At 34.9% G+C, this 57,671-nt stretch carries 48 protein-coding genes (1 of these 48 only partly in view); 17 read left to right on the forward strand and 31 right to left on the reverse strand.

What is annotated here, in order from left to right; genetic code table 11:
- Positions 1-112: 112 nt before the first annotated feature.
- From ABJ955_RS10015 to ABJ955_RS10055, 9 genes are all read left to right on the forward strand, one after another.
- The gene (locus tag ABJ955_RS10015) at positions 113-4,009 is read left to right on the forward strand and encodes a two-component regulator propeller domain-containing protein (protein ID WP_347374482.1); all 3,897 of its coding nucleotides are present in this window, start codon (positions 113-115) and stop codon (positions 4,007-4,009) included.
- A 108-nt stretch (positions 4,010-4,117) separates the two neighbouring features.
- The gene (locus ABJ955_RS10020) at positions 4,118-4,255 is read left to right on the forward strand and encodes a hypothetical protein (RefSeq protein WP_347374483.1); all 138 of its coding nucleotides are present in this window, start codon (positions 4,118-4,120) and stop codon (positions 4,253-4,255) included.
- Positions 4,252-4,764 carry a hypothetical protein gene (locus tag ABJ955_RS10025; protein WP_347374484.1) on the forward strand — a complete coding sequence of 171 codons (513 nt, stop codon included), beginning with the start codon at positions 4,252-4,254 and terminating at the stop codon, positions 4,762-4,764. The genes ABJ955_RS10020 and ABJ955_RS10025 overlap by 4 nt, the downstream gene beginning before the upstream one ends.
- Before the next feature lie 17 nt (positions 4,765-4,781).
- Positions 4,782-5,144 carry a hypothetical protein gene (locus tag ABJ955_RS10030; protein ID WP_347374485.1) on the forward strand — a complete coding sequence of 121 codons (363 nt, stop codon included), beginning with the start codon at positions 4,782-4,784 and terminating at the stop codon, positions 5,142-5,144.
- A gap of 272 nt (positions 5,145-5,416) precedes the next feature.
- Positions 5,417-6,055 (forward strand): NAD(P)H-dependent oxidoreductase, encoded by a 639-nt coding sequence (locus ABJ955_RS10035; protein ID WP_347374486.1) that lies wholly within the window; start codon positions 5,417-5,419, stop codon positions 6,053-6,055.
- A 96-nt stretch (positions 6,056-6,151) separates the two neighbouring features.
- Positions 6,152-7,345, forward strand: a complete 1,194-nt coding sequence (locus tag ABJ955_RS10040; RefSeq protein ID WP_347374487.1) for a DegT/DnrJ/EryC1/StrS family aminotransferase — start codon at positions 6,152-6,154, stop codon at positions 7,343-7,345.
- A 180-nt stretch (positions 7,346-7,525) separates the two neighbouring features.
- The gene (locus ABJ955_RS10045) at positions 7,526-8,479 is read left to right on the forward strand and encodes a hypothetical protein (RefSeq protein WP_347374488.1); all 954 of its coding nucleotides are present in this window, start codon (positions 7,526-7,528) and stop codon (positions 8,477-8,479) included.
- 72 nt (positions 8,480-8,551) lie between these two features.
- The gene (locus ABJ955_RS10050; RefSeq protein WP_347374489.1) at positions 8,552-9,454 is read left to right on the forward strand and encodes a hypothetical protein; all 903 of its coding nucleotides are present in this window, start codon (positions 8,552-8,554) and stop codon (positions 9,452-9,454) included.
- Between the two features lie 20 nt (positions 9,455-9,474).
- Positions 9,475-10,248, forward strand: coding sequence for a hypothetical protein (locus ABJ955_RS10055; RefSeq protein WP_347374490.1), 774 nt, complete (start codon positions 9,475-9,477; stop codon positions 10,246-10,248).
- A gap of 33 nt (positions 10,249-10,281) precedes the next feature.
- Here the strand turns inward: ABJ955_RS10055 and ribB are convergent, their stop codons facing one another.
- The 11 genes from ribB to ABJ955_RS10110 all read right to left on the reverse strand — a co-directional run bounded on the left by ribB (position 10,282) and on the right by ABJ955_RS10110 (position 21,820).
- Positions 10,282-11,430, reverse strand: coding sequence for a 3,4-dihydroxy-2-butanone-4-phosphate synthase (gene ribB, locus ABJ955_RS10060; RefSeq protein WP_347374491.1), 1,149 nt, complete (start codon positions 11,428-11,430; stop codon positions 10,282-10,284).
- Positions 11,431-11,525: 95 nt separating this feature from the next.
- A complete protein-coding gene (locus tag ABJ955_RS10065) occupies positions 11,526-13,532 on the reverse strand; it encodes an LptF/LptG family permease (RefSeq protein WP_347374492.1) in 2,007 nt (668 codons plus the stop codon).
- Between the two features lie 10 nt (positions 13,533-13,542).
- Positions 13,543-14,181: an outer membrane lipoprotein carrier protein LolA gene (locus tag ABJ955_RS10070; protein ID WP_347374493.1), complete on the reverse strand. Its 639-nt coding sequence runs from the start codon at positions 14,179-14,181 to the stop codon at positions 13,543-13,545.
- A gap of 1 nt (position 14,182) precedes the next feature.
- Positions 14,183-16,531 carry a DNA translocase FtsK 4TM domain-containing protein gene (locus ABJ955_RS10075; RefSeq protein WP_347374494.1) on the reverse strand — a complete coding sequence of 783 codons (2,349 nt, stop codon included), beginning with the start codon at positions 16,529-16,531 and terminating at the stop codon, positions 14,183-14,185.
- A gap of 134 nt (positions 16,532-16,665) precedes the next feature.
- Positions 16,666-17,025 carry a diacylglycerol kinase gene (locus ABJ955_RS10080; protein WP_347374495.1) on the reverse strand — a complete coding sequence of 120 codons (360 nt, stop codon included), beginning with the start codon at positions 17,023-17,025 and terminating at the stop codon, positions 16,666-16,668.
- Entirely contained in the window at positions 17,025-17,525 is a 501-nt protein-coding gene (gene tpx, locus ABJ955_RS10085) for a thiol peroxidase (protein WP_347374496.1), read from the reverse strand. Before tpx ends, ABJ955_RS10080 begins: the two co-directional genes overlap by 1 nt.
- Before the next feature lie 148 nt (positions 17,526-17,673).
- Positions 17,674-17,922 carry a hypothetical protein gene (locus tag ABJ955_RS10090; RefSeq protein ID WP_347374497.1) on the reverse strand — a complete coding sequence of 83 codons (249 nt, stop codon included), beginning with the start codon at positions 17,920-17,922 and terminating at the stop codon, positions 17,674-17,676.
- Positions 17,903-18,217: a thioredoxin family protein gene (locus ABJ955_RS10095; protein WP_347374498.1), complete on the reverse strand. Its 315-nt coding sequence runs from the start codon at positions 18,215-18,217 to the stop codon at positions 17,903-17,905. The genes ABJ955_RS10090 and ABJ955_RS10095 overlap by 20 nt, the downstream gene beginning before the upstream one ends.
- Before the next feature lies 1 nt (position 18,218).
- Entirely contained in the window at positions 18,219-18,854 is a 636-nt protein-coding gene (locus tag ABJ955_RS10100) for a peroxiredoxin (RefSeq protein ID WP_347374499.1), read from the reverse strand.
- Positions 18,855-19,013: 159 nt separating this feature from the next.
- On the reverse strand, positions 19,014-20,504 hold the full coding sequence (gene nhaC / locus ABJ955_RS10105) for a Na+/H+ antiporter NhaC (protein ID WP_347374500.1): 1,491 nt from the start codon (positions 20,502-20,504) through the stop codon (positions 19,014-19,016).
- A 116-nt stretch (positions 20,505-20,620) separates the two neighbouring features.
- The gene (locus ABJ955_RS10110; RefSeq protein WP_347374501.1) at positions 20,621-21,820 is read right to left on the reverse strand and encodes an aminotransferase class I/II-fold pyridoxal phosphate-dependent enzyme; all 1,200 of its coding nucleotides are present in this window, start codon (positions 21,818-21,820) and stop codon (positions 20,621-20,623) included.
- Between the two features lie 176 nt (positions 21,821-21,996).
- Here ABJ955_RS10110 and lpdA point away from each other — a divergent pair, with 176 nt between their 5' ends.
- Positions 21,997-23,400, forward strand: coding sequence for a dihydrolipoyl dehydrogenase (gene lpdA / locus ABJ955_RS10115; RefSeq protein WP_347374502.1), 1,404 nt, complete (start codon positions 21,997-21,999; stop codon positions 23,398-23,400).
- 73 nt (positions 23,401-23,473) lie between these two features.
- Here lpdA and ABJ955_RS10120 read toward each other — a convergent pair whose 3' ends face one another.
- Positions 23,474-26,977 (reverse strand): TraB/GumN family protein, encoded by a 3,504-nt coding sequence (locus tag ABJ955_RS10120; protein WP_347374503.1) that lies wholly within the window; start codon positions 26,975-26,977, stop codon positions 23,474-23,476.
- 156 nt (positions 26,978-27,133) lie between these two features.
- Positions 27,134-27,724, reverse strand: coding sequence for a superoxide dismutase family protein (locus tag ABJ955_RS10125; RefSeq protein ID WP_347374504.1), 591 nt, complete (start codon positions 27,722-27,724; stop codon positions 27,134-27,136).
- A gap of 233 nt (positions 27,725-27,957) precedes the next feature.
- Here ABJ955_RS10125 and ABJ955_RS10130 point away from each other — a divergent pair, with 233 nt between their 5' ends.
- Both ABJ955_RS10130 and ABJ955_RS10135 read left to right on the forward strand, forming a co-directional pair.
- The gene (locus tag ABJ955_RS10130; RefSeq protein WP_347374505.1) at positions 27,958-29,079 is read left to right on the forward strand and encodes a VWA domain-containing protein; all 1,122 of its coding nucleotides are present in this window, start codon (positions 27,958-27,960) and stop codon (positions 29,077-29,079) included.
- A 99-nt stretch (positions 29,080-29,178) separates the two neighbouring features.
- Positions 29,179-30,642: a magnesium chelatase gene (locus tag ABJ955_RS10135; RefSeq protein ID WP_347374506.1), complete on the forward strand. Its 1,464-nt coding sequence runs from the start codon at positions 29,179-29,181 to the stop codon at positions 30,640-30,642.
- Between the two features lie 63 nt (positions 30,643-30,705).
- Here ABJ955_RS10135 and ABJ955_RS10140 read toward each other — a convergent pair whose 3' ends face one another.
- Entirely contained in the window at positions 30,706-31,083 is a 378-nt protein-coding gene (locus ABJ955_RS10140; protein WP_347374507.1) for a LysM peptidoglycan-binding domain-containing protein, read from the reverse strand.
- 193 nt (positions 31,084-31,276) lie between these two features.
- Between ABJ955_RS10140 and ABJ955_RS10145 the strand changes: the two genes are divergently transcribed.
- Positions 31,277-31,909, forward strand: a complete 633-nt coding sequence (locus ABJ955_RS10145) for a fasciclin domain-containing protein (RefSeq protein WP_347374508.1) — start codon at positions 31,277-31,279, stop codon at positions 31,907-31,909.
- 47 nt (positions 31,910-31,956) lie between these two features.
- Here ABJ955_RS10145 and ABJ955_RS10150 read toward each other — a convergent pair whose 3' ends face one another.
- From ABJ955_RS10150 to ABJ955_RS10225, 16 genes are all read right to left on the reverse strand, one after another.
- Positions 31,957-32,628: an ATP-binding cassette domain-containing protein gene (locus ABJ955_RS10150; protein WP_347374509.1), complete on the reverse strand. Its 672-nt coding sequence runs from the start codon at positions 32,626-32,628 to the stop codon at positions 31,957-31,959.
- Positions 32,629-32,932: 304 nt separating this feature from the next.
- Positions 32,933-36,223, reverse strand: coding sequence for an amidohydrolase family protein (locus ABJ955_RS10155; protein WP_347374510.1), 3,291 nt, complete (start codon positions 36,221-36,223; stop codon positions 32,933-32,935).
- A gap of 18 nt (positions 36,224-36,241) precedes the next feature.
- Positions 36,242-36,814: a YdeI/OmpD-associated family protein gene (locus tag ABJ955_RS10160; RefSeq protein WP_347374511.1), complete on the reverse strand. Its 573-nt coding sequence runs from the start codon at positions 36,812-36,814 to the stop codon at positions 36,242-36,244.
- Positions 36,814-38,439, reverse strand: a complete 1,626-nt coding sequence (locus tag ABJ955_RS10165; RefSeq protein WP_347374512.1) for a M1 family metallopeptidase — start codon at positions 38,437-38,439, stop codon at positions 36,814-36,816. The genes ABJ955_RS10160 and ABJ955_RS10165 overlap by 1 nt, the downstream gene beginning before the upstream one ends.
- 10 nt (positions 38,440-38,449) lie before the next feature.
- Positions 38,450-39,781, reverse strand: a complete 1,332-nt coding sequence (locus ABJ955_RS10170) for a M28 family metallopeptidase (RefSeq protein ID WP_347374513.1) — start codon at positions 39,779-39,781, stop codon at positions 38,450-38,452.
- 93 nt (positions 39,782-39,874) lie between these two features.
- Positions 39,875-40,741: a hypothetical protein gene (locus tag ABJ955_RS10175; RefSeq protein ID WP_347374514.1), complete on the reverse strand. Its 867-nt coding sequence runs from the start codon at positions 40,739-40,741 to the stop codon at positions 39,875-39,877.
- A gap of 156 nt (positions 40,742-40,897) precedes the next feature.
- Positions 40,898-42,706 carry an acyl-CoA dehydrogenase family protein gene (locus ABJ955_RS10180; protein ID WP_347374515.1) on the reverse strand — a complete coding sequence of 603 codons (1,809 nt, stop codon included), beginning with the start codon at positions 42,704-42,706 and terminating at the stop codon, positions 40,898-40,900.
- 41 nt (positions 42,707-42,747) lie between these two features.
- Positions 42,748-42,903, reverse strand: coding sequence for a four helix bundle protein (locus tag ABJ955_RS10185; RefSeq protein WP_347374516.1), 156 nt, complete (start codon positions 42,901-42,903; stop codon positions 42,748-42,750).
- Positions 42,870-43,064, reverse strand: coding sequence for a four helix bundle protein (locus ABJ955_RS10190; protein WP_347374517.1), 195 nt, complete (start codon positions 43,062-43,064; stop codon positions 42,870-42,872). Before ABJ955_RS10190 ends, ABJ955_RS10185 begins: the two co-directional genes overlap by 34 nt.
- Positions 43,064-44,254, reverse strand: coding sequence for an acetyl-CoA C-acyltransferase (locus ABJ955_RS10195; protein WP_347374518.1), 1,191 nt, complete (start codon positions 44,252-44,254; stop codon positions 43,064-43,066). Before ABJ955_RS10195 ends, ABJ955_RS10190 begins: the two co-directional genes overlap by 1 nt.
- An 80-nt stretch (positions 44,255-44,334) precedes the next feature.
- Complete coding sequence (locus tag ABJ955_RS10200) at positions 44,335-46,743, reverse strand: 3-hydroxyacyl-CoA dehydrogenase/enoyl-CoA hydratase family protein (RefSeq protein WP_347374519.1); 2,409 nt, start codon at positions 46,741-46,743, stop codon at positions 44,335-44,337.
- 6 nt (positions 46,744-46,749) lie between these two features.
- Positions 46,750-47,193, reverse strand: coding sequence for a MarR family transcriptional regulator (locus ABJ955_RS10205; protein ID WP_347374520.1), 444 nt, complete (start codon positions 47,191-47,193; stop codon positions 46,750-46,752).
- A gap of 93 nt (positions 47,194-47,286) precedes the next feature.
- Complete coding sequence (locus ABJ955_RS10210; protein ID WP_347374521.1) at positions 47,287-47,613, reverse strand: multidrug efflux SMR transporter; 327 nt, start codon at positions 47,611-47,613, stop codon at positions 47,287-47,289.
- A 6-nt stretch (positions 47,614-47,619) separates the two neighbouring features.
- Positions 47,620-49,401 carry an AMP-binding protein gene (locus ABJ955_RS10215; RefSeq protein WP_347374806.1) on the reverse strand — a complete coding sequence of 594 codons (1,782 nt, stop codon included), beginning with the start codon at positions 49,399-49,401 and terminating at the stop codon, positions 47,620-47,622.
- A gap of 75 nt (positions 49,402-49,476) precedes the next feature.
- Positions 49,477-50,157, reverse strand: coding sequence for a LytTR family DNA-binding domain-containing protein (locus ABJ955_RS10220; protein ID WP_347374522.1), 681 nt, complete (start codon positions 50,155-50,157; stop codon positions 49,477-49,479).
- A complete protein-coding gene (locus ABJ955_RS10225) occupies positions 50,150-51,154 on the reverse strand; it encodes a sensor histidine kinase (RefSeq protein ID WP_347374523.1) in 1,005 nt (334 codons plus the stop codon). Before ABJ955_RS10225 ends, ABJ955_RS10220 begins: the two co-directional genes overlap by 8 nt.
- Positions 51,155-51,512: 358 nt before the next feature.
- Here ABJ955_RS10225 and ABJ955_RS10230 point away from each other — a divergent pair, with 358 nt between their 5' ends.
- The 4 genes from ABJ955_RS10230 to ABJ955_RS10245 all read left to right on the forward strand — a co-directional run bounded on the left by ABJ955_RS10230 (position 51,513) and on the right by ABJ955_RS10245 (position 54,161).
- Positions 51,513-51,806 carry an EF-hand domain-containing protein gene (locus ABJ955_RS10230; protein ID WP_347374524.1) on the forward strand — a complete coding sequence of 98 codons (294 nt, stop codon included), beginning with the start codon at positions 51,513-51,515 and terminating at the stop codon, positions 51,804-51,806.
- A 295-nt stretch (positions 51,807-52,101) separates the two neighbouring features.
- The gene (locus ABJ955_RS10235) at positions 52,102-52,866 is read left to right on the forward strand and encodes a YHYH protein (protein ID WP_347374525.1); all 765 of its coding nucleotides are present in this window, start codon (positions 52,102-52,104) and stop codon (positions 52,864-52,866) included.
- 7 nt (positions 52,867-52,873) lie between these two features.
- Entirely contained in the window at positions 52,874-53,500 is a 627-nt protein-coding gene (locus ABJ955_RS10240; RefSeq protein WP_347374526.1) for a toxin-antitoxin system YwqK family antitoxin, read from the forward strand.
- Positions 53,469-54,161, forward strand: coding sequence for an SCO family protein (locus ABJ955_RS10245; protein WP_347374527.1), 693 nt, complete (start codon positions 53,469-53,471; stop codon positions 54,159-54,161). The genes ABJ955_RS10240 and ABJ955_RS10245 overlap by 32 nt, the downstream gene beginning before the upstream one ends.
- Before the next feature lie 67 nt (positions 54,162-54,228).
- Here the strand turns inward: ABJ955_RS10245 and purL are convergent, their stop codons facing one another.
- A protein-coding gene (gene purL, locus ABJ955_RS10250) for a phosphoribosylformylglycinamidine synthase (RefSeq protein ID WP_347374807.1) crosses the window boundary here: on the reverse strand, positions 54,229-57,671 show its 3' portion. Its footprint extends 256 nt past the window's final position; only the last 3,443 of its 3,699 coding nucleotides appear in the window; its start codon lies off the right edge, out of view — the gene reads right to left on this strand; the stop codon is at positions 54,229-54,231.

A 57,671-nucleotide genomic window follows, 5' to 3' on the forward strand; every position in this document is an offset into this window, starting at 1 on the left:
ATGTTTAAGTATGCATCTAAAGGGCAGAGTTACTTTAATGTTTTAAAACTAAGGTTTTAGATAAATAAGTACTGCTTATTTTTTAGTAACTTTAATTTAAAAATCACTAAAATTGAAACGAACCAAGTTGTATTTATTTTTTTTATTGCCTTATATTGCTTTGTCTCAAAGTAGTAGGCAGGTTTCTTTTCGTGAGCTAACCGTAGAGCAGGGGCTATCGCAAAACAGTGTGGTAAGCATTGCCCAAGATAGCACTGGATATATGTGGTTTGCAACTCAAGACGGTTTAAACAAGTACGACGGTCGCGATTTTAAATATTATGATATTCAGTTTGAAGATGTAACCCGTGCAACTTATAGTAAACTAGGTAAAATATATATTGCAAAAAATGGAGAAATATGGGTTGTTTCAAATTCTGGGAACCTAAAAAAGTATAATTCCGAAAAAGATATTTTTGAAACAATTTCAGCATTCGAAAATGTAAGCACGCTAGTTCATGATGAAACTCAAAACTTTTATATAGGAACCTATAATAAGGGTATTTATAAAGTTAATCATCAAACCAAAGACACCATTCAATTTTTAAAAGCTGCAGATGCCAATCGTACAGTTTATAGTTTTTTTAAAACAAATACCGGAAGTATTTTAGCGACGACCAACAATGGTTTTTTTGAAATAAATGAGGATACTTATGTGTTTCGAAAAGTTATAGAGGAAATTAATTTTAGTGCCTTTTCACAAGCTAAAACCAATACATTTTATTTGGGTAGCTATGGGCAAGGTCTTTTTATAAAACCCGCAAACAAATCAGAATATAAACAGTTTAAGGGTTTTAAGAATGCGCCGATACCTAAAGATTTAATCATTCAAGATTTATTAGTAGACCGTAGAAACCAGCTGTGGATAGCCACCTATGGACAAGGAGTCTATTTAGTGAATTTTGAAAATGAGACAATTCAACATTTTAAAGAAAACAAAAACAACCCTTTTGCTTTGCATTACAACGATGTGTTGTGCTTGTATGAAGATAATACCGGAACAATCTGGTTGGGAACAGATGGAACAGGCTTGAGTTATTACGATGAATATTTAATAAAATTTAATGTACTCACAAACGATCAAGTTCCGCTTAATGTGAATTTAGATGTTGCTCGTGCAATAACAAAGGACAATAAAAATAACTGTTGGATTGGAACTTCAGGAAAAGGGTTAACGCGTTTAAATGTAGAACGAGAAGATTACTACACCTATACTTCAAATAATTCAAAACTTTTAGGCGATCGGATAATGAGTCTGTTGTTTTATAATGACCACCTATATATTGGCCACCAAACACACGGTTTACAAATAATGAATTCCGACGGAATAATTACTTCCATTACTGAAACAGCTTCATTTACTATTTGGAAAATCTATAAAGATCATGAAGATTACATATGGTTAGGTACACGTGATCACGGTCTTATTAAATTTGATCGAAATTTAGGAATAGTAAACCAATTCAATACAGAAAATTCAAGCATCACTTCCAATAATATTCGAACTATTGAACAAGGTGCGAATGGCGACCTTTGGATAGGTACTGAAACCAATGGTCTTTTTAAATTAAATATAGAAACTAATACGTTCGAAAAAATTAATGCTGTAATTGGAAACGTAAAATCGATATATTTTGAGGATCCTTTTCTATTTGTTGGCACAAATGGGGAAGGTTTACAAATCTATAATACCGAAGATAAAACGGTTCAAAAACACACCACAAAAGAAGGATTGCCAAACAATGTAGTTTATGGAATCCTCCCAGACGATTTGGGGTACTTATGGATTAGCAGCAACAAAGGTATTTCAAAACTAAAATTTCAAAACAATACGATTTCAGTTGTTGAAAACTATAGTAATTATGATGGTTTACAGGCTTTTGAGTTTAATACTGGTGCGTATTTTAAAGATAAAGAGGGAATACTCTATTTTGGAGGTTTGGAAGGTATAAACTGGTTTAGCCCTAGCAACCTGGCAATTAATCCCGTTAAGCCAAAAACGATTATCTCGGGTTTTGAGGTGTTTAACAAGGAAAAAAAACGCACTCCAAATTTAAAGCTACACCATAATGAAAACACAATAACCTTTACCTTTTCATCGCTTCACTTTTCGCAGCCAGAGCGTAACCATTATAGGTATAAATTAGTGAATAATGATGAAGATTGGATTTCAACAGGAAATGGAAATGTTGCTCACTATACAAATCTTCCCCCGAACGATTATGAGTTTCAGGTAATTTCGAGTAATTACGATGGTGTGTGGAATACAACTCCAACAACCTATAGGTTCACAATTTTAAAACCCTGGTATGCTACTAATTTGGCAAAAGTACTCTATGCAGTGCTTTTATTACTTTTTGGGTTTTATTTTTATAAGTATTTAAAATGGCGGTGGGAAATAAAAAACCAGCTATTTCTTGAGCATGAAGAAACTAAACGGCTTAAAAAACTAGATGAATTTAAAACCAAGCTATACACTAATATTTCGCATGAGTTTCGAACTCCGCTAACCCTTATTTCCGGACCTATAGAAAACCAACTTGCAAAACCGGAACTATCAAAAAAGGATAAAAAAGAACTTTCTGTAGTAAAACAGAATGCAGATAGGTTATTAAATTTGGTTGAACAAATGCTCGATTTATCTATGATAGAATCTAAGCAACGAAAATTAGCGGTTGCCCAAGGCAATCTTACACTGGTACTTAAACAGCTTATTCAAGCCTTTGAATATAAAGCTGCCGATAAAAATATTACCATTTCAAGCAAGATTCACAATTTAAAAAGTGTTTGGTTTGATACCGATATAATTGAAAAAATTGTTTCAAATCTATTGTCTAATGCCATAAAATATTCGCCAGAAGCCAGTACAATTATGTTTGAAGCCGGTCAACAAGACCACACCTTCGTACTTTCAATAATTAATAAAAGTGACCGTGTAGGTAAAAAAGATTTAAGCAAACTCTTTCAACGCTTTTACCAAGACAATCAGCTCTCCGATGGAGTTGGGGTTGGGTTAGCCTTAGTAAGGGAATTAGTAACTCTTGCAAAAGGAACTATTATCGCCAACAATATTGGGGATGATAAAATTCAATTTACCCTTTCTCTTCCTTTAAATAAGGCTGCTTTCGAGAGTGATGAAATTATTTTGCACAAAAAAAGAATTGAACCTCAAAAAAGTGTAAATACAGTAGTAAAAGTTGCAGCTAACGACAAACCCTTGCTTTTGGTTGTAGAAGACGAACCTGATATTCGAGCGTTTATTATTTCAATATTTAAGAAAGAGTATCACATCCTTGAAGCTGAAAACGGGAAAACCGGGGTAGAAAAAGCCTTGTCGAAAATACCAGACTTAGTTATTAGCGACATAATGATGCCAAAGCTAGATGGAATCCAACTGTGCCATACGTTAAAAAATAATGAACTTACAAGTCATATTCCCATAATCCTCCTCACTGCAAAAGTAGGTGATGAAAATGAAATGGCTGGAATAAAAACGGGGGCAGACGCGTATGTTACAAAACCTTTTAATAGTCAAAAATTAAAACTAAGGGTCGAAAAACTCATTGAAACCAGAAAGCAATTGCAAAAACACTTTAGTAACACGCTTACTATAAACCCTGAATTAGCAGTTACTTCCGCCGAAAGTGATTTTTTAAAACGCTTGCAATTAGTCTTGGACGAACATTTAACCAATCCTGAATTTACAACCGAACAATTTGGGAACCTAATGCTAATGAGCCGCACCCAACTTCACCGAAAACTTAAGGCAATTACTAAAATGTCTGCTAGTGAGTTTATTCGTTCGCAACGCTTAAAATTGGCTATTGGCTTGCTCAAGGAATCTGAGGCTACAATTTCTGAAATTGCATATCAAGTTGGTTTTAATACCCCATCCTATTTTGGAAAATGTTTTAAAGAAGTGTATGGGTGCACTCCCAATGAATACATTTTAAAAAATTTCAACCTGTAAAATACTTATGCTCTCAATACTGTAACATACCTTCTATAGTTTGAAACATTTGTAGTACCCTTCTAGTTAACTTCTTTATTAATTTGGTGTCAGTAAAAGGCCCTTTTAATGGAAAATTCTCTCGATGATAATAAAAAAACGGATGTTATTTATATGAGCATCGACCACTTGAAACAAGGCAATTATGAATTGAAAATCCTTTTACAAAATAGAGTTGTTAAATCTGTAAAAATTTTTAAGAAATGAAAAACACACTCAAATATCTTGTATTGTTACTTTTAATTTCCTGTAATGAAAATCAAAAAAAGGAAGTGGCTACTCTTTCTGAGAGTACTAGCAATTATGCAGTTGAACTTACAATGGAAGGTGAGGTTTTTCGCATTAAACAGGAAAATCTAGAACCTATAAAAAAAACAGTTTTTAAAAAAGATTCAATTCTATTGCTGTTTTGGGAAGATGGCAACCCTATAAAACTCAACTTTAACCTTACGCATACCAATATTCTTGAAACAGGAGTTGCTACATATACCATCCCCGAAGTTAATAGCCCGAAAATAAAAGTAGATCTCAACTTTTATAATGCAGCGAGGGATGTAAAAACAATGAACAAGCGTATTATATTTAGAAAAGGAACCATAGCGATAAAAAAATTGACGGCTAGCGAATTGCAGATGACCTTTGAAGGTGAGGGCAGTGGAATGATGGAGCGCGGAGATTCCTTCCCTATTTCAGGAAAAGTAAACGTATCATATTAATATTTAAAATAAAAATTATGGAAACGACAGAATTAAAAACCTCAAAAACGAAAACCAATACAGAATTATCTGAAGGAAAAAACACCGCAACGATAGCCTATATAACTTTTATTGGATTAATTATCGCATTTGTGATGAACACTGAAAAGAAAAACAAGTTTGCCCAATATCACATTCAGCAATCAGTTGGACTTGCACTTTCGGGATTGGTTCTTGGAGCCATTGGGATGATACCAATTTTAGGCTGGATTATCAATATTCTTGGTTTTTTTGTATTGATATACATGTGGGTAATGGGACTTTTGAATGCTATTAACGGCAAACAAAGCCCTGTGCCGCTCTTAGGAAAAAAATACCAGGAGTGGTTTAAAAATATTTAAAAGCAGCTATTATATAAAGATGGATGAAAATGCAGCCCTCACGGTAATTGCATACAAATTGAAAGGAAAATGTTAATATCATTTAATATGTGTGGTTAAATGGCTCTGCAATAAATAATTATTTGAAATCACTGTTAAGGAGCTATATGGCATTGATTCAAAGTGACAGCTAAAATATAGGGAGGTTTTAGTTGTTTAATTAGTCATGAAAATAGCGGTAAAGCTCAAAAATATTATCGCTACTTTTGTGACTAATATTAATTTATTTTTTAATGTCTTCAAAAATAATTGAGAAGCTAGAATGGCGTTACGCTACTAAGAAGTTTGATTCTTCAAAAATTCTTTCTGATGAAAAACTGAATATTTTAAAGCAAACGTTTAATTTAACGGCTACTTCATTTGGGCTTCAACCTTTAAAACTAGTAGTTATTACAAACCCTGCCTTAAAGGAGCAGTTAGTGCCAATTTCTTACAATCAGTCGCAAGTGCGAGATGCTTCTCATGTTTTAATATTGTGTATTGAAAAAAGGATTAACGAAGATTTTATCATTGACCATTTTAAAAGAGTAGAGGGTTTACGAAAAACACCACGAACTATTTTAGATCCTTTTGAAAAAGAGCTACTCGCTTCCTTCACCAAAAAAAGCAGTTTAGAAATTAAAGATTGGATGATCAACCAACTTTATTTAACCTTGGGTGCTTTATTAACGGTCTGTGCGGTGGAAAAAATTGATGGTTGCCCTATGGAAGGATTTGAATCTAAAAAATACGATAAACTACTAGGGCTCGATAAAAAAGGGTTAGAATCTATAATTGTATTACCTGTGGGCTATCGCGACGAATCGGATTTCTTTATAAATCTAAAAAAAGTGCGACGCGGGATTGATGAACTTATAATTGAGGTAAATTGAGTTTTTAGAATTTTCTGTTTTCCATTCTACAGCGCAACCCTTACCTTTGAGGCACATCTATTACTCATCTTACATTAAATCTTAAACAATAAAGACATGCCCGGATTTGAAATTTTTGGCGACGAAGAACGCAAACAAGTAAATGACGTTTTAGAATCAGGCGTTTTAATGCGCTACGGATTTGATGGTATGCGCAACAACCATTGGAAAGCAAAGGAGTTTGAGACTGCATTTGCAAAACGAATGGACGCTGAATTTTGTCAACTTGTTTCCAGCGGTACGGCAGCATTAACAGTGGCTTTGGCTTCGGCTGGAATAGGTGCAGGCGATGAGGTTATTATGCCAACATTTACTTTTGTGGCTAGTTTTGAATCTATTTTAGCGTTGGGGGCTGTACCTGTTTTAGTAGATATAGATAGCACCCTTACACTAGATCCTACAGCAGTGGAAGCGGCTATCACTTCAAAAACCAAATGTATTATGCCAGTGCATATGTGTGGCTCTATGGCAGATTTAGACGCTTTAAAGGCAATTAGCACTAAACATAATTTAATACTCCTCGAAGATGCCTGCCAAGCGCTTGGCGGAACATACAAAGGAAAACCTTTAGGAAGTTATGGCGATTTAGGCTGTTTTTCCTTCGATTATGTAAAAACCATTACCTGTGGCGAAGGGGGGGCAATTATAACGAACAACGCACGGTATGCAGTACATTCAGACCAGTATCAAGATCACGGGCACGACCATATAGGCAAGGATCGTGGGGCAGAAACCCATCCTTTTTTAGGGTATAATTTTAGAATCTCTGAATTGAATGCCGCCGTAGGAATAGCACAATTAGGTAAACTAGACGCTATTTTAAATAATCAAAAGAAAAACTACACCATACTTCGTGAAGCCTTAGCAACGATACCTGAAGTTACTTTTAGAAGTGTTCCAAAAGGAGGTGAGGAAAACCATTCATTTTTGAGCTTCTTTTTGCCTACAGAACAACTAACAAAAAAGGCTCATAAAGCCTTAGCTGAAGCGGGGGTAGATGCTTGCTTTTATTGGTATACAAACAATTGGCATTACATAAACGGCTGGGAGCACCTTAAAAATTTAAAATCGCTAGGAAATGTTGCTATAGAAGTAAAAAACCAACTACAAGATTTAAACAATACCAATTTTTCTAAAAGCGATGCCGTTATGAGCCGCACCATTTCTTCATTAATAAAAATTGGTTGGACAGAAAAACAAGTACACGATAGAGCGGAAGCCATGAAAAAGACAATCGCTGCGGTACTTTAAGAATTTTTTTTATTCTAAAAGGGTGTCTAAATTTATTTTGGACGCCCTTTTTCTTTACACAATTATGTCCTCTTAGCAGTGATGTTACATATGTAGCAGCAATTGAAACATACGTGATACTAGAAACTTTAGTGATTATATACTTTCGATACATCAAATATGTCACTAAAAATTGTAGTTATGAAAACCGATGTATTCTTTTTAAAAAGGCAACAGGCCATAATCATTTTCTTAGGATTTTGTATTCTTTTTAGTTGTAAATCTAATACCGATAAAGAAGAACCCCATTTTTCTTCTAAAAAACGCATAGTTTATAATACCGAAGCCATGGAAATTTTAGGTCCAGATACCTTGTCTTCGGGCTGGAATACCATTGAGTATGTCAATTCTTCAAACGAAACTCATTTTATTGTCTTTGAAAAATATCCGGAAGGTAAAAGTGTAGTGGATACAAAAGCTGAGGTTTTTCCTGTATTTGATAAAGGCATGACCTTAATTAATGAAGGCAATACTACGGCAGGATACAAAGCTTTTGATTCGCTTCCATCCTGGTATTTTGATGTTATTATAACAGGAGGCGTAGGGCTTACAGCGCCACAATCCTCTTCAAAGTCAACGATTAAATTAGATCCAGGTACCTATCTATTAGAATGTTATGTAAAAATGCCGAATGGAAAATTTCATTCCGTTATGGGGATGTATAAAGAGGTAGTTGTTACAACTGAAAAAAGTCTTGAAAAAGAACCAATTCCAACGGTTACCCTTGAAATTTCAAACGAGAAAGGCATTGTTAATACAGGTGAAGTAACACCTGGACAACATATAATTAAGGTAGACTTTTTAGATCAAAAACTACACGAACACTTTTTAGGGCACGACGTACATCTAGTAAAATTAGAGGCGAATGCTCGGGTGGATAGTTTAGCCGCTTGGATGAACTGGACAAGCTCGACTGGATTAACTACTCCTGTGCCCAATGGAGTAATATTTATGGGGGGTGTAGAAGAAATGCCATCTGGTAATGCGGGCTTTTTTTACGCAAATTTTACACCGGGTAGTTATGCTTTTATTGCAGAAGTACCCGCCCCTGAGAGGAAGGGGATGTTAAAAAGATTTACTGTGAACAACAAATAATTTCTGAATTATTTAAAAAGTATACCTACTGAGAATAGCAATATTAAAAAATTAGTATAAAACATAGAAACCATGAAAACAAGACATTTACTTATTATGCTGGGTATCCTTTTTTTGGGAACCTCTGCTCAAGCTCAAATTTTAAAAAAGCTTAAAAACAGAATCGAAAATTCAGTGGAGCGCACCATTTTGAATAAAACGGATCGCGAAGTTTCTAAAACCACAGATAAAACCATCGATGGGATTATAAAAGGTGGGGATGAAAAAAAAACGAAAGAAGAGGACTCTAATAATGAAGAACTGACCGATGCAGAAAAAGCAAAGGTAGAACAACGCGCAATGGACATATTTGGCGGTGGCTTGGAAGGTATTCCAGATGCTTATAGCTTTCAATATGAGGTTGATATGAAAATTACTTCAAATAAAGATCAATCTACATTAAAGTATTATGTACAGCCAAATGCAGGTTATTTTGGGAATGCTATTCCAGATAAAAAAAATAATAACTTAGTGGTTTATGATATGAAAAATCAAGCTATGGTAATGTTTATGGAAAATGATGGCCGAAAAATGGCTATGAAAATGCGAATGCCTTTAGACGGAAAAATGCAAGAAATGATAGAAAAGGGGCAAAGTGGAGAAGAAAATACCGGCGATGCAATAAATATTACTCCTATTGCAGGAAAAACTATTTTAGGCTATAAGTGTAAAGGTTATTTAGTACAGCTGGAAGAAGGCAATAGTAAAATATATATTACAAATGAGGCTCCTGTTAGTTTTGTAGGTATGCTTGCAGGTATGGAAAAAATGCAAAAAAGTAATACTGTAACCAATATACCTTTCGATAAAAACGCTATGATGTTGGAGATGGAATATACTTCAAATAAAAAGAAAAGAGACAATATGCATATGATTTGCACTTCAATTAAAGAACAACCCTTTACAATTCGCAAGGCAGACTATAGCGAAATGTAAATCATTTAAATAGTTAAAGTATGAAATCATTATACACAATAGTATGTCTAATTTGTTTGGCTCTACCTACATTATCCTACAGTCAAATTAATGTTTACGATCTTATTGAAGACGTTAAAAAAGAACGTGGCGATGCTACCGATACTGGGAAAGATGCCGCCAACAAAAAAGGAATGGAGGATATTATGGATGGACTTGTAAAAAGTGCAAATACTGTAAGTGAACAACCAGTAGAAGTACGTTGTCTAGCCCTTATGCATTCTCATCATATGAAATTACTTATAAGTCAAGGAATGGTTAATCAGGCTGGAGGTAGTTGTAAAAAAGCAAAGGAAGCACTAGAGTTTCAGGCGATGTTAGTTCTATCTGCTGGTACTCAAATATATTGCCCCGACGAATTTAATAGTGATAAAGTAAAGTATGCTATTTTAATTTTGGAGGCAATGTTTGAAGATTATTTAAGTGGAAAAGCTTACAACCAGTCACTTAATGAGATTTTTGACAGTTTAGAGGAAGTATCTGAAGAGCTTGGTAATCCACATGCCGAAGCAATTTTATTATTTGGAAGAATTAAAGAAAACTACAATCGCATTAACAAACCAAATTATACAGCCGGTATCGATTCTTTTTTGCAAAATGAAGTATATCAAGTAACCGACACCAAGTGGCAGGAGCTTCGGGTTAAGGTTTATGATGAATTAATAGATTATATAACCTATTTTCATTCCCCCGGGTTTATGGCAGATCGCGCTTTTCAGATTAATTCTTTGGTACAAAGTCTAGCTTGCGATTAACACAAGCAAGTTTTTTTTCAAAAAGGATACTAATTAATAGCTAACGTATTCCATAATTTCTAAACCATAGCCTATCATCCCCACACGCTTGGTTCGTTCGCTATTAGAGATAAGTTTAATTTTGTGTATTCCCAAATCGTGAAGTATTTGAGCGCCAATACCAAAATCTTTGGCGTCCATATCTATTCGGGGTGCTTTGGCAATTTCGTTAGGGTGTTGATTTTCTTTTAGCTCTTTTAATCTGTTCAATAAATTTAAAGACTGACTCTGCTGATTTATAAAAACAATCGCCCCTTTTCCTTCCTTATTGATAACGTTAAACATATCGTCTAACTTTTGTTCGGCGTTGTTGGTAAGTGTTCCTAAAATATCGCTATTCACCAAAGTTGCATTTACACGAACTAGCACGGGTTCGTTTTCTTTCCAATTGCCTTTTGTAAGCGCGATATGAATTTGGTCGTTGGTAGTTTGTTTGTAGGCGCGAAGTCTAAAATCTCCGAATTTTGTGTTGATGTTAAAATCTTCCTTTTTTTCAATCAAGGAATCGTGTTCCATTCGGTATTTTATCAAATCTTCAATAGAAATAAGTTTTAAATCGAACTTTTTGGCAACGTCCATTAATTGTGGAAGTCGTGCCATGGTGCCATCTTCATTTAATATTTCAACTAAAATTCCGGCTGGTTTTAAGCCAGCGAGTCTTGCCAAATCTATTGCTGCTTCCGTGTGTCCAGTTCTTCTTAAAACACCACCTTGCTTTGCGCGTAATGGAAAAATATGTCCAGGTCTTCCTAAATCTGAAGCTTTTGTTTTATCATTTACAAGTGCTTTTATGGTTTTTGAACGGTCGTGAACAGAAATTCCAGTTGTACAACCATGCCCAATTAAATCTACTGAAACGGTAAATTGGGTGTGGTGTAGCACCGTGTTGTTTTCAACCATCATGTTTAAATCGAGTGCATTGCAACGTTCTTCAGTTAATGGGGCGCATATAAGCCCTCTTCCGTGGGTAGCCATAAAATTTATCATTTCTGGTGTAACCATTTCAGCTGCGGCAATAAAATCTCCTTCATTTTCCCGATTTTCATCATCAACTACAATGATTATTTTGCCATTGCGAATGTCTTCAATAGCTTCTTCAATGGTGTTGAGTTGAACGGAAGTTTCTTTTTGTGTTGAAATCATAGTTTTTAAATATGGTACAAAGATAGTAAATGCCGGAAAGTTAGCCGCGAAATGTATGAAAGGAAAGCATAATTATATATAGACAAAAAAAGAGGTTAATATATCATTTGTAATTCCTCTTTCATTTTTTTAATGTGATTAAAGTGAAGAATTATATAAATAATGGGTCCTAGTAACATAAAAATCATCCAATCCCCAGTATCTTGTTCTTTACCCAAGACTTTATAAAATTTTGAACTGCTAAAAAGAGTTTTAATAACTAAAATATATAAAGATATTAAAGAAATAACCTGACCAATTTGAAATATAATTTTAAGTGTTTCGGAATATGTTATGTCTATGTTATTAAACAAAATCATTCCTATTAAGCATATAATAGAAATAAAATACGCATTTAATCCTTTTTTTGAGAAACTCGAAGATTCATTAAAGCTTTGTAGAGCAACTGAATATATTTTATTCTCAAAATCACCACTCATTTTCAGTTCCAATTTAGAATATCCTTTTAAATTTAATTGTTGTAAAGCAGCTTTTCTTACTTCTTCAGAATAACCATATTGTCGGTAATTTTTAACAATATCAATAAGTTGCTTATTGTTTCGGGATAAAACTAGTGCTTTTTCAGATTGGGTAAGTAAAATAGCTTGTTCCCCCTCTACAATTGCAGCATCGGTTGTTTTTTTTCCGAAGAGTCTTGCAATACGCTGAAAGAAAGTATCCATATCAAAAACCCCTTGATCAGTAGTCGCTCTATAAGTTAGCCAAATACTGAGTGGGAGCATAATGCCGGTGCTTATCCACGTAGCAATAAAAGGGTGCATAGTGCCATCTTCAGCACTGTTTTTTGCAAAAATCCCTATAAAGTGATAGGTTAAAAAAAGTAAGATGGCTATTACCATTGGCAGTCCCATTCCACCTTTTCTAATTATTGCCCCTAAGGGTGCCCCTACAAAAAAGAGAATTATACAGGCAATACCTAATGCATATTTTTCGTGTAATGCGATTTCAGTTTTATTGAGTCGCTTTGTTTTAGCTTTAAATTCTGTTTTTTTAGCATCTACAGTTTGCAATGTTCCTTTTGCATTATTAAGGGCAAGTTTTACTATTTGTAGTTGGAGTTTGGGGTTGTAAATTTCTAAAATACTTGAAACAATAGCTGGTTTTACAGTGTCTCTAACGGGTTTTCCTGTCAGTTTTTCCAATCCGCTTCGATAGTACATATTTTTTGTATACGATTCAATATCCTTTGTGTAACTTTCTGACAATGAGTCTATCTCAACACGAAGTTCTCTGATATTGTACATATTCTGATTGTTTAAATCATTTTCTTTATCAAGATCTTTATTGTTTAATTCCGTAAGATCAATATTTATAGCATATTCATCAAAATAACTTTTAGCGAAAGGATCTCCTTTTTGTTTTGCAGGAGTATTAGATTGAATTTCTTCGTAATAATTTCCTTGTTTTAAAATTAAAGAAAGTGTATTACTGCCTTCTTCACTAGCAATTTCGCCATTGTCTGCAATAATTACAGTAAAGTTTCCATTGGGTCTAGTGATGTTTTTTTTATGAATTACGACATCTTTTAAATACTGGCCACGGTCTCCACTTTTTTCTTCAACTTTAATATTAAAGTCATCCCCAATCTGCCCAAATTGCCCTTCAGAAATAAACATAGAGGGTTGAAGTTGCGAAATATTCCGCCGTAAATTCTGCCATTTATATTCTGAATAGGGAATTACGTTATTTGCGAAAAAGAAAGCCGTTATCGAAAGTAAGATTATAAAACCAATAACACTTCCCATGGCGCGTTGCAGTGAAATTCCAGTAGATTTCATTGCAGCAAATTCGTATTTTTCTGCAAAACTGCCAAAAACCATCAATGAAGTAACCAAAATAGTTAATGGCAATACCAAAGGAATTAACCGAGGGGAAACGTACCAAAGAAATTTTAAAATAATCCAAACATCTAGGTCTTTTCCAGCTAGTTCGGAAATATAAAGCCAAATAGTTTGTAGGACAAATATGAACATTAAAATAATGAAGACGCTTAAAAACGTCTTCAAAAATGTTACTAATATATACCTGTCCAGTATTTTCACTTAGCTGCGGTTAGATTTTATTTATGTAGTAACCTTCTTTTTTATATTTAGCCTCGTCAAAAGTAAACAAGGTTTTGGAAACAGGTTGATTTGTTTTAAAAGAATTTACAGTAAGTGTGTATTTAGTGCCTTTGGCATCTGTTTGAATCAGCTTATAAATGTGTTTCGTTTGTACGTCAATTCCTAACAGAATGTCTTTTATTTCAGCTTTTGAATCTATCGGAATAAGTTTTACAAACTGAATTTTTCGCCCTTTTACATTTTGTGTAATATCCATTTTATAGTTGTATCCTTTTTCATAAAAAGTCAACATCTTTGAAGGAGTAATTTCCTTATCGTCTTTTGGGTTGTATGCTGAAATAGTTACTTCTTCATCTTCAGGAACAATAGTAAAAATATTTTTTCCATCAAAAACTCGGGTTGTTCCAAGCATATTCAAAACATATTTGTCACCCTGGAGGGTAACATCCCCACGAGTTTCTTGACTTACATTTTCTTTTGAATTATTTAAATTATACTTAAAGTCGATAGCAATATTATCATAACTTTTCACTTTCGTAGAAACTTCATTCAATAAGGTTTTAGCTTCTTGTGCTTGTGAAATTGTTGTTATAAAAAGAGCGATTAAAATAACACTGATTTTTTTCATTTTAATTATTGTTAGTTTCGGTATCTAAAAGTTGGTTTAAAGCTTCTAATGTTGGAACGAGAACTTGCCGTGCTTTGCTGCCTTCAAAAGGGCCAACAATACCAGCGGCTTCCATTTGGTCAATGATTCTACCTGCGCGATTGTACCCCAATTTAAGCTTTCGTTGTAATAATGAAGCAGAACCTTGCTGTGCAATCACTAATACTTCTGCAGCTTCACGAAATAGTTTGTCGCGTTCCGATATGTCATTATCAAGAGTTGTGCCACCTTCCTCGCCAACGTATTCAGGGAGTAAATGTGCGTCGGGATATGCTTTTTGCGACCCTATAAATTCTGTGATATCTGCTACTTCGGGTGTATCTACAAAAGCACATTGAATACGAGTTAACTCGTTGCCTTGTGTGTAAAGCATATCACCGCGACCAATTAATTGATCTGCGCCAGAGTTATCTAAAATAGTTCTTGAGTCAATCTTACTCGTTACTCTAAACGCGATTCTAGCAGGGAAATTGGCCTTTATAATACCCGTAATTACGTTTACTGAAGGGCGTTGTGTAGCAATAATTAAATGGATGCCGATAGCTCTTGCAAGTTGTGCCAATCGCGCAATTGGTGTTTCTACCTCCTTGCCAGCAGTCATAATTAAATCTGCAAATTCATCAATTACTAACACTATGTATGGCAAAAAACGGTGGCCTTCATTCGGGTTTAGTTTTCTGTTTTTAAATTTTGTGTTGTATTCTTTAATGTTACGCACCATTGCATCTTTTAAAAGATCGTAGCGAGCGTCCATTTCGATACACAGCGAGTTTAATGTGTGTACTACTTTGGTGGTATCAGTAATTATGGCTTCGTCTGTATCTGGAAGTTTTGCGAGATAGTGTCTTTCAATTTTGTTGAAAAGTGTTAGTTCAACTTTTTTGGGGTCTACCAAAACGAATTTTACTTCGGCAGGGTGTTTTTTATAAAGTAGTGACGTTAGTACGGCATTCAACCCAACAGATTTTCCTTGACCCGTTGCTCCTGCCATAAGCATATGCGGCATTTTAGCTAGATCGACTACAAAAGTTTCATTGCTAATGGTTTTTCCAAATGCAATAGGGAGTTCCATTTCAGCATTCTGAAATTTAGGAGAAGCAATTACAGAGCGCATTGAAACTATCTTCGCATTTTTGTTAGGCACTTCAATACCAATGGTTCCACGCCCAGGAATTGGAGCGATGATACGTATTCCTAATGCAGAAAGTGAAAGCGCAATATCGTCTTCAAGGTTTTTAATTTTTGAAATACGAACTCCAGCGTCGGGAACAATTTCATATAAGGTTACGGTTGGACCAACTGTTGCTTTAATATTTGCAATTCCAATTTTATAGTTGTTGAGGGTTTCAACAATTCGGTTTTTATTTTCTTCTAGCTCTTCTTGATCGATGGTGATTCCACCACCAGCTGTATGGTCGCGCAATAATTCTAAAGTTGGAAATTTATAGTTGCTCAACTCCAATTTAGGGTCAAATTCTCCAAAATCTTTTACAAGTTTATTGCTAAGATTTTCAATTTCTTCTTCTTCAGCAGCTTGTTCCACTTCCATTGCTACATCGCCTTCAATATCCGATTTTAGAATTATTTTTTCAGCAGGCGGTGGGGGAGGTGTGACCTTTTTTTCAATAGATGGTTCTAAAATTTCTTCTTTAATTTCGTTGGTGTTTGAAACCGTTTCTGGGTTTACAATTTCTTTTTCTTCAACATTAAATTCAGAAGCTATTTTCTTTTTAGAGCTTTTAAGGCTGTCAATAAGTATTTCAGGGGTAAGCTTTAATCTAACAACGAGATAGATAATTAAGACAAAAGTCATTACTAAAATGGCGCCTACAAGACCTAAATAATCCTGCATTAAATCGTTTACTTCGTAGCCAATAATACCACTAAAAAGGGTTGTTTTTTCTCCAAAAAATCCAAAACCCACAGAAATCCAAAGCATTACTAGTAATCCCCAAAACCAAAATTTTGCTAACTGTCTTTTTGCGTAATCGAAGAAATAATAAATTCCAGTTATGGTTATAAGAAAAGCAATTGTAAAGGCTGAAAGCCCGAAACCGTTATAAATAAAAAAATGCCCCACATTTGCACCAAACTTATTAAGCCAGTTTTTTGTTTGTAGCTCACGTTCTGCTAAGATCCCTATTTCACTTTGGTCGGTTTGCCAAGTAAAAAAGTAGGACGCAAATGAAAACAACAAGGCAAGCCCTAATAAAAACAAAAAACTACCCAAAAGTATTTTTTGTTGTTTAGATAGCGAAAAGCTTATTTTTTTACGTGGTGTTTTTGTTGTTGTTTTCTTTTTCTTAGCCATTAATGGAACGGTTGTCTGTTAGCAAAAATACAAATATCAAACGGCACAAACCATATTATTATTTAAAATTCAAAGCTGAAGATTTCTAGCATTTTTTTAAATAGTAAAAACGGTATTTTCCTATAAAATGAGTTCTAAAATTTTGGGATATATATGATACAACCAACCAATATAGCTGCAATTGCTGCAAAAAATACAGCCCCGGCAGCTACGTCTTTTATAAATCCAATTTTATTGTGAAAATCTGGATGCACAAAATCTGCAATTTCTTCTGCTGCGGTATTTAACCCTTCAATACTCATTACCAAGCCGATTGAAAAAATTTGAAGCATCCATTCTGTAGGAGATATATCAAAATAAAATCCAGCAATTGTCATTAAAATGGCAAGGACTGTTTGAACTTGAATACTCGCTTCACTTTTTAGTAAAAGTAAAGCGCCTTTCAAGGCATAACCACACCCTTTTAGGCGTTTTCCTATAAAGGTATCCCACATTATAATAAGGGTTTTAGGGCAGAAGCGTAATCCGGTTCTTCCCCGATAGTAGGTACTTGTTGCCTGTGAATTACTGTTCCTGTTTCATCCAACACTAATACAGCGCGTGAGTGTAAGCCTTGTAAAGCGCCATTTTTCATGCTTACACCATAATTATTCCCGAAGTTACCATCACGGAAATCAGATAACATTTCTAAATTTTGAATTCCTTCTGCAGCGCAAAAACGTTTTTGTGCAAAAGGCAAATCTTTTGAAACACATAAAACTTTTAAATTACTCAATTTTGATGCTTCTTCATTAAATTTTCTCGCTGAAGTTGCACAAATACCGGTATCTATACTTGGAAAAATATTTAACAATACTCTTTTTCCTTTGTAATCCGCAAGTGTTTTTGAAGTTAAATCCTGTGTTGTAAGCGTGAAATCAGGAGCTGTTTCTCCTAAATTGGGAAGGTTTCCAACAGTTTCTATAGTGTTTTCGCCTAATTTTATGGTTGCCATGGTTTTAGTTTTTAAAATTAAAATATAAAGATAATAATTCGTTTGTTGCTGAAGTACCAATATACATTTAAAAGAAACATCCCTTTTTTAAAATAAAATATCCCTTTGTATTTTTATACAAAGGGATATTTTAATATGTATAAACTGCTTATCGGTCTATTGCACCTAATACTTTTTGAGCAAAGGTATTTGCTGCCTCACGCTCAGGCATTCCGTTTTCAATCATTTTGTGGACTTCCATTGCTCCGCAGAGGTTTGTGATAAGTTCACCAATGATATCCATTTCTTCCTCTGTTATTCGATTGTATTCGCAGTATGATTCTAAAACTTCTACGCAATTTTCTATTTGCGCTACAGAAGTATTACGCTGAATATGTCTAATTACGGGCAACTTCATTTACAAGATCTTTTAAAAGTTCAAATTTATTTGTTTGAATTTGGTTTACTAAAACACCATTTTTGAAAGTAGCGAATGTAGGCAGATTATCAACATTTGCCATTTTTCTACTTTCAGGAAATTTTTCAGCATCCACCAAAATGAATTTGAAATTCTCTGTTTCTGAAGCTAATTTTTTAAATTTTGGCTTCATCAACCTGCAATTGCCACACCAGCCAGCTGAATACTGAACAATAACGTTTTTTTCTTCAGCAATCAGTTGCTGCAAACTATCGTCTGTCAGTTCATGTACCATATTAATTTCTTAAATAGGTTGCTACAGCTTCACGAGTTGCAAGCATTGCTTCTTTACCTTCTTCCCAGTTTGCTGGACAAACTTCACCTTTTTCTTGAACGTGGGTGTAAGCGTCAATCAGTCTAAGAAATTCGTTTACGTTTCTTCCTAAAGGCATATCGTTAACACTTTCGTGGAAAATTTTACCTTCCTCATCAATCAAATATGTAGCGCGATACGTTACATTGCTTCCTTCTAGTAAATAGTGCTCTCCATTTTCATCATAACTTTCACCTGTAATGTCTAGAATGCCGAGAGCATTTGATAAATTACGGTTTGTATCTGCAAGCAAAGGGTAGGTAACACCTTCAATTCCGCCATTGTTTTTTGGAGTGTTTAACCATGCAAAGTGAACTTCAGGTGTATCGCAAGATGCGCCAATAACCATAGTGTTTCTGTCTTCAAATTTTGAAAGTGCTTCTTGAAATGAGTGAATCTCGGTTGGGCAAACAAAAGTAAAATCTTTTGGGTACCAGAAAAGAAGTACTTTTTTGTTGTTCTTTTTTGCTTCTTCAAGCACATTTAGCTTAAAAGTATCTCCCATTTCATTCATTGCGTCTACTGAAATACTTGGGAATTTTTTTCCTACTAATGACATAGCTTTATTTTATTTTTTGAGTTAAAATTTTTTCTACTGCAAAGGTAAAAAGTCCTGTGGGAAATAATAGAAAATTCAAATAGATTAATCTATATACCGATAGCTTTTTATTATAACGATATTTATTTCAAATAAATAAAACTTATGAAAATATTGTTGTTAATTTTCGGGAGTAGTTAACTGTCTGATTTTAATTCTAAAGGCAGCAAAAAGAAGTGTTGTAAATGGACTAAGCCAGTTGAAAATAGCATAAGCTGCGTAGTGTAATGTATCCACGCCTAAAACACCGCTATGGTATGCGCCGCAGGTGTTCCATGGAACTAATACTGAAGTTACAGTTCCTGAATCTTCTAAAGTTCTTGAAAGGTTTTCTGGGGCAAGGCCTTTATCTTTATATGCTTGAGCGTACATTTTTCCGGGGATTACGATGGCAAGATATTGGTCGCTAGCAGTAATATTTAATGCCAAACAGCTAGCTACAGTGCTTGCAAAAAGCCCAAATGTTGTGTTGAATAATTTTAAAAGTGCTTTGCTTATAGCGGCTAGTGCACCGATGGCATCCATAATTCCTCCAAAAACCATGGCGCAAAGGATGAGCCAGATTGTATTTAACATACCTGCCATACCACCAGAGGAAAAAAGTGCTTTTAATGCTTCGTTTTCTGTTGGGATAGCACTATCTACCGTAATGGCATTCATGATGCCTTTATAACCATTTTCAAAAGTTAGCGAGGTACCCCCTCCTAATGAAGAAACAATAGCTGGTTGAAATACTAGCGCTGCAACAGCTCCCAATAAAGTTCCTATTAATAATGCTATAAGGGGTGGTGTTTTCTTTATAATTAAAAAAATCACAATTAAAGGGACTACAAAAAGCCATGGACTTACATTGATAGCATCTTTTACCGCTGCTAGGATTAAATGTATATCGGCAGTACCGGAGGTATCTATGTTTAGGCCAATAATTATAAACACAATTAAAGTAACACATAAAGTTGGTATGGTTGTATAAAGCATATACCTTATGTGTGTAAATAAATCAGTTCCGGCCATGGCAGGAGCAAGGTTTGTAGTGTCGCTTAATGGAGAAATTTTATCACCAAAATAGGCTCCAGAGAGGATTGCACCAGCAGTCATGCCTAAAGGAATGTGTAACGCATCAGCAATACCAATAAGTGCGATACCAACGGTTGCAGAGGTTGTCCAACTACTACCCGTTGCAACTGAAATAATAGCACAAATAATAACGCAAGATGCTAGAAATATCGTAGGATTTAATATTTGTAACCCATAATAAATCATCGTTGGTATAATACCGCTAATAAGCCAAGTTCCTGCTAAAGCACCTACCATTAATAAAATTAGTATTGCTCCAGCGGTAGCTTTTACATTTTGGGCAACTTCTTCCAACATTTGATCAAACTTCACTTTATTAAAAAAACCAACAATTGCAGCTATAGCCCCTCCCATTAAAAGAATAAATTGATTACTACCACTTAAAGCATCATCGCCAAAGGCGTAAAAAACATTGTAAAAAAGCATTATTATCAAAGCAAAAACCGGTATGAGGGCTTCCCAAATATTTAGTGCAGCATTTTCAACTACCTGATCTTCTTTTGGGTCTGTTGGTTTTATTTCTTGGCTTTGCATAAAGGTATTTTTATAAATGAATTGTAATGTTACGATTTTGTAAAAAGTTATGCAAATTAAAAAAGACTCCTAGATGTATATCTGAGGAGTCTTTTTAGCTTATATTGTTAGGAGCTTTAAAGCACTCCAACTTCAACCATACATTCGCGCATCATTTTATAGGTGCGCTCTATATCGTTATCCAGACCAATAGAAAAACGGATTAAACCATCGCTAAGTCCCATTTCTTTTTGCTCCTCTTCAGGGATTTCAGAAGAAGTGGAGGAACCTGGTGCACTAAAAAGCGTTTTGTAGAAACCAAGACTTACGGCTAAATACCCTAAGTTTTTTTCTTGCATAAGTTCCATCAATTCATTTGCTTTATCAATACCACCAACATCTAAGGTCAGCATACCGCCGAACCCATATTCTTTATTCATCATTTTTTTGAAAAGCGCATGGCCTGAATGTGATTTTAAACCAGGATACACTGTTTTTAAACCATCTGCTTCAAACTTTTCAGCTAGATATAACGCATTTTCACTATGTTGTTTAATACGAATGTGAAGTGTTCTTAAATTTTTTAAAATTGAAGCCGCTCGCAAGCTATCCATTGCTGGTCCGAGAAGCATGTTTGCCCCATCGTTTACATTGCGAAGTGCGTCAATAAATTCTTGTGAACCACAAGTTACACCGCCCATGGTATCGCTACTACCATTAATAAATTTAGTTAAACTGTGTAAAACTACATCTGCGCCTAATGCTGCAGGAGAAATACTTAATGGCGAAAATGTATTATCGACCAATAATTGCAAATTGTGTTTTTTAGCAATTTTTGATAGCCCTTCAATATCTGCAATTTCTAAAAGTGGGTTACTGACGGTTTCACAATATATTATTTTAGTGTTTTCCGTAATTGATTTTTCAACTTCCTCGAGCTTGGTAATATCTACAAATGAAGTTTCAATATTCAATTTTGGCGCAAAATTTTTAAGAAAGGCATACGTACCTCCATAAATAGTCCTACTTGAAACCACATGGTCTCCCGCTTTGCACAACTGTAAAATAGCTGGTGTAATTGCCCCCATACCGCTAGCAGCAACATTTGCCGTTTCAGTACCTTCCATGGCTGCAAGCGCTTGCCCTAAGTATAAATTTGAAGGTGTAGAGTGGCGGGAATAAAGATAACATCCATCTGCATTTCCTTCAAAAGTGTCGAACATTGTTTTTGCTGAGAGGAAGGTGTAGGTAGAAGAGTCTGAAATTGAAGGGTTTACACCTCCAAATTCTCCAAAATATTGTAAATCTTGAATTTTATTAGCTGGTTTAAATGCCATAATTATAGTTTTCTTGTTGTTTGGCAAATTTGCAAAAATTTAAATGAGTGGTCAAATTATAAACAACTTCCTTTTGAAAGACTTGTTTTAAAATTGGGTAAAACTTTATTGATTATAACTTTTACTATCTAAGCTTTAACAGTTAAATTTGCATTTCATTTTAAAAGAGATACTTTATGAGCACTTATGATGTAGCAGTAATAGGTTCTGGGCCAGGTGGCTATGTGGCCGCAATACGTTGCGCACAATTAGGAATGAAAACTGCAATTATTGAAAAATATGATGTTTTGGGCGGAACTTGTCTAAACGTTGGTTGTATTCCTAGCAAAGCATTGTTGGATTCTTCACATCACTATGAAGATGCATTAAAACATTTTGAAGACCATGGAATTGAAATTCCAGGTGATATAAAGCTAAATTTCAAAAAAATGATTGAGCGTAAAGCTGCCGTTGTAGATCAGACTACAAAAGGAATTGCGTTCTTAATGGATAAAAACAAAATTGATGTTTTCACCGGAATGGGGGCTTTTAAAGATGCTACGCATATTGAAATTACCAACGGAAAGAAAACAGAAACCATCGAGGCAAAAAACACAATTATTGCTACAGGTAGCAAGCCTGCATCACTTCCATTTATAAAACTTGATAAGGATAGAATTATCACATCAACCGAAGCTTTAAGTTTAAAAGAAGTGCCAAAACATCTTGTGGTTATTGGAGGGGGGGTAATTGGTTTAGAACTTGGGCAGGTATACCGTCGTTTGGGAGCTGAAGTTTCTGTAGTAGAATATATGGATAGAATTATCCCAACAATGGATGCTGCTCAAAGCAAGGAATTAACAAAAGCCTTGAAAAAACAAGGGGTGAAGTTTTACCTTTCTCATAAAGTTTCTGGAGTTTCAAAAAAAGGAAAAGAAGTTACTGTTACCGCAACAGATAAAAAAGATCAAGAAGTAACCTTGACTGGTGATTACTGTTTGGTTTCTGTAGGAAGAAAAGCGTATACTGATGGCTTAAAAGCTGAAAATGCTGGTGTAAAAATAACAGAAAGAGGAATGATTGATGTTAACGATCAGCTTCAATCAAACATTAAAAATATTTATGCTATTGGTGATGTAGTTCGAGGAGCTATGCTTGCACACAAAGCTTCTGAAGAAGGAAGTTTAGTAGCTGAAATAATTGCTGGGCAAAAGCCACATATCGATTATAACTTAATTCCAGGTGTTGTATATACGTGGCCAGAAGTTGCTTCAGTAGGTAAAACTGAAGAACAGCTTAAAGAGGCTAATATCGCATATAAAAGTGGACAGTTCCCGATGCGTGCTTTAGGAAGAAGCCGTGCGAGTGGCGATACAGATGGTTTTGTAAAAATACTTTCAGATAAAAATACAGATGAGGTTTTGGGGGTACATATGGTGGGTGCCCGTGTTGCAGATTTAATTGCTGAAGCTGTTGTGGCTATGGAATTCCGCGCAAGTGCTGAAGACATTGCGAGAATGAGCCATGCACACCCTACCTATGCAGAAGCTGTAAAAGAAGCTGCATTAGCAGCAACTGAAGATAGAGCATTGCACATTTAAAAGCTAGTTGTATAGCACTAAAAAAGTCCCAATTATTTGGGACTTTTTTAGTGCTATACTTTTTTAAAAGATTTTATTCAGTAACCGAACCTTCCGCGCTTGTATTATTTTTTATAATGGTTATTGCTTGTGTTTTCCAATCTTCTTCAACAAGTTCCCAGGCTACATAGGCATTTGCCAGATTAAAACTTGAGAGATTAACTTCAGCTTTTTCTACCACCCCTAAATAGCTTTCTTCATTATCTTCATAATAGGAAAAGGTAAATACATAATACGCTAGCTTGTCAACTATAATTTCATCCAAATAATTAAACGTAGTTGGGTATTCTTCATATTCTCCTCCGGCGGTATTGTATAAGGAGAGTTTGGCAAATTCCTTAGGTTCTAAATATTTTTGTGGAATTAAGTTGGTCTTTTGAGATGCTATAAGACTTTCCATTAATTCGTGTCTAGAATACAGATCTTCCAATGCGGTATTCAATATATTAGAATCTATTTCTAAGTTTAAATGTATAGCGGCCATTAAAACTTGAATGTACAACCATTCTTCTTTTTCAATATTCTGAATAAGAAGTTGAAGTGTTTTATTTATTTCTGAATTTTCCCCATCAGATTGTTTTGCAATTTTAACGTAGCTCTGGATGAGTGAATAATTTATATTACTGTTGTTATTTCGAACTGTCGTATCTATATATTTCACAGCATCTGAATACATGTTTTTTAAAAATACGCTACTTAGCAATGGCATTTTGTTTTCATAAATACTATCACCCAAAACATTGTAGCTGTATAAGGAAGCAAGTTTATCGCGGTAATTGTCTGTTGCTGCAAGTTTTGCAAAAAAGGCATCGTTGCGAACAAATAGGGGGATGGTGTCTGATAAAGAATAAAATACGTTGAATGAAGTTCCTATAATACGTTGCGGTTGGTAATTTTCTAATAAATCAAAATATGTTGTTGGTGCTGCTGGATTTTTTAATTCTAAAAATTTTTCTAGAATTGCCAACTTAGCGTTGTTGCTTGTATTTTTAGCTTTGTAATAATCGGTAAGTGTATTAAGGGTTTCAGGTTTTTCAAGAGTAACCAATTCACTAATTATATTGTATTTTGGGCCGTGATAAAGGCTGTCGTTTTTAAAATTATGGGTTAGATTTTTTGCTATTGTACTATATTCTGAAGCATCAAAAGCATAATACTCAAAGGCACCATTTGCATCATTAAATTTTGTAGAGTCTTTCGATTTTAGATTTTTAAAAATCAAGGCTGCTTTGGAGGCGGTAAGGTCGAATTTGTTTGTGTTTTTCTTTATTTCAAATGAATCAAAAAAATCATTTACTCGCGGTTTATCTATTTCTTCATCTCCCAAATAGGTTAAAAGCAAGATAATTGTGTCGTCTTCAAGCAACAATTTCATTCGTTGTTTAACCTTGGTGTCTGGGTTTGTCATTCGTATTTCACGTGCTGGTTTTCCAGCCAAAGTTGTTGAAACATTACTGATTACAGTGTCGTTATATTCTGTTAAAATTTTAATATAATCTTCATAAAAAGCTTTAGGTGATTTTTTTCTATAATAGGGTTTAAGTTTAACACTTTGCACCAAATACGTGCCAGCAGTATTACGGTCTATGGAGCTGTAATTTTTTAAGCTACTGTATTCCATTGAAGCATCATAGCGTTCTTCTTCAAGTAAAACCTCCTTACTTGGAGCTTTAAAGGAATATTTTTCATTGATAGTAACAACAGTATCAAAAGTTGTTTTGGCATAGGGTAGCAGTTTAAAGGAATTTAAAAACTCATCATCGTCAGAGATTTTTTCATTTTCTACAGTTTTCTGGGCCATCAATAAATACGTTCTATTTCCGCGTAAAAATAGTTTCGCTTTTGTATGAAATTTATTACTGAATAAAACTTCATATTCTTCTCCTTCTGCAGCACCTAAAGTTATTTTCTTCGATTCGCTTAATGTATGTCCTTTTTCTGAAAAATAATTATCAAATTCTACGTAGTAATCATTTTGTTGTTTTAAGTAATACCCTAATGGTTGGTCGTTATATCTTAAAATATAAACGGTTTTATTAGCTTCATCCTCCGTGGTAAACATGTTTAAGATGTAAGACGATTTTTCCTCATCATAAGGGTTTTCTTTTACTTGAGTGCGATCAGTTTCAGGTTTTGGTATCCGGACGCTATAGGCACCTACAGTATCTATTTTGGTTCTCCAAACGGAAGGTTTAATTTTTGGATCAAATACTTTTATAGAATTAAAAAAAGTGTCCGCATACGGAGAAGTGATTTCATCTAAAGTACTTTCAGAGAAAAAAACGTAGACAATTTTATTGTAAAAGGCAAGCTGCATCCGTGCTACACTTTTTTCTTTTTGAATAATTGCCTCTGTAAACTGTATGCTATCTTTTTGATAGGTTCTTTTGCTTACTACACTATCTGCTGAATCTTTGAGGTGACTATTGATTATGTTTCCTACAAAATCATAGCCTTTTTTTAGATTCTGTTTTCTTAAGTCCATTATCAAATAATCAAAAGTACTCCCGAATATAAGATCTGTACTGCTATAGCTTTCGTACTTCTCAACAATATCTAACGCAATTGGTTTTGTGGGAGTTAAAACACTATACCCCAATGACTCATCATTGGTTAAAAACCAACGCGTTGTATTAGGGACTATTTTGTATTGTTCGTTTTCTTGATTAAATGTTGCTTGAACTTTACGAACTGAATACCCTTTTTGTGCTAACAGTTCAAGCATTCCATCGTTCCCAGGTAAATGGGCTGCTCCTACAGCAGCGAAAATTGTATTGTTTTGCATTATTTTAACCATGCTATTAACCATAACATTGTTACGACGTACCATTATTTTGTCTGCAGCTGCGTTTTTATTAATGCAGTATAATATTTTGTCAATATTCCCTTCATAATACAGTTGGGTAATTGTTTCTAATTGTTCATCTAGCTCTTCCTTGCTATTATTTAATATACCAAGGATGCTTTTTTTTACATCTTCATCTTTTAAATTTTCAGTTAATGGAATCTGGTCTTCAATTTTTTCAAGCCCAGTTATTTTTTTATTGCTATTATGTGCGATTCCGTAGAGGTAGGCGTCCAAAAATGTGCGTCTGTCGTTTGGTTTATCTTTTTCCTTAGTTAACATAGACTCTATCAACTTTGGATGCAGGATTGGAAAACTATCAAGATCTATTTTGTTTATTTCAAAAAAACGATCTTTTAATCGTTGGTAATCCTCCTTGGATAAAACTTTTTTAAAAATATTTTTTGGAGATTTTAGATATAAATTTTTATCAAAATCATCATTTATCGAATCGGGATTGATTTCCAATGCGAAAATTTCTGAGTTTTTTATTGCAGGAATTACCGAATCACTAAACTTAAAAGCACGATTATCCTTTACGTGTAATGTGCCAAAAAGGTATGATTTTTTAGCACTGTCCTTATGCTTAATTTCCCATAAAAGATTATAATTATCACGGTCTTGTGCAATTAAAACATGTATGTTGAGAAAAGCTATAGCAATTAAAAAAAGAAAGCGCGCAGAACCATTCATATAAGTAACAGTGGGTTGTATTAATAATAATCAATAATAGTAATTTTAATACAATTTAAATCTTATATTTTTGCGAAAAGATAAAAACGTAATCCCTACCAAATAAAAAAGCCATCTCAAGGTTGAAATGGCTTTTTTAGAAACTTATTATACTTTTTATTTAATAATTCCGCCACAGGCTACTCTTCCTCCAGCATCCCCAGTTGGTTGTGAAACAAAATCATCTGTTCCATCATGTACTATAATTGCTTTTCCAAGAATGTCTTTCTTCTCATCCCCACACCCAATACACCATTCATCAGTTTGCATTGCTATTTTTCCGTTTCCGTTGGCATCTGCTTCAAAATTACCGATGTCACCTTTGTGAAAACCTTCGTCATCTCCCCATTTACCATGTTTTTGGTGTGTGGGATTCCAGTGTCCCCCTGAAGATTTTCCGTCATCTGAGCTACAATCTGCTTTTTCATGTAAATGAATTGCATGTGTTCCTGCTGTAAGCCCAGAAAATTTAGCTTCCATTTTCACAATACCATTTGCTTCTGTAAAATATACTTCGCCCACAGCGGTACTTCCGCTCTTAGGTTCCATGGTAACTGAAATTGATTTAGACTCCACTTTTTCAGCAGTGGTATCTACTTGTACAGAATCAGTTACTTCTTCTGCATTATCCATGTCTTTTTTTTCATTCTTACAACCTACAAACGCTAAAATTGCTGTGGCTGTAATTAATAATCCTAGTTTTTTCATTTGAATATACTTTATAGTTAGTGTTAGTTATTCTTTAATTTCTTAAAGGTAATATTTCCTTTCACAGTGCGCAAAATTTTAAAAAAAACTTAGCATTTAAAATTAGCGTTAATCTAACTTTTTAATGCCAAAACAAAATTTATTCCTACACATATAATTTTCTTACAAATACTTTAAACTTAGTTTAACGTTTCAATTTGGAATATAAACAACGATTGTTTTACTTTTAAAAGATGAAGAAGAAAGAAGCTATAAGCGGGTTTGTTTTTACCAAACACACTCCAAAAAACCAATCCCCTTTCGATACACTTTTTGATGTTTTTCAAGAGTTAATTACGCATACTTCAGGAGATTTTGAAGAAGCTATGGATTGGTTAAAGCAGTTGGATGAAGAGTATAATATTACTTCTGAAGATTACACTTTAGATGATTTTGTGGAGGAATTAAAGCAAAAAGGGTATTTGCGGGAAGCAATAAAAATAGATGGTAAAAATGGTTTGAAGATTACTGAAAAAACGGAAAGAGCACTTCGCAAAAAAGCCTTAGAACAAATATTCGGTAAACTTCGGAAAAATGGCGTAGGGAATCATAAAACCAAGCAAAAAGGTAGGGGAGATGAACAAGCAGGAGAATTTAGAAACTATAGATTCGGTGATTCTTTGGAGCAGATTTCTATGACTGAAAGTTTTAAAAATGCACAAATAAATCATGGTCTTGGCGATTTCACTCTCTCAGAAAATGATTTAGTGGTTGAAGAAACCATGCATAAAACCCAAATGAGCACTGTGCTAATGATCGATATTAGCCACAGTATGATTTTGTATGGCGAAGACCGAATAACACCAGCAAAAAAAGTGGCTATGGCGCTCTCTGAATTTATAACAACACGCTATCCAAAAGATACTTTAGATGTTTTAGTTTTTGGAAATGATGCCTGGCCCATAAAAATAAAAGATTTGCCTTATTTAAATGTAGGTCCATATCACACAAATACGGTTGCTGGACTTCAGCTTGCTATGGATATGCTTCGAAGAAAACGAAACACCAACAAACAAATTTTCATGATAACCGACGGTAAGCCGAGCTGTGTAAGGCTTCCCGATGGACGTTATTATAAAAATAGCAATGGCCTTGACAATTATATTGTTAACAAATGCTATGCTATGGCATCGCAAGCACGGAAGCTTCATATTCCCATAACTACATTTATGATTGCAGAAGATCCTTATTTAATGCAGTTTGTAGAACATTTTTCTGCAGCAAATCAAGGAAAAGCATTTTATACAGGTTTAAAAGGTTTAGGCGAAATGATTTTTAGTGATTATGAAACCAACCGTAGAAAACATATAAAATAGTAGCCTGGGGTTTTGGTGTGTACATGGCTATTGTGGTAAAAAACAAAAATAATTTTTCCTTTTAAGTCATTGGAAATTAAAAATTGAAAGTAAAAAATTATGAATATAGAAAAAATTAAAACCTTTGGCGAGCTCAAAAATTCGGGTTACAAGTCCATAGCAATAAAAGAAGAATTACGTCGTAACCTACTTCAGAAAATAATGAAGAAAGAAACAACTTTTGTAGGAATACACGGTTATGAGCTAACTGTAATCCCAGAATTGGAACGCGCCATTCTTTCAAAGCATAACATAAACCTCTTAGGGCTTCGCGGACAGGCTAAAACACGTTTAGCAAGACAGATGGTGCAACTTTTAGACGAATACATTCCTATTGTTGACGGTAGTGAGATTAATGACGACCCCTTCAATCCCATTTCCAGGTATGCTAAAAACCTTCTTGAAGAAAAAGGAGACGCGACTCCAATACGTTGGTTGCATCGCAACCAACGTTTTTCAGAAAAACTTGCCACGCCAGATGTTACCGTTGCAGATATAATTGGCGATGTAGATCCAATAAAAGCAGCCAATCTAAAATTAACGTATGCAGATGACCGAGTGATACATTTTGGGATGATTCCACGCAGCAATCGTTGCATTTTTGTCATCAATGAGTTACCAGATTTACAAGCTAGAATTCAAGTGGCACTTTTTAATATTTTGCAGGAAGGCGATATTCAGATTCGTGGTTTTGCAGTGCGATTGCCTTTAGATATTCAGTTTGTTTTTACGGCCAACCCAGAAGATTACACTAACAGAGGGAGTATTGTAACGCCATTAAAAGACAGGATCGGTTCGCAGATTTTAACACATTATCCTAAAGATATTGAAACGGCACGCATAATTACTGAACAAGAAACAGCGGAAGCTATCAACGCGAAATCAAATATTTATGTGCCAGAACTAGCAAAAGATATCTTAGAACAAATTAGTTTTGAAGCTCGAAAAAATGATTTTATAGACGCTAAAAGTGGTGTAAGTGCCCGATTGAGCATTACTGCTTTTGAAAACCTATTGAGCACCGCAGAACGAAGAGCTTTGCATGCTGGCGAAGAAAAGACAAGCCTTCGTTTGGGCGATTTTATGGGGGTTATTCCTTCAATTACAGGAAAAGTAGAATTGGTTTACGAAGGCGAGCAGGAAGGTGTGTCGCAAGTTGCACAGCAATTAATTGTAGACGCTGTGAATACTATATTTTTAGAAAAATTCCCGAAAATTGAAAAACTTACTAAGTCAGACGATATAGATCCGTATGCAGAACTAGTAGCTTGGTTTTTTGAAGAAAATGATTTTGAACTACGCGATTCATTTTCTGAAGTAGTGTATAAAAGTGAACTTGACAGAATAATTCCTCTTCAGCAGCTAATAGAGAAATACCAACCTAAAACTTCAAAAAAAGACATTTATTTTTTAAAAGAAGTTATACTCTGGGCTTTGGCAGAAAACAATAAACTAAGTAAATTCAGTTTGGGAAATGGACTGCATTTTAAAGATTTATATGGAAGCTACATTAGCGGACTTTAAACGTGCATATTAAAACCCCCGCAAGTATATACTTGTGGGGGTTTTTAAATGTTTTTTAGAAAATTAAATATGTGGGATTACCAATTCATCACCAGGGTGAATAAGGTCGGCAGATTTTAATTTTCCTCTATTCGCTTCAAAAATTGTGTTGTATTTATTTGGATCCTTATAATAATGCTTCGCTATTTTGCTAAGGGACTCTCCACTTTTTACAGTATGGTGTGCATAAATTGAAGCATCTGCTACCTGTATATCAGCCATGATATCTGTTGGATTTTCACCTCCAACACGTTTTATTTCATCCCAAAGAAGGTTTTTTTCGTAAGGAGTATTTGCGGTTCCCCATACCTTTAATTGTCCATTTTCTTCTTTTACATCGCCATTTTGAATATTAAGTTTTTCACCTAAATCCAAGACACTTTGATATTTTGATTTAATCATTTTTTTAAAGTTTAAAAGTTATTTTTTAAATATACAAAAATATAGTGTTTAACTTTCTAGTGTTTGCAAAACTTTAGTATATATGCTGTATATTTAAATATTTGACAGTATTTTAACTAAACATTAATCAGAATTAATAAAATATTAATAAGACTTAGAATATCTTTGATTCAAACAAATCATCTATACAACTATGAAACTAAAAACAATTTTAATGTCGGCTGCAGTAGTAACAATGCTATTTGCGAGCTGTAATGACTCGAAAAAGAAAGAAGTGCAAGCACAGGCACAGGCAGAAGAAATGCGTATGCAGCGTGAAAGCGATTCTTTAATGAAATTAGAAGAAGATGCTAAAATGAAAATGGCTGAACTGGAAGCGAATTCCATTGCTGCAAAAGCAATGGGTAATTCAGAACTTTCTACCTTAGTTAGTGCGCTTCAAGCTGCAGATTTAGCTCAAATACTAAAGACAGCAGGAGAATATACAGTATTTGCACCTACAAATACTGCTTTTGAAAAGCTTAAAAAAGCAACACGAGAAGAGCTTATGAAGCCAGAAAACAAAGAAAATCTTCAAAAAGTATTGAAATATCATGTACTTCAAGGGAAAATGAATGCTACAGACGTTTTAGTAAAAATAAAAGAAGCAAATAATAAGCTTGATGTTACCACTATGAATGTCGAAATTTTAACCTTGTCTGAAAAAGATGGTAAAGTAATGGTAAAAGATGCCAACGGAAATACTGCAACCGTAACAAGTGCAGATATGGATGCATCAAATGGGATTGTTCACATAATTGATAAAGTGTTGATGCCAAAAAAATAATTCATACTTAAAAATGAATTTTATAAGCCTCAGCAATGAGGCTTTTTTTATATCGAATTTTCACTGAGATACTTGAATTCCTTTAAACTTTCTTTGCTTTCAATGGAGTGGGACATACCATTTTTAATCAATAAATTTTGAGTTGTAATGTTTAAAACAGCATCATAATGATGATCGGTTATAAGTATTCCTTTTTTAACCTTAAGTTTGTTCAGAAAATTAGTTATTTCAATTTTATATAATGGGTCTACCATCGAAAATGGTTCATCGAACATAATAAAAGGATGCGGGGAAGTACCTACTAAAAGCACCTCTAAATAACGAACTTGCCCTAAGGATAAGGCACTTACTTTCTTTGCGGTAAATGTTGCAATTAAAGGGTCATAAAAAATTGCATCTTGGGCTTTCTCGTCTGAAAAATAGATGGGAATCAAGTCGCGAACTTTTATATTTTTTGGCAAAAAGGAAAATTGAGGTAAATAAGCAATCTGTCTATTATTAATAGTATTCCTTGGATTAAAAGAATTATTATCGAAAGAAATTTTAATAGAGTCAGCTATTACAGTTCCAAAAATCATTTTGAGCAGGGTCGATTTTCCGCAGCCGTTTCTTCCGAAGACGCCTAAAATAGTGCCTGTTTCAAGTGAAAAAGAAACGTTTTTGATAATTTCTTTCTTGCCATACGTTTTTGATGCGCTATAAAGTTGTATTAATGCCAAGGAAAAGGTTAAATATTAAAAATAGCAAGCCCAAAACAGGTATTCCTATAAGAAAGTTTATAATAAATGAAGTTTTTAGCAAGCTAGTTTTTGTGATTCCTAAATTGAAATAAAAATAGAATTGATTCTTATAAAACACATTAAAACCAAGCATACCAATAAAAGGGCCAATAATTAAAAAAAGCAAAGATGCCCAAAGCAATCCTCCAAATAAACTGCATATAATAGCAAACACAGATATAAAAGGCACTATAGTTTTATAAAACTGCCAATAAGCTCGGTACATTTTGTTTTTTATAAACTATTAATGACAGCTACAACCGCCATCCATAAAACCTTGTGTTTCTTGATGCCATGGAAAAGCTTGATTGTATTTATCCATTTCCCAGAAAAAAGGAAGCCTCTTTTTTGGGGTGTTTCCAATTTCATTCATGGTTTCAGAATCGTATAACCTTCCATTAATCATAACCATTTTTATAGTTTGAGTATTTTCTATATTTTCAAGTGGGTTTTCATCCATTACGATTAAATCGGCTAGTTTTCCTACTTTAAGAGAGCCAATATCTTGCCCAGCACCAATGTATTCCGCAGCATTTATAGTTGCGGCTTTTAATGCTTCCAAATTACTCATTCCACCTTGGTGTAACATCCAAGTTTCCCAATGAGCCCCAAGGCCTTGTAGCTGCCCATGAGCGCCCATATTAACTTTTACACCTGCTTCACTAAGTTCTTTAACAGTCTCAGAAACTAAAATATGACCGTTTTTATACTCTTCTTGCGGAGATTTTATTCTGTGGCGTGAACGGCTATCTACAATACTACGCGGTGTAAAATTTAATAATTTTTCATTTTCCCACACATTGTCGCGTTCATAGAAGTAAAATTCTCCATTCATTCCACCATAATTTACAATTAGCGTAGGAGTATAGCCAGACCCACTTTTACCCCAAATCTCCAAAACATCTTTATAAACTGGGGCTACCGGTATATTGTGCTCTACACCTGTATGGCCGTCAATTACCATCGTTAAATTGTGATAAAACGTTGAGCCACCTTCTGGCACTACATTGATTTGCATTTCTCTTGCAGCCTGTAAAACTTGTTGGCGCTGGTCTCTACGGGGTTGATTGTAACTTTTCACACTTTTTGCGCCAAAAGCTTTAGTACGGCGAATGCTACTTCTTGCATCTTCTAAATTATTAATAACCGCTTTAAAATCGCCATCGGCACCATACAGAATAAATCCGGTCGAATATAATCTAGGGCCCACCAAATTTCCACTTTTTTGAAGTTCAGAAAGTGTGAAAACCGTTTCAGTATTTGCAGATGGATCGTGCGATGTTGTTACCCCGAAAGCTAAGTTTGCCATAAAGGGCCAGTATTGTTGTGAAGGTAACCCATAACGAAAAGCCCCCACATGCGCATGCGCATCTACCATTCCTGGCATAATGGTTTTTCCTTCCGAAGCATATATCTTTGTTCCAGCAGGGATAGAAACTTTAGCAGCTTCACCTATTGCTTCAATTTTATTGCCATTTATAAGAATAGTGCCATTTTCAATCACTTTATCGTTTTCCATGGTAATGATTCGTGCATTGGTAAAAGCAATTTTACCGCTAGGACTATCTACAGGAGCTTGTAAGCCAATTTTTATTCCTGATTCTGTTAATTCAGGGACTTTTTCTGGTGAACCAGCTAAGAAAGTAAAACGATCCTTAAGTTTATTGCTAAAATATTCATCACCCAAGGTCCACATTAATTTTTCACTGTTTGATGACCAATGAATATTGATGCCAGCATCTTTTGCGAGTTGAGAAACAGGTACAGATTTACTGTTGTTGTCTAAATCAATAGTTTGCCCGTTAAGCGGGAAAGGCGCAACATATAGCTTGTGAAGGTTTGTAAAAGCAATCCATTTATTATCTGGACTTGGTATTAATCTATTTGCGTATTTTGATTTAATATGTGTTTTTTCATCCGCTCCCTCAAGATTTACACTACGCAATTGTTTTTCAATATTACCAAAATAGGTACCGCCTGTTTGAAGGAAAATTCTTTTTGCATCATTACTGAATAATGGATATTCACCTTTGTCAACAACAAATTTTTCATTGCTCCCATTTGCGTCTATAATGTAAATACCATCATTTTTAGTGTAGGTAAATCCTTGATCGGTATTTCCTTTTTCTTTTCTGAAGACAATTTTCGTACCATCTGGGGAATAGGAAGGGGTTCTATAAATTCCTTTTTCAGAAGTTATTTTTGTTGAATTTCCACCATTAATTGAAATTTTTCGAATTGCACCTTTTTCCAGATCATTCCAAGTTACGTAGCTAATTTCAGTGCCATTAGGTGAAAAACACGGTTCAAATTCAAAATCTGTACTATTTGTTAAGCGTTCTGGAGTACCATTTGGTAAGGTTTTTTTATATAAATGCCCAAGCGCACTAAAAACAATAAACTTCCCGTTTGGTGCAGTAACTGCGTGACGAATCATTTTTGGAGTAAATGTTTCAGACTCAATTTTATTGTTGAAATGCACGGTTTCTGCCAAATCAATATTCACTTTTGCAGTAAAAGGTATGTTTGTAACCGTAAGTGAATTCACAGCAATCTTATTTATTTTTCCACCACTCCAAAATACGATTTCTTGGTTGTTGGGCATCCAACTGAAGTTTGGATACGTACCAAAAAGTGCCCAAGCTTCTTGTTGGTCTTTGTTTAAAGCGTCATAAATAGGCCATTCTTCTCCAGTTTCTAGATCGTGTAAAAACAATACACTCTTGGTTCGAACTCTTTTAATGAATGCCAGTTTTTTTCCGTCAGGTGAAATTGTTGGCCTCGAGGCACTTCCTGGTCCACCTGTAATTGTTTCTGTTTTTCCAGTTTCAAATTCATATCGTTTTATTACATAAATTTGATCGTTTGGGTCTTTATTATATTGAAAATAACCGCCTGGATATACATCTTCACAGTAGTAAAGATAGTTTCCATCTTGTGATACAAAAGGTTCATTTACATCTTGTTGGTCGTTTTTACGTTTTGTGAGTTGCAAGCCACTGCCACCAGATTTATGATATTGCCACATTTCCCCAGCCCCTAAACTTCTTCCGGATGAAAAATGCTTTCGTGCTATTAAATAATTACCATCAGCACTCCAAACAGCGTTGTTTAACAATCTAAAATCTTCTTTGGTAATTTGTTGTGCATCGGTTCCGTCGCTATTCATTACCCAAATATTATCTCCCCCGCCAGCATCACTAGTGAATGAAATTTTTGTGCCATCTGGACTAAATCTAGGTTGAATTTCAAAAGGAATGCCTGCGCGAAGTATTTTGGCTTCACCGCCCGTAATTGGCATGCTATAAATATCGCCTAGCATATCAAAAACTATGGTTTTACCATCTGGGCTTACATCAAGATTCATCCATGTACCTTCATTTGTAGAAAAAGAATGTGTTTTGTAGTTAAAATCGTTACCGGGATTGGCTACTTCCCATTTTGATTCTTCTTTTTCTTTGGCTTTAGAATCCTTTTTTTGTGCGAAAAATGTGGTTGAAATAGTAAATAAGAGTAGAAATGGAAAAATTCTCATAGTAGGTATGTTAAGTATTTAATTTCTTGATTTTATATTTTTTTCACAAAGCGTAATGATTTCTGAAATACGTTTTGCTCTTGTGTCTTCCCGCTTTGCTTGATAGAGCCAATAAAGATAGCTTTTACGACTACTTGGCGGGAATTTTTTATAATTTGAATATGCTAGTGGATTTCCTTGAAAACTTTTTTGAAGATCTTTAGGAATGATTAGGTTTTCAACAGCGTCTAAAGCAGTCCAACTCCCATTTTTTTTAGCTTCTAAAACGATTTTCTTTCCACTTTCATGAAGAAGTCCGTTCTTTTCTAATTCCTTTAAATACGATTTGTTTAAGGCGCTCCAAACACTTTTTGGGTTGCGTTTACAAAAATATTGGCGTCTTTTTCCAGCTCCTAAGCTTTTTACAGTGCTGTCTATCCAGCCATAGCATAAAGCTACTTTTACAGCCTCCTCCCAACGCATTGTTGGGGTTCCTGTTTCTAGTTTATAAAATATTAAATAAATGCCTTTTGGAAACGTATCGTGATTTTCGTGTAACCAATTTCGCCATTGTGAATCGTCTTCAAAATATAGTTCTGGTTTTTCATCCATTACTTTAGTTTTTCAGAATTTACATAAAAATCTTTTTTAATTTCCACTGTTTCTATCCCTGATGAAAATTCTTTGGTTTTCCATTCTGCACTTGGGTAAATCCATTCTTCAATGCCATTTATCTCAGCAATAATAGGCATTTCAAAGTTTTTTATGGTATTTATATAGCGAAACTTCAAAGTGTTTTCATTAAACGAATATTCAATTTTTGGAACTTCTGTGGTTCGTAAATACTGATCCCAGAATTCAGTTAATTCTAACCCGCTTTTCTTGCTTATATAATTTTCAACTTGCTTGCTGCTAATAGTTTGATGGTAAAAATCTTCATTGAGACCACGAAGAATTTGGCGCCATTTTTCATCATTTTGTATCAGCTGCCGAATTGTATGAAGTATATTCGCTCCTTTATAATACATATCGCTACTTCCTTGATTATTGACATTGTATTTACCAATAATTGGGCGGTCGTTCAAAATATTTTTTCGAATACCAATTACATATTCCGAAGAAGCTTTTTTTCCGAAGAAATAATCCAAATACAGATTTTCTGAATAAGAGGTAAACCCTTCGTGAATCCACATATCTGCCACATCATTATTGGTAATATTATTTGCAAACCATTCGTGTCCACTTTCATGAATAATTATAAAATCGAACTTTAAACCCCAACCAGTTCTTGAAAGATCACGCCCCAAATATCCGTTTTCAAACTTGTTGCCATAGGTAACACTACTTTGATGTTCCATTCCTAAATACGGTGCCTCAACGAGCTTGTAGCCGTCTTCATAAAAAGGGTAGGGGCCAAACCAATGTTCAAAAGCTTCCATAGTCATTACCGCTTGTTTAAACTGAATTTTAGCTTTTGCTTCATTTTCACGGAGTACATAATAATCCATATTCAGCATTCCTTTTTCCCCTTTGTACTTTTCACTCCAATGTACATAATCGCCAATATTGATGTTCACACCGTACGCATTTATTGGGTTTACAACTTCCCAAACCCAGGTTTTTGTTGTTTCATTTTCAATAACTTCTTTTAGTCGTCCATTGCTAACATCCATAAGGTGCTTTGGTGCTGTTATAGAAATCGTAATGCCTTTATCGGGCTCATCTGAAGGGTGATCTTTTAATGGCCACCAAACACTAGAACCAATGCCTTCGTTTGCGGTTGCTATAAAATCTTTTCCATTGCTATCTTTAGTCCAAGTAAATCCGCCATCCCACGGGGGACGCCTTGCTACAATCGGTTTTCCTGAAAAATAAATTGTTATTTTTTCATTTTTCCCTTTTTTCTGTTTTTTCTGAAGTTTTAAAAAATGCGCATCTCCATCCGAAGTGAAAGTTATTTCTTGTCCATCTTGAACCACTTTATCAATTTTCATTGGTGCTTGCAAGTCTATTTGCATTACTTGATTTGTTTCCAGTGTTTTATATGAAATGGTGTTGCTACCTTCAATGGACTTTTCGGAAGGATTAACTGAAACTTTCAAATCATAATAGCTAACATTCCACCATATTCTTTCCGGTGTTAAGCTACCGCGAAGTGTATCTGCACGGGAAAATTCTTGTGCAAAAGCAGTAAGATTTAAAAGCAAGAGAGCGGTGACTATAATTTTTTCTTTCATAATTTATAATTTATCGAAATACAGAATTTGGAAACACAACAACACTTTCATGGCCATTTTTCCCTACGGAAGCCACCCCAAAAAATGAATTATCAATTACAATTCCTTTTAATGTAAATTCAGAAACATCGCCAACGTAACGACTGTGATCCCAAGTAGGAGAGGTGGTGTCTCGCCAATAAATTTTATAGCCTGTAGCACCATCAACTTGATCCCATTTTAATTTCACTGAAGCTTCTACAACACCTCCTATTGCAACGTTTTTAGGTGCGGGCGGTGCCCAAGCAATACTAGCTAAATTAATTGCATTTACGGCGGTAAGCTTCGCAGCGTACTCAAAATTCACGAATTTTAAATTATCGCCGTATTCAATACCATTTTCCGTGCGGAGGTCTTGATGTTGCTGATTGTAATTTTCGTGTGCTTCCATGATTCTAATGCCTGCCCAACCAAGATCGTTAAAAGGACGGTGATGACCACCACGACCAAAACGATCCAGCCTATACACCATAATAGGGTTCATTTCGGGCATATACATTTTCGTGGTTTTATAAACGTAACGGGCAAGTTGACGTGAAATTCCATCTACTTCTCCACCATAAAAACGTCGCATTTGCCGTTCTTTTTCGGTTTCTGTTGGAGGAACTGGCTCGCTAAAAATTCTAAAATCACGATTGCTAATTACACCATCTACCCCTTTAATATTACCAATCATATCATTATTAAAAACGCCTATAATTTCCCAACCGTTCTTTTTTGCGAAATCGGCGAATCCTTTTCCGCCAAATAGGCCTTGTTCTTCACCACTCAATCCCAAATAAATAATACTATTTTCAAATTTGTATTTTGAGAGCACGCGTGCCGCTTCCATTGTACCAGCCATGCCACTTGCATTGTCATTGGCACCGGGAGCATCTTTTGTAAAGTCACTTCCATCACTATTTCTAGAGTCTATATCACCACTCATTATAATGTAGCGATTTGGGTATTTTGTCCCTTTTTGAATTGCCGCTACATTTACTATCCAAGTGTCTTTAGGAATGCGATTGTTCGGTTCTGCTTTTACAAAATCTTTTTGATAGAAAACATGCAAGCAAGTACTACAATCGTTAGATATTTTTTCAAATTCAGCTTTAATCCACCTGCGGGCAGCACCAATACCACGGGTATTGCTGATCGTATCACTAAATGTATTTCGAGTGCCAAAATTAGCAAGGGTAGTAATATCTGATTTAATTCTATCTGAAGAAACAGAATCGATTATAGCGTAGATTTTTTGATCAGTTTGGGAAAAGGAATGTAATGAAATTATAAAAGTAACGAAGAGTAAGATGCTTTTCATTCAAACAATTTTTTTGTTTAAAAATACCAAAAAGAAATTCAAAGCACAACATGCACCAAAAAACCTTTTTACTTGTTATGCCTTATAGAGCACTCACCTTTTTTCAGCTACAACAGCCAATTTTTTTCCATTGGGACTTATAGCCATACGGGAAATGTTTTTAATTCCATACTCTTCAAGTGAAGCAACGCGGTTCCATTCAGACATTCCTAAAGTGTCGTACAGATAAAGTTTAGACCCACTACCAACAAGAATTTGTGTGTCGTTTATCCATACATAATCCTGAATTCCTATGGGTAACTCAGTTATAAAAAAACTTTCTGAAGTTTCCATTTCTAAGAGATAGAGGTCAAGATTTCCTGCTTCATTTACTAAAGTATAGCTCATAGCATTTGTTTTGGGAACCTTTTGAAGCGATCTTCCTGCATTATAAAATAGTGTATCGGTAGTTTTTGAACTTAAATTAAGCAATACTAAATCCATTTTTTCACCATCAAGAACGGTTGCTAGCATTTTTTCGTCATTGTAAAAAGCAAAATATGCAACTTGTATATTTTCTATTGCTTTGGTAGCAATGCCTGTTTTCGAGTTATAGGTATAAAGCCTTTGTAAACCATCTTTGTCTAAACGAACTGCTGCTACATTATTAGTTGTAGGAAATTTTTGAGGGGAATATTCACTACCTGGAGTTTTTTGATTAAGCCATTTTTTAGACTTGGTATTTAAATTGTAGGTAGCAATATCAGTTTGACCCTTATTATTTCCTGCAAAATAAACTATTTCATCTGAAGCAAAAGAAGGTTGATTGTCGTAGCCGTTGTCGTTAGCTATATTATGAAGGTTTAATAATTGTAAGCCTTCATAAGCTGGAAAAACATCTAAAATATAAACTTCAGGATTTTGTTGTGCAAAAGTGAAATTGAGTGTGAAAATAATAAGTAGGAATTGGAGCTTTTTCATTGCAATTATTTTGGCTTAAAAATAACAAACTTTACGCCAAAAAACTGAAAATTTAAAAAACCCTAAAACTTTAGAGTTATTTTATGATTTATAAAACAAAGAAACCTAACAGATTTTTCTGTTAGGTCTATAAAAATTTTATTTCAGTAAATTTTATTAAAAGGGATACTGATTTTCAGCAATCACTTTTTCAGCAATAGTTTTTCTTAATTCACCAATATTTGGAGTGTTTTGGTATTTAGTAAATCGTTTTAATCCCATTAACATAGCGCGTTGTTCATCACCTTCAGAGAACGATAAAATAGCTTCTTTTGCTTTTACAGTTATAATATCTACAGCGTGGTATAAATATAATTGAGCCATTGCAATTTGTTCTTTTTGCGCCTCCGCTCCAAAACGTTTAGCATTTTTCTCAGTTCTTAATATTCCACTTTCAGCCATATAAATTTCAATTAAAATATCTGCTGCTGCCATTAATGTTTGCTGATGCTCTTCTAGCTCCGTGCCATACTTTTGAACGGCACTTCCTGCAACCATTAAAAATACTTTTTTCAATTTTGCGATCATAGCCTTTTCTTCAGAAAGTAATTCAGAATAGTCGGGGGTTTCAAAAGAAGGGATTCCCATTAATTCAGAAGCTACAGCTTGCGCAGGGTTTAAAAGATCCACGTGGCCTTTCATTGCTTTTTTTACTAGCATACCAACAGCTAGCATTCTATTTATTTCGTTTGTACCTTCATAAATACGTGCAATACGTGCATCCCGCCAAGCAGATTCCATGGGGGTGTCTGCGCTAAAGCCCATTCCGCCAAATATTTGGATTCCTTCATCGGCGCAATTTTGAATGTCTTCAGAAACGGCAACTTTTAATATTGAACACTCAATTGCATATTCCTCAACACCTTTTAATTCAGCTTCTTGATGTGAAGCGCCAGCTTGTTGCCGTAAGGTAATTCTATCTTCAATATTTTTTCCTGCACGGTAACTAGCGCTTTCACTAACATAAGCGTTTGTCGCCATTTCAGCTAACTTTAATTTTATGGCACCAAATGATGAAATTGGCACTTTAAACTGAATACGTTCGTTGGCATATTTTACGGCGCTTGAAATTACACGGCGCTGTGCATCAAGACTTGCTGCGGCAAGTTTTATCCTACCTACATTAAGCGCGTTCATAGCAATTTTAAACCCTTCCCCACGACCAGCAAGCATGTTTTCTACAGGAACTTTTGTTTCGTTAAAGAAAACCTGACGCGTAGAGGAGGAGTGAATTCCTAACTTTTTCTCTTCTTCGCCCAGTGAAATGCCATTACTAGGATCATTTTCAACAATAAACCCAGTGATGTTTTTATCGTCTTCAATTCTTGCAAAAACTATAAAAGTACTACAAAATCCAGCGTTCGAAATCCACATTTTCTGACCAGAGATGGAATAATAGGTGCCATCTTCAGAAAGAACAGCCTTTGTTTTTCCGCTGTTGGCATCGCTTCCCGCTCCAGGTTCCGTTAAAGCATACGCACCAAACCATTCGCCACTGGCAAGTTTTGGCACATATTTTTTAATTTGTTCGTCGGTTCCATAAAGTGTAATTGGCATGGTGCCAATTCCAGTATGTGCGCCAAATGCAGTTGCAATTGAACCTGTGGCTCCAGAAATATAATCGCAAACAAGCATTGTTGTTACAAAGCCCATTCCCAATCCACCATATTCCTCAGGTACAGCGACACCCAAAAGGCCAAGATCACCAGCTTTACGCATTATTTCTTCAGTAAGGGCATAATCTTTATGCTCAAATCGTTCTTTATTCGGCCAAATTTCACGGTCAACAAATTCCTTAACGGAATCACGCATCATTTTCTGTTCTTCCGAAAAATCTTCCGGAGTAAAAACATCTTCGGCCTTGGTTTCTTTTACTAAAAATTGTCCACCTCGGAGCAATTCGCTTTGTGTTTTTTCTGTATTCATTTTTTGAGATATTTAAATTTAAAAACCAAGAGTCAAGACTTTTATGCAAGTCCAGATTTGGATTCTAAAATCATTTTTTGAATTTGTTTTATTCTTTCTTCTATAAGTTTAAAATTTTCTTCTGAACTATATGATTCATTGAAAGCAATGATTAATTGCGTTTCTAATTCAAAAGACGAACCCAAACTAACTTCCAAATATTGTTTAAATGTTTATTAGTGCTTTTACTTGAACCTTCAGCAATATTTGAAGGTATGGATACAGCATATCTATTTATTTGTAAAACCAAACCGAATTTTTCAAAATCTGGAAACTTACCAATTATTTTATATGTTTCTAGAATCTTGGTTCTTACCACTATTTTAAAAATTCATAAACTCCCGCAGCTCCTTGCCCGGTTCCTACGCACATTGTTACCATTCCATATTTTCCTTGAAGGCTTCTTTTGCGCATTTCATCAAATAATTGGACAGAAAGTTTTGCGCCAGTACATCCTAGCGGATGCCCTAACGCAATGGCCCCGCCATTTACATTTACTCTTTCCTTGTCTAGGCCAAGTTCTCTTATTACAGCTAATGATTGCGAAGCAAAAGCTTCGTTTAATTCTATTAACTCTAATTGATCTTGCTTAAGTCCAGCTTGTTTTAAAGCTTTCGGAATAGCTTTTATTGGGCCAATACCCATAATTCTTGGTTCTACACCTACGGCAGTAAAACTTACCAGTCGTGCTATTGGTTCAAGGTTTAATTCTTTTACCATTTCCTCACTCATGATTACTGCAAATGCTGCACCATCACTCATTTGTGAAGAATTACCTGCGGTTACACTACCGCCATTGGCAAAAACAGGACGCAATTTTGAAAGTGCCTCTACATTGGTTCCTTTTCGAGGGCCCTCATCTTTAGTTACGGTGTACTTTTCAGAAACTTTTTTCCCAGAATCATTTACAAAAGTGTGTTCTATTTCAATGGGAACTATTTGGTCCTGAAAACGGTTTTCTTCTTGTGCTTTTAAAGCTCTCATCTGACTTGTATACGCAAATTCATCTTGGTCTTCACGCGAAACATTGTATTTCTTTGCAACGGCTTCTGCAGTTAATCCCATATTCCAGTAATAATCTTCATGGCCTTCTTTAGCCAATTTATAATCTGGCACCGGTTTGTAACCACCCATTGGAATATAGCTCATGCTTTCTGCGCCACCTGCAATAATGCAGTCTGCCATTCCACTTTGTATTTTAGCTGCAGCAATTGAAATTGTTTCCAATCCTGAGGCACAATAGCGGTTTACAGTCATTCCAGGAACATCGATAATATCTAAGCCCATTAATGAAATTAATCGGCCCATATTTAAACCCTGTTCGGCTTCAGGCATGGCATTACCTACAATTACATCGTCTATACGTTTCTTATCGAGTTGTGGTAACTCATTCATAATATATTTGATGGTTTCCGCAGCCAATTCATCAGGGCGTTTAAAGCGGAAAACTCCACGAGGCGCTTTGCCCACCGCGGTTCTGTATGCTTTTACTATATATGCTGTTTTCATGTTTTATTTAGTATTTAGATGTTAGTATTGAGAATTAAGAAAATTCATTTTTCTCAGTTTTTACTCCTCTTTACACAATTCTAATTTCTCAATGGTTTTCCTTTCTGAATCATATGTTGTAGTCTTTCTAAGGTTTTTCTTTCACCAGTAAGACTCAAAAATGCTTCTCTTTCAAGATCAAGTAAATAGTGTTCACTTACGTAACTCGCTTCGCTTAAATCGCCACCAGCCATTACGTACGCAAGCTTATTTGCAACCTTCTTGTCGTGTTCGCTTATGTATTTTCCTGCAATCATTTGGTCGGTTCCCACAAGGAACATACCTAATGCTTGTTTTCCAAGTACTTTTATATCTGTTCTAGGAATTGGTTTTGTATAGCCTTGATCTGCCATAAAACGTGCTGTAGCTTTGGCAGCGGCTATTTGTCTTGCTTCATTTACAATTACTATATCTTTTCCTTGCTGAAGTATTCCAGTATCATAAGCTTCATAAGCTGAAGTGGAAACTTTTGCCATTCCGATTGTTAAGAAGTACTCTTGCAATCTGTTTAGTTCTACATCGTCTTTTTTGAAAGTATCACTTGCGCGCATTGCCATTTCTTTTGAGCCACCGCCACCAGGAATTACTCCAACACCAAATTCAACCAAACCTATATAACTTTCAGCAGCTGCAACTACGCGATCTGCATGAAGTGTAAACTCGCAACCACCTCCCAAGGTCATTCCACGAGGCGCAACTACTACTGGAATGGAAGAGTAGCGCAGACGCATGCTGGTATCCTGAAAGTATTTTACAGCAGCATTTAGTTCTTCGTATTCTTGCTCTACCGCCATCATAAATATCATTCCAATATTGGCACCTACCGAAAAGTTTTTTCCTTGATTGGCAATAACCAAACCGTCAAAATCTTTTTCAGCAATGTCGATAGCTTTATGAATTCCGGCTAAAACATCCCCGCCAATTGAATTCATTTTACTTATAAATTCTACATTCAAAATACCATCTCCAAGATCTTCGACTACAACACCATTGTTTTTGAAAACTTCAGAAGTTTTACGAATGTTGTCGAGGATTATAAATGAATCCTGCCCAGGAACTTTTAAGTGTTTTTTCTGAGGAATATCGTAATAATAGGTGTTTCCTTCTTTAACCGTGTAAAAAGATTCTACGCCAGATGCTAGCATTTCGTTAATCCAAGAAGCAGGTTCTTTCCCTAATTCTTTAATAAGTGTTATTCCTTCTTTTACCCCAACGGCATCCCAAATTTCAAAAGGACCGTTTTCCCAACCAAAACCAGCTTTCATAGCATCGTCAATTTTGTAGAGCTCATCGGTTATTTCGGGAATTCTTTTGGAGACATATGCGAACATAGCACCGAAATTTTTTCGGTAGAATTCGCCAGCTTTATCTTCACCTTTTATAAGAATAGGGAAGCGATCGGTTACTTTATCGACCGTTTTTGTTTTTTCTAAAGTTCCAAAAGAAGCTTTTTTACTTTTTCTGTATTCTAATGATTCTAAATCTAATGAAAGAATTTCGCTACTACCGTCCTCGTTTTTCACTTTTTTATAGAACCCTTGCCCACTTTTGCTGCCCAACCATTTGTTTACCATCATGGTATCGATAAATCCTGGAATTTGAAAAATTCCATGTTCTTCATCTTCAGGAACATTTTCATGAATTCCTTTTGCAACGTGAACTAAGGTATCTAAACCGACAACATCAACCGTTCGGAAAGTAGCAGACTTAGGGCGGCCAATAACAGGGCCAGTAAGTTTATCTACTTCTTCAATAGTGAGTCCCATTTCTTTTACTTGATGAAAAAGACTTTGTATTCCGAAGATTCCAATTCTATTTCCTATAAATGCAGGGGTGTCTTTTGCAACAACAGACGTTTTCCCAAGAAATTTTTCACCGTATCCATTTAAGAAATCTAACACTTCATTTGAAGTTTTTGGTCCAGGGATAATTTCAAAAAGCTTTAAATAGCGAGGCGGGTTAAAAAAGTGTGTGCCACAGAAATGCTTCTGAAAATCATCACTTCTGCCTTCGCTCATAAATTTTATAGGAATACCTGAAGTGTTTGATGTGATTAACGTTCCCGGTTTTCTATGCTTATCAAGGTTTTCAAAAACTTGTTTTTTGATGTCTAAGCGTTCTATTACCACTTCAATAATCCAATCGGCTGTGTTCACTTTGGCAATATCGTCTTCCAAATTTCCAGTGGTAATGCGTTTTGCAAAATCTTTGTGATAGAGTGGGGCAGGGTTACTTTTTATCGCTTTTTGCAAATCACCATTTACAATACGGTTTCGCACCACTTTATCATTAAGGCTAAGTCCTTTTTTTATTTCAACATCATTCAGCTCCCGTGGCACAATATCCAGCAATAGTACTTCTACGCCAATATTGGCAAAATGACAGGCGATACCGCTTCCCATAATTCCGGAACCGATTACCGCTACTTTATTAATTCTTCTTTTTGACATATTATTTTAGTTTTCTGAATCGTATATTTTTTTTGAATTAACGAGTTCTGTGATGGTATGTGCTACTTTTTTGAATGTTTTTAAGTCTTCAGCTGTAACATTTTTTTGAACAGCTTCATCAAAACCTAAAACCACACCTTTTGAAAAGGTACGCATTTCTTTTCCAAAATCTGTTAAGTGAATTAACACGCCGCGTCCATCTTCAGGATTTGGTTTACGTTCAATCAATCCTTTTTTTTCCATAGCCTTTAAGGTTCTTGAAAGACTCGTGGCTTCCATGCCCATCTTTGGTCCAAGGGCTGTGCTGGGGGTTCCATTTTCAGGATCAATGCTTATTAACGCAAATCCTGTTGCCATAGTGCTCCCTTTTTTTCCAGCTTCCTCATTATACATTCTTGTTACGCTCATCCATGTAGAGCGAAGTATATAATCTATTGTTTTTTCTTTCATTAAAGATTAATTGAAAAAGTAGCGAACCAAATATACAAAAAATTTATTATGCATGCATAGTAAATACATGTTATTTATAATCAAATAATTTTTTTAAGCTGAAACAAACTTTAAGCCTACAATAGATATGATAAGTGTGGAAAGAAAAAACACCCGCCAGAAGGTTGCGGGTTCATTAAAATAGAAGATACCTAGTAAAACGGTGCCAACGGCACCAATACCAGTCCAAACAGCATAGGCGGTGCCGATTGGGAGTGTTTTTGTAGCTTTTATAAGTAAAAACATGCTTATAAAAAGACACGCTAAAAAACCACCAAACCATAATTTAGAATCAAGGTTGGTGGTTTCTTTAGCTTTGCCAAGACAAAATGCGAAGGCGACTTCAAAAAGGCCAGCTATAATGAGGAGGAGCCAATTCATGCTTTATTATTCATTATGCTCATAAATTTTATTGTAAAGCGCTTTGTATTTTTCCTTAATAACTTTACGCTTCATTTTCATGGTAGGCGTAAGGTGACCGCTTTCTATGCTCCAAGCATCTGGTGTTAGTTCAAACTTTTTTACTTTTTCCCATTTGCCAAAACGTTCGTTATAAAAATCTACTTCTTTTTGAATGCGTTTTAGTACGGCTTCATTTTTTACGATTTCAATTGGGTCGGAAGGAATGTCTCTGCCTTTTTTTGCGCCCCATTCTTTTATAAAATCAAAATCTGGTTGTATAAGGGCGGCAGGCATTTTTTCGCCTTCCCCAACGACCATTATTTGGTCTATAAAACGTGATTGTTTCATTGCATTTTCCAAAAGTTGTGGCGCAACATATTTTCCGCCACTGGTTTTGAACATTTCTTTTTTACGGTCTGTAATTTTAAGAAAGCCCTCTTTATCTACTTCCCCAATATCTCCAGTATGGAAATATCCATTTTTTAAAACCTCATCGGTTTGTTCTTGATTTTTATAATACCCTAACATTACTTGAGGGCCTTTTATTAAAATCTCGCCATCTTCAGCAATTTTTATTTCGGTTTCTTTTAATGCTTTGCCAACGGTACCAATTTTAAAACCATGGTCGCGCATATCGTTTACAGAAATAACAGGTGATGTTTCTGTAAGCCCGTAGCCTTCCATAACAGGAATCTGCCCTGCATTAAAAACTCTTGCTAAACGAGGTTGTAATGCTGCACTTCCAGAAGCAATTGCTTTTAGGTTTCCTCCTAAGGCTTCTCGCCATTTGCTAAAAATTAACTTATTCGCAAGTTTAAGTTGCGTTTCATACCACCAGCCATTCTGGCCGTAGGGTTCATATTTTAAACCTAGATCTATAGCCCAAAAGAACATTTTTTTCTTAATTCCAGTAAGTTCAGCTCCTTTTGCATAAATTTTATCATACACTTTTTCTAACAATCGCGGAACGGCACTCATAACCTCTGGTTGTACTTCTTTTAAGTTATCGCTAATTGTTTCTAAACTTTCAGCAAAATGAATTTCAACACCGCAATATTGATACATATATTGAAGCATACGTTCATAAATATGACACACAGGTAAAAAGCTAAGTGCTTTCGATTTTCCTAGGTCTATAGGCAATCGTTCTGCACTATATTTAGCATTTGAAGCTATATTTTTATGTGAAAGCATAACGCCTTTTGGTCTTCCGGTTGTTCCGGAGGTATAAATTAAAGTAGCTAAATCATCTTCGTGTATAGCTTCTTTTCTTTTTTCAACTTCGTCTTGATTGCTTTCATCTTTTCCTTCTTCCAGAACTTCCTTCCAGTTTATAGTTCCTTCAATTTCATCAAAGGTGTATATTTCTTTTAATGAAGGAACATTATCTTTTATTTTTTGGACTTTATCACATACTTCTTTACAAGAAACGAAACAATAAATGGCTTCACTGTGGTTAAGAACATATTCGTATTCGTCTTCAGAAATTGTAGGATAAATTGGAACTCCTTGTGCTCCAGTTTGCATAATTCCAATATCACAGATGTTCCATTCTGTGCGATTTGTCATTGAAATAATGGCAATTTTATCATTGGGTTTTACGCCTTTTTTTAATAACGCACGACTTAATGCATTACATTTATCTATATATTCCTGTGTTGAGGTCGCTTTCCATTCGCCATTATATTTGGTAACTAGCGCTTTTTGTTGCGGATACTTTTCAAATTGGTAGTATGGAAAGTCGAAGAGTCTTTTTGGATCAATCATCATTATAATATTAGTGGAAGTGAAAATAGCAAAATTATTTTATTATTTCCTTTAAAAGAAAAATGAAAAGCCTTTCTAATTATTGAAAAGCTGTGTCTTGATGGTGTTATAATAACTGTCGCTTACAGGTATTTTTTCATTAGTAAGCATTAATTCTCTATTTTTTAAGCCCGTAACTTTTTCTTTGTTAACAATGTACGACCTATGAACGCGCAAAAAAGAGGTAGGTAGTTTTGATTCCAATTTACTTAGCGATTGGTTTGCCATTATTTTTTTTCCATTTTCCAAGTAATAATTTACATATTCGCTGTTGCTTTCTATGTAAATAATATCTTGATACATTACTTTATGAAGGTCGTAACCAGATTTTATAATTATAAAGTTCGCAGTTGGCGTTTCTTGTTTGGGTAATTTTTCTACAGCGCTTAAAAACCTTTTGAAAGCAATTGGTTTTACTAAATAATCTAACGCATTAAGTTCATAGCCTTTTAAAGCATACTCAGAATAAGCTGTTGTGAAAATAATTCGTGTTTCAGTTGTATTGATAAGCTCGGCAAATTCAGTTCCTTTAATATCAGGCATTTGAATGTCTAAAAATAGTAAATCTATTTTTTCAGATTTTAATATTGAAAGCGCTTCCAAAGCATTTTCAAAAGTTGCCACACATTCTAAATATGTTATTTTGTCGATATAGTTTTTTATTAGTGTTCTTGCCAACTCTTCATCATCTATAACTACACATTTTATTTTAAGCATCTGGGTAAAGTTTTAAAACGACTTTAAAAGTAGGTTCATTCTCAATTTTTAAATCGTGTTTGTTTGGATAGGTTATTTCTAGTCGTTTTTTAGCATTTTGCAACCCTATTCCGCTGCTTTTGTCTTTGTTTATATATTCTTTAGGCAAGCTGTTTTCAACACTAAAAATCACTGTGGTGTCTACGGAATATAACTTTATAGTTACAAAAGCTTCACCGCCTTTTTCGATTCCGCTGTGCTTAAAGGCATTTTCAATAAAGATAATAAAAAGCATTGGAGCCACCATCAAATTAGTGCGTTCCAGCTGGTTTGTAAATGTTATTTTGAAAGGTTTACTGCTTCTTAACTTAAAAAGATTTATAAAGTTTTCAATATAGTGTATTTCTTTCTCGATGGGGACTTTTGGAATTTCACAATCGTAAATTACATACCGCAACATTTCAGAAAGTGAATGGATACTTTCAGGTGTTTTTTTTGAATTTGAAATAGAAAGGGCATAAATATTATTTAGGGAATTAAAGAGAAAATGTGGGTTTATCTGCATTTTCAAAAATTTAAGTTCACTCTCAATTAATGCTGTTTTTTGCATTTCTAATTGGGCCTCTTTTTTTTGACTATCCATAAACATCATTAACAAAGTACTTGTAAAGTAGGCTATTGCAAGAAGTAAAACATGAATTAAAAATGGGGAAGGGGGTTTCGGTCTGCCTGGTCCAGAAAAACCTCTAGGAGGCCCCGTCATCATAAAATGAGATGAAATATAGGCGGCACCTAGTATTAATACTACAGAAACGACTATAAAAATGAAGTATTTTTTCTGAAACAACCATTTTTCAGAAATATAATATGAAACACTAAAAATAAGCAGTGTTTGAAACAGGAAAGCACTCCAATTTACTTCTAGAAAGTGTTCATAATTTTGTTGATTTAAACCCATAATGAGCCAAACCACAAGCCATAAAGCAAGCTGTACTAATATTAATTTCCATTTTCTCATATAGCAAATTAAGCACATTTTTTTTCAATCTCTTTGCAAATGCTCCAGTTTTACTGGGGTTAGAAGATAGGTTTACGTCTTGTTAGCTGGCATTCACTTAAAACGTATACTGTTTCGCTTAAAGTTCAGAGCCAGTAATATGTTCCGGTGCGTTTTGTTTACAAATTCAATTATAATACTACGAATATAATTTTCACCTTTTTAGAGATTCTTCACAAAGGGATACATTTTCAAATAATAGATTGAACAAAAAGCCATGTTCGCTTAAAAGCAAGCTTAGTTCGCTGAAAACGTAACTTCTGCATTAATCTATACGGTACTTTTGATGTCATACTTATGAACTTTAAAAAATAAATATATGAAAAAGAGTAATTTAAAAACAGCAGTTTTGTCCTTAGTAGTTATGGTTTTTGGCCTTGCATTTTCAAATGCACAACCAAAAGGTGATAAATCAAAAAAGCCACCAACGTATAGTGAATTGTTAAAAGATTTGGATAAAAATGAAGACGGGAAGCTTTCAGAAGAAGAATTAAAGGGACCATTGAAAAATGATTTCGCTAAAATAGACACTAATGAAGATGGTTTTCTTTCAAAAGAAGAGTTTGAGGAAGCTCCGAAGCCTAAGGCAAGAGAGCGAAAAAAGAATAAATAATTTTTTTTGGTTGGTTAATTAGCAGTTTTTTAAAGAAAGTCTCCCTAGAATTTGCGAGACTTTCTTCTAAAAAACATCATTAGAAAAGTGACCTTATAGAAATTTCTATATTTCAACTAACCTACTTAAACCCCTTGTTGGTTTAAAAAAATAGGCATTACCAGAAAGTACCTTTTACCAGTAAATGGTTTCTTTAAATTCAATTTTTAATTAGTAAAAATAATATTGTAAAACCTTAAAACACATTATTAACTCCCCAGTTAAAATCGTGTATTTAATTTTAAATATAAAAATTATGAAAACAACACCAAAAACATTAATATATTCCGTAGCTTCTTTAATAGCGCTTGTTATTGTTACATTTATTTCCTGTAGCAGTGACGACTCTTCAACTACAACGGAGGAGGAAGACGAAGCGGCTGTAACTGAACTTCATGCTGCTTTTGCTGCATTTAATACTGAAGCTGTAACTATTTATTTAGATGGAGCTAATGTAGTAATTGAAACTACTGGATTGCCAAATCATGAAACCGTTTATTGGGGAGAAGGTCACGAATTATACAAAGCAGAACCCGATGTGCAGTTAACACCTTCTATTATGTCTAGCAACAATAACGCAACTACAATTACTGTGGATGCGACCCCTAATTTAAGTGGAAATACTGTTGCTACAAACTTTAATACTATTGGTATTGCTGTTAGTGGTGCTTCTATTTTTAACGACCAAGAAGGGGGAGGACCACTTGATGCTGCAGCTGCTAGCTTAGATTGGACAGGAGCTCATATTGGTCCAGGGGTATATCACTATCACTTAGAGCCTAAAGCATTTTCAGACGATGATGATAAATTAGTAGGAATTCTACTTGATGGCGTTTTTCTTTATGGAAGAAAGTGTAATGCAACAGGGACCTACCCTACAGATTTAGATGCTTCTGGAGGGCATACTACAGCTACCCAATACACAAATGGAGCTGAAGAATATCATTATCATATTATCAATGAATTGTATTCGAACACAGGTTCTTACATAGCATTTGCAGGTCCGTATCAAGGATATTAAAATTTTTATGAAGCCTTTACTAACCATCCTTATTACATTTTTTGTATGTGCAAGTTGTACTGGAACTTTGTGGAGTAATAAGAAATATACCACTAGCATCAAAAATGAAAATAATTTTGTTATTGATACAGTTGAAGTATTAAAAGATGCATTGGTTCTTAATCAGCTTGAAGGAAAATGGTATTACAATAACAAGCCTTTTACAGGATATTCTTTAAAATTTCATACAAATGATACCTTGGGAGAAAGGCTTGGATATTATAATGGGAAAAGAGAGGGCATCGCAAAAAAATGGTCAGAAAACGGCGTGCTTCGCATTGAATCCTATTATACCAATAATCGTTTGGATAGCATTTATAAAACCTGGTGGGAGAATGGTCTGTTAGCTTCGCAAACCATGTATAAAAATGGCGTAAAACAAGGTGAGGAAAAAGAATGGTATGCTAACGGACAGCTTGCTAAATTGAGAATTCTAGTAGATGGGAAGGAAGAAGGCTTGCAAAAAGCCTGGTTACAAAATGGAAAATTATATGTTAATTACGAAGCCAAAAATGGACGTATTTTTGGTATGCGAAGAGCCAATTCGTGCTATAAATTAGAAGATGAAAAAATTATTAGAAACAAGACGATTTAGCCTCTTTGTAATTTTGGTTTTTCTTTTTTTTATAAGTTGTAAGAATGAAGTAAAAAAGGAAAATATAAAAATTAGTGAAACAAGTAGAACGGAGTATTTGCCGTATTATAATGAGGAATCCTTTACACCAAATTGGTTAATACCTGGCTCAAATGAAGAGCAAAACTTTCATAAAATTCCAGCTTTTCAGCTTTTCAATCAATTAGGAGATACTATTACTCAAAACACATTTAAAGATAAAATTTATATAACTAATTTCTTTTTCACAATTTGCCCAGGTATTTGTCCGCAAATGGCAGACAATATGTTTAAAATACAAGAAGAATTTAAAGAGGATTCAGACATACTATTGCTTTCACACTCAGTAATGCCTTCAACAGATTCTATTGCAGTTTTAAAAGAATACGCTAATAACAATGGTGTGATTGATACTAAATGGCATTTAGTAACAGGCGATAAAAATGAAATTTATACACTTGGAAGAGATCAATATTTTGTAGAAAATGATTTAGGAAAAACTAAAAGTATAAACGATTTTCTTCATACAGAGAACTTTTTACTTATTGATAAAAAGAAACATATTAGAGGTATTTATAACGGATTAAACAGAGCATCTATAGCGCAACTTATTACCGATGTTAAAACTTTAAAAGCCGAATAAAGCATCATGTTTTTATCTTATTGTAAAAAAAGCCGTTTGCTTTAATCGCAAACGGCTTTAAAATATGCTAGAATTTCTCAATCCACTGCTTCGCATTTACCAAGGCTTGAAGCCATGGTGAAACCTCGTCATTTTTTCTGTCTTTTGGATAATGCGCCCAGTTCCAAGAAAATATAGATCGCTCTAAATGCGGCATCATTACTAAATGCCTACCTGTTTTGTCGGTTAGCATTGCTGTATTAAAATCACTGCCGTTTGGATTGGAAGGCAATGCTTCATAACCATATTTAGCAACAATATTATAATGGCTTTCACTCTTTGGGAAACTAAATTTCCCTTCCCCGTGTGCAGACCAAATTCCTAATGTGCTTCCGGCGAAAGAAGAAAGCATTACAGAATTATTTTCCTGAATTTTAACTGAAGAAAATGTACATTCAAACTTGTTAGTATCGTTATGAAGCATTTTTGGTTTTTCTTTATCTTCAGAATTCAATAATCCGAGTTCCATAAAAAGTTGACAACCATTACAAACCCCTAGGGAAAGGGTGTCTTCTTTTGCAAAGAAGTTTTTTAATGCCTCGTTTGCTTTTTCATTGTATAAAAACGATCCAGCCCAACCTTTTGCACTCCCTAAAACATCACTGTTGCTAAATCCACCTACGGCCACAATTAGCTTAATATCTTCTAGAGTTTCGCGGCCTTCAACAAGATCCGTCATATGCACATCTTTTACATCAAAACCTGCTAAGTGCATCATATACGCCATTTCGCGCTCGCTGTTACTTCCTTTTTCGCGGATAACGGCAGCTTTTATTTTTGGTGTATCAGCATTAATTTTCGGAAGCTTTCCTGTAAAATGTTTCGGAAACTCGAATTTTAAAGGCTGCTTTTTATAATTATCAAAACGCGTTTTCGCAGCTTTTTCGCCACTTTGGTTTCTGTCTAATAAATACGAAGTTTTATACCAAGCATCGCGCATTTCTGGAATGCTAAAGCTAAGTTCTTCGGAATTATTCTTTATTGAAAGCGTTTCTTTTTCTGAAACCGTTCCAATCTTTTTAAATTCTATATTTTTTGAAGCAAGTAATTTTTCAACCGAAGTATCTTCCGATGCTTGAATTACAATTCCTACATTTTCAGCAAATAGTAATTTTACCAAATCAGTTTCACCTAAACCTGAAAGATCTAAATTGGCTCCTAAATTTACATCGGCAAAACACATTTCTAATAAAGTGGTAATTAATCCACCCGAAGCAACATCGTGCCCAGCAAGAATTTTTTCGTCTTTAATTAATTCTTGTATGGTGTTAAAAACAGTTTTTACATATTCCGCACTTTTTACGTCTGGCGCGTCGTTTCCTACAGCATTTAAAATTTGTCCGAAAGAAGAACCGCCTAATTTAAACGCGTCTTGCGAAATGTTTAGGTAGTAAATACTTCCACCAGTTTTTTGTAAAACAGGTTCAAGTACTTTTTTAATGTCGTTACAGTTTCCAGCAGCCGAAATAATTACGGTTCCCGGAGAAATTACTTCGCCGTCCTTATATTTCTGCTTCATTGAAAGCGAATCTTTTCCAGTAGGAACATTTATACCCAAATCGATAGAAAATTCTGAAACAGCTTTTACCGCTTCATATAAACGCGCATCTTCCCCTTCATTATTCGCAGGCCACATCCAGTTTGCGGAAAGCGAAACACTTTTCAATCCATCTTTTAAAGGAGCCCAAACAATGTTTGTTAAGGCCTCTGTAATTGCGTTACGAGAACCTGCTGTTGGATTAATCAATGCTGTTAGTGGAGAATGCCCGATACTAGTTGCAACACCTTCTTTTCCATGGTAATCCAGTGCCATAACACCACAATTGTTAAGTGGTAATTGTAAGGGGCCTGCGGTTTGTTGTTTTGCAACTCGCCCTGTAACACAACGGTCTACTTTGTTGGTAAGCCAATCTTTACAAGCTACTGCTTCCAGTTGAAGTACTTGTGCAACATATTCATTTATTTTAGAAACTTCGTAAGCAGCATTTTTATAATTTCTGTTTACGGTTTTGTCTTTCATTATCGTTTTCGGAGAACTTCCAAACATATCTTCCAAAGCGAAATCCATTGGTTTTTCACCTTTTTTATTTTCAAAACAGAAGCGTTTATCAGCTGTAACTTCGCCAACTTCATACATAGGTGAGCGTTCACGATCTGCAATAGTTCTCAGATTTTGAATGTTTTTTTCACCAATAATTAAGCCCATGCGTTCTTGGCTTTCATTACCCATAATTTCTTTATCCGATAGGGTAGGGTCGCCAATTGGAAGTTTGTCCAGATTAATTTTTCCGCCGGTATCTTCTACTAATTCACTTAAGCAATTTAAATGTCCTCCAGCACCGTGGTCATGGATTGAAATAATTGTGTTTTCATCGCTTTCCACCATTGCCCGTATTGCATTTGCTGCACGTTTTTGCATTTCTGGATTGCTTCGTTGAATGGCGTTTAGTTCAATACCACTACTAAATTCACCAGTGTCTGCAGAAGAAACTGCGGCACCCCCCATACCAATTCGATAGTTTTCACCGCCAAGAACTACGATTTTATCACCTTCTTGTGGTGTTCCTTTAATTGCTTGGTCAGCTTTTCCGTAACCAATACCACCAGCGAGCATAATAACTTTATCAAATCCAAGCTTTCTTGCTTCTTCTTCATGTTCAAAGGTTAAAACAGAACCTGCAATCAATGGTTGTCCAAATTTATTACCAAAATCTGACGCTCCATTGCTAGCTTTTATTAATATATCGAGTGGAGTTTGGTAAAGCCATTCGCGTTCTTTCATATTTTTTTCCCAAGGTCTATTTTCTTCAAGTCTTGAGTATGAGGTCATATAAACCGCGGTTCCTGCTAACGGTAAGGAGCCTTTTCCACCTGCTAAACGATCCCGAATTTCACCGCCACTTCCCGTTGCAGCACCGTTAAAAGGTTCTACAGTTGTTGGAAAATTATGCGTTTCAGCTTTTATAGAGATTACGCTATCAAAATCTTTTTCTTGATACCAATCAGGTTTGTCAGCGCTTTTTGGAGCCCATTGTTTAACTTTTGGTCCTTTTACAAAAGCCACATTGTCTTTATAAGCCGAAACAATATCGTTTGGGTTTACTTCTGAAGTTTTTTTAATGAGTTTAAATAGGGAAGAAGGCATTTCGTTGCCATCAATTTCAAAAGTTCCGTTGAAAATTTTGTGACGGCAGTGTTCACTATTTACTTGACTGAAACCAAAAACCTCACTATCCGTAAGCTTTCTATCAAGCTTTTTAGAAAGAGCGTCCAAATACTCAACTTCTTCAGCATTTAGCGCGAGCCCTTCTTGTTGATTGTATTCAGAAATATTTTCAATTTCAAAGATTGGTTCTGGCTTGGTTTTTACGTCAAAAATTTCCTGACTCAGTTCTTGAAATTTCTGTGAGAGCATCGGATCAAAAGTTCCTTTTTTTACCGAATTAGTATAGAATTCTTCAATACGAATAA

The organism is Aequorivita sp. Q41 (assembly GCF_039831855.1).
Taxonomy (GTDB): domain Bacteria; phylum Bacteroidota; class Bacteroidia; order Flavobacteriales; family Flavobacteriaceae; genus Aequorivita.

Coding starts and splice junctions, on each gene's coding strand:
- ABJ955_RS10205 (WP_347374520.1), bottom strand. CDS start 47,193: ATGAAAGAAAAAACAATAGATTATATACTTCGCTCTACATGGATGAGC.
- ABJ955_RS10180 (WP_347374515.1), bottom strand. CDS start 42,706: ATGAATACAGAAAAAACACAAAGCGAATTGCTCCGAGGTGGACAATTT.
- ABJ955_RS10130 (WP_347374505.1), top strand. CDS start 27,958: ATGAAGAAGAAAGAAGCTATAAGCGGGTTTGTTTTTACCAAACACACT.
- ABJ955_RS10050 (WP_347374489.1), top strand. CDS start 8,552: ATGAAAACAAGACATTTACTTATTATGCTGGGTATCCTTTTTTTGGGA.
- ABJ955_RS10200 (WP_347374519.1), bottom strand. CDS start 46,743: ATGTCAAAAAGAAGAATTAATAAAGTAGCGGTAATCGGTTCCGGAATT.
- ABJ955_RS10100 (WP_347374499.1), bottom strand. CDS start 18,854: ATGTCATTAGTAGGAAAAAAATTCCCAAGTATTTCAGTAGACGCAATG.
- ABJ955_RS10240 (WP_347374526.1), top strand. CDS start 52,874: ATGAAGCCTTTACTAACCATCCTTATTACATTTTTTGTATGTGCAAGT.
- ABJ955_RS10225 (WP_347374523.1), bottom strand. CDS start 51,154: ATGAGAAAATGGAAATTAATATTAGTACAGCTTGCTTTATGGCTTGTG.
- nhaC (WP_347374500.1), bottom strand. CDS start 20,504: ATGCAAAGCCAAGAAATAAAACCAACAGACCCAAAAGAAGATCAGGTA.
- ABJ955_RS10210 (WP_347374521.1), bottom strand. CDS start 47,613: ATGAATTGGCTCCTCCTCATTATAGCTGGCCTTTTTGAAGTCGCCTTC.
- ABJ955_RS10090 (WP_347374497.1), bottom strand. CDS start 17,922: ATGAAGTTGCCCGTAATTAGACATATTCAGCGTAATACTTCTGTAGCG.
- ABJ955_RS10070 (WP_347374493.1), bottom strand. CDS start 14,181: ATGAAAAAAATCAGTGTTATTTTAATCGCTCTTTTTATAACAACAATT.
- ABJ955_RS10220 (WP_347374522.1), bottom strand. CDS start 50,157: ATGCTTAAAATAAAATGTGTAGTTATAGATGATGAAGAGTTGGCAAGA.
- ABJ955_RS10160 (WP_347374511.1), bottom strand. CDS start 36,814: ATGGATGAAAAACCAGAACTATATTTTGAAGACGATTCACAATGGCGA.
- ABJ955_RS10165 (WP_347374512.1), bottom strand. CDS start 38,439: ATGAAAGAAAAAATTATAGTCACCGCTCTCTTGCTTTTAAATCTTACT.
- ABJ955_RS10140 (WP_347374507.1), bottom strand. CDS start 31,083: ATGATTAAATCAAAATATCAAAGTGTCTTGGATTTAGGTGAAAAACTT.
- ABJ955_RS10055 (WP_347374490.1), top strand. CDS start 9,475: ATGAAATCATTATACACAATAGTATGTCTAATTTGTTTGGCTCTACCT.
- ABJ955_RS10120 (WP_347374503.1), bottom strand. CDS start 26,977: ATGAATGGTTCTGCGCGCTTTCTTTTTTTAATTGCTATAGCTTTTCTC.
- ribB (WP_347374491.1), bottom strand. CDS start 11,430: ATGATTTCAACACAAAAAGAAACTTCCGTTCAACTCAACACCATTGAA.
- ABJ955_RS10025 (WP_347374484.1), top strand. CDS start 4,252: ATGAAAAACACACTCAAATATCTTGTATTGTTACTTTTAATTTCCTGT.
- ABJ955_RS10040 (WP_347374487.1), top strand. CDS start 6,152: ATGCCCGGATTTGAAATTTTTGGCGACGAAGAACGCAAACAAGTAAAT.
- ABJ955_RS10110 (WP_347374501.1), bottom strand. CDS start 21,820: ATGGCATTTAAACCAGCTAATAAAATTCAAGATTTACAATATTTTGGA.
- ABJ955_RS10035 (WP_347374486.1), top strand. CDS start 5,417: ATGTCTTCAAAAATAATTGAGAAGCTAGAATGGCGTTACGCTACTAAG.
- lpdA (WP_347374502.1), top strand. CDS start 21,997: ATGAGCACTTATGATGTAGCAGTAATAGGTTCTGGGCCAGGTGGCTAT.
- tpx (WP_347374496.1), bottom strand. CDS start 17,525: ATGGCAACCATAAAATTAGGCGAAAACACTATAGAAACTGTTGGAAAC.
- ABJ955_RS10145 (WP_347374508.1), top strand. CDS start 31,277: ATGAAACTAAAAACAATTTTAATGTCGGCTGCAGTAGTAACAATGCTA.
- ABJ955_RS10215 (WP_347374806.1), bottom strand. CDS start 49,401: ATGATTGATCCAAAAAGACTCTTCGACTTTCCATACTACCAATTTGAA.
- ABJ955_RS10235 (WP_347374525.1), top strand. CDS start 52,102: ATGAAAACAACACCAAAAACATTAATATATTCCGTAGCTTCTTTAATA.
- ABJ955_RS10075 (WP_347374494.1), bottom strand. CDS start 16,531: ATGGCTAAGAAAAAGAAAACAACAACAAAAACACCACGTAAAAAAATA.
- ABJ955_RS10080 (WP_347374495.1), bottom strand. CDS start 17,025: ATGTGGGATACCTTTATAGGAAAACGCCTAAAAGGGTGTGGTTATGCC.
- ABJ955_RS10230 (WP_347374524.1), top strand. CDS start 51,513: ATGAAAAAGAGTAATTTAAAAACAGCAGTTTTGTCCTTAGTAGTTATG.
- ABJ955_RS10045 (WP_347374488.1), top strand. CDS start 7,526: ATGAAAACCGATGTATTCTTTTTAAAAAGGCAACAGGCCATAATCATT.
- ABJ955_RS10135 (WP_347374506.1), top strand. CDS start 29,179: ATGAATATAGAAAAAATTAAAACCTTTGGCGAGCTCAAAAATTCGGGT.
- ABJ955_RS10030 (WP_347374485.1), top strand. CDS start 4,782: ATGGAAACGACAGAATTAAAAACCTCAAAAACGAAAACCAATACAGAA.
- ABJ955_RS10020 (WP_347374483.1), top strand. CDS start 4,118: ATGGAAAATTCTCTCGATGATAATAAAAAAACGGATGTTATTTATATG.
- ABJ955_RS10170 (WP_347374513.1), bottom strand. CDS start 39,781: ATGAAAAGCATCTTACTCTTCGTTACTTTTATAATTTCATTACATTCC.
- ABJ955_RS10155 (WP_347374510.1), bottom strand. CDS start 36,223: ATGAGAATTTTTCCATTTCTACTCTTATTTACTATTTCAACCACATTT.
- ABJ955_RS10195 (WP_347374518.1), bottom strand. CDS start 44,254: ATGAAAACAGCATATATAGTAAAAGCATACAGAACCGCGGTGGGCAAA.
- ABJ955_RS10095 (WP_347374498.1), bottom strand. CDS start 18,217: ATGGTACATGAACTGACAGACGATAGTTTGCAGCAACTGATTGCTGAA.
- ABJ955_RS10125 (WP_347374504.1), bottom strand. CDS start 27,724: ATGAAAAAACTAGGATTATTAATTACAGCCACAGCAATTTTAGCGTTT.
- ABJ955_RS10245 (WP_347374527.1), top strand. CDS start 53,469: ATGAAAAAATTATTAGAAACAAGACGATTTAGCCTCTTTGTAATTTTG.
- ABJ955_RS10175 (WP_347374514.1), bottom strand. CDS start 40,741: ATGAAAAAGCTCCAATTCCTACTTATTATTTTCACACTCAATTTCACT.